This window comes from Bradyrhizobium sp. SZCCHNRI3043 (assembly GCF_032377735.1).
Classification (GTDB): Bacteria; Pseudomonadota; Alphaproteobacteria; order Rhizobiales; family Xanthobacteraceae; genus Bradyrhizobium.
The window spans coordinates 169,359-215,302 of sequence record NZ_JAUHID010000009.1 but is presented as its reverse complement, the minus strand read 5'-3'; the positions used below and the strand labels follow the sequence as shown (position 1 = coordinate 215,302).

General features: G+C 65.2%; 47 protein-coding genes and 1 tRNA gene (1 of these 48 only partly in view). 19 read left to right on the top strand and 29 right to left on the bottom strand.

Annotated elements, in window-relative coordinates:
- Positions 1-116: 116 nt before the first annotated feature.
- Positions 117-1,295: a saccharopine dehydrogenase family protein gene (locus tag QX124_RS20020; protein WP_315798050.1), complete on the bottom strand. Its 1,179-nt coding sequence runs from the start codon at positions 1,293-1,295 to the stop codon at positions 117-119.
- 127 nt (positions 1,296-1,422) lie between these two features.
- Positions 1,423-2,208: a DUF169 domain-containing protein gene (locus QX124_RS20015; protein WP_315798049.1), complete on the bottom strand. Its 786-nt coding sequence runs from the start codon at positions 2,206-2,208 to the stop codon at positions 1,423-1,425.
- Between the two features lie 186 nt (positions 2,209-2,394).
- Here QX124_RS20015 and QX124_RS20010 point away from each other — a divergent pair, with 186 nt between their 5' ends.
- The gene (locus tag QX124_RS20010; RefSeq protein WP_315798048.1) at positions 2,395-4,242 is read left to right on the top strand and encodes a tetratricopeptide repeat protein; all 1,848 of its coding nucleotides are present in this window, start codon (positions 2,395-2,397) and stop codon (positions 4,240-4,242) included.
- Here the strand turns inward: QX124_RS20010 and QX124_RS20005 are convergent.
- Positions 4,239-5,027, bottom strand: coding sequence for a YdcF family protein (locus QX124_RS20005; RefSeq protein ID WP_315798047.1), 789 nt, complete (start codon positions 5,025-5,027; stop codon positions 4,239-4,241). The two genes, QX124_RS20010 and QX124_RS20005, sit on opposite strands and share 4 nt — an antisense overlap.
- Positions 5,028-5,157: 130 nt before the next feature.
- Here QX124_RS20005 and QX124_RS20000 point away from each other — a divergent pair, with 130 nt between their 5' ends.
- From QX124_RS20000 to QX124_RS19990, 3 genes are all read left to right on the top strand, one after another.
- On the top strand, positions 5,158-6,099 hold the full coding sequence (locus QX124_RS20000) for an acetamidase/formamidase family protein (protein WP_315798046.1): 942 nt from the start codon (positions 5,158-5,160) through the stop codon (positions 6,097-6,099).
- A 955-nt stretch (positions 6,100-7,054) separates the two neighbouring features.
- Complete coding sequence (locus QX124_RS19995) at positions 7,055-7,252, top strand: hypothetical protein (protein WP_006614936.1); 198 nt, start codon at positions 7,055-7,057, stop codon at positions 7,250-7,252.
- An 87-nt stretch (positions 7,253-7,339) separates the two neighbouring features.
- Positions 7,340-7,816, top strand: a complete 477-nt coding sequence (locus tag QX124_RS19990; RefSeq protein WP_315798045.1) for a GcrA family cell cycle regulator — start codon at positions 7,340-7,342, stop codon at positions 7,814-7,816.
- A gap of 40 nt (positions 7,817-7,856) precedes the next feature.
- On the opposite strand, the gene QX124_RS19985 is transcribed toward QX124_RS19990, so the two are convergent.
- Both QX124_RS19985 and QX124_RS19980 read right to left on the bottom strand, forming a co-directional pair.
- Positions 7,857-8,246, bottom strand: coding sequence for an endonuclease domain-containing protein (locus QX124_RS19985; protein ID WP_315798057.1), 390 nt, complete (start codon positions 8,244-8,246; stop codon positions 7,857-7,859).
- Positions 8,247-8,415: 169 nt separating this feature from the next.
- Complete coding sequence (locus QX124_RS19980; protein WP_315774235.1) at positions 8,416-9,384, bottom strand: SDR family NAD(P)-dependent oxidoreductase; 969 nt, start codon at positions 9,382-9,384, stop codon at positions 8,416-8,418.
- A 223-nt stretch (positions 9,385-9,607) separates the two neighbouring features.
- Here QX124_RS19980 and QX124_RS19975 point away from each other — a divergent pair, with 223 nt between their 5' ends.
- The 8 genes from QX124_RS19975 (at position 9,608) to QX124_RS19940 (ending at position 19,155) form a co-directional block, all read left to right on the top strand.
- Positions 9,608-9,763 (top strand): hypothetical protein, encoded by a 156-nt coding sequence (locus QX124_RS19975; protein WP_315740199.1) that lies wholly within the window; start codon positions 9,608-9,610, stop codon positions 9,761-9,763.
- A gap of 419 nt (positions 9,764-10,182) precedes the next feature.
- The gene (locus QX124_RS19970) at positions 10,183-11,292 is read left to right on the top strand and encodes a BMP family ABC transporter substrate-binding protein (RefSeq protein ID WP_315798044.1); all 1,110 of its coding nucleotides are present in this window, start codon (positions 10,183-10,185) and stop codon (positions 11,290-11,292) included.
- Positions 11,289-12,398 carry an ABC transporter permease gene (locus QX124_RS19965; protein ID WP_315798043.1) on the top strand — a complete coding sequence of 370 codons (1,110 nt, stop codon included), beginning with the start codon at positions 11,289-11,291 and terminating at the stop codon, positions 12,396-12,398. The genes QX124_RS19970 and QX124_RS19965 overlap by 4 nt, the downstream gene beginning before the upstream one ends.
- Before the next feature lie 3 nt (positions 12,399-12,401).
- The gene (locus QX124_RS19960) at positions 12,402-13,328 is read left to right on the top strand and encodes an ABC transporter permease (RefSeq protein WP_315798042.1); all 927 of its coding nucleotides are present in this window, start codon (positions 12,402-12,404) and stop codon (positions 13,326-13,328) included.
- A 228-nt stretch (positions 13,329-13,556) separates the two neighbouring features.
- Positions 13,557-14,240: an isochorismatase family cysteine hydrolase gene (locus QX124_RS19955; protein WP_315798041.1), complete on the top strand. Its 684-nt coding sequence runs from the start codon at positions 13,557-13,559 to the stop codon at positions 14,238-14,240.
- Between the two features lie 50 nt (positions 14,241-14,290).
- Positions 14,291-15,766, top strand: coding sequence for an ABC transporter ATP-binding protein (locus QX124_RS19950; protein ID WP_315798056.1), 1,476 nt, complete (start codon positions 14,291-14,293; stop codon positions 15,764-15,766).
- A gap of 155 nt (positions 15,767-15,921) precedes the next feature.
- Positions 15,922-17,481: an oleate hydratase gene (locus QX124_RS19945; RefSeq protein ID WP_315798040.1), complete on the top strand. Its 1,560-nt coding sequence runs from the start codon at positions 15,922-15,924 to the stop codon at positions 17,479-17,481.
- A 114-nt stretch (positions 17,482-17,595) separates the two neighbouring features.
- A complete protein-coding gene (locus tag QX124_RS19940; protein ID WP_315798039.1) occupies positions 17,596-19,155 on the top strand; it encodes an oleate hydratase in 1,560 nt (519 codons plus the stop codon).
- 522 nt (positions 19,156-19,677) lie between these two features.
- Here the strand turns inward: QX124_RS19940 and QX124_RS19935 are convergent.
- The 4 genes from QX124_RS19935 to QX124_RS19920 form a co-directional block, all read right to left on the bottom strand.
- A complete protein-coding gene (locus tag QX124_RS19935; RefSeq protein ID WP_315798038.1) occupies positions 19,678-20,559 on the bottom strand; it encodes an AraC family transcriptional regulator in 882 nt (293 codons plus the stop codon).
- Positions 20,560-20,663: 104 nt separating this feature from the next.
- Positions 20,664-21,074 carry a hypothetical protein gene (locus QX124_RS19930; protein ID WP_315740207.1) on the bottom strand — a complete coding sequence of 137 codons (411 nt, stop codon included), beginning with the start codon at positions 21,072-21,074 and terminating at the stop codon, positions 20,664-20,666.
- A gap of 103 nt (positions 21,075-21,177) precedes the next feature.
- Complete coding sequence (locus QX124_RS19925; RefSeq protein ID WP_315798037.1) at positions 21,178-22,053, bottom strand: class I SAM-dependent methyltransferase; 876 nt, start codon at positions 22,051-22,053, stop codon at positions 21,178-21,180.
- Positions 22,054-22,236: 183 nt separating this feature from the next.
- Positions 22,237-22,314: transfer RNA gene (locus QX124_RS19920), tRNA-Pro, on the bottom strand.
- Between the two features lie 198 nt (positions 22,315-22,512).
- Between QX124_RS19920 and QX124_RS19915 the strand changes: the two genes are divergently transcribed.
- On the top strand, positions 22,513-23,859 hold the full coding sequence (locus QX124_RS19915; protein WP_315798036.1) for an IS4 family transposase: 1,347 nt from the start codon (positions 22,513-22,515) through the stop codon (positions 23,857-23,859).
- A 108-nt stretch (positions 23,860-23,967) separates the two neighbouring features.
- Here QX124_RS19915 and QX124_RS19910 read toward each other — a convergent pair whose 3' ends face one another.
- The 6 genes from QX124_RS19910 to QX124_RS19885 form a co-directional block, all read right to left on the bottom strand.
- Entirely contained in the window at positions 23,968-24,528 is a 561-nt protein-coding gene (locus tag QX124_RS19910; protein ID WP_315786302.1) for a MerR family transcriptional regulator, read from the bottom strand.
- Positions 24,529-24,681: 153 nt separating this feature from the next.
- On the bottom strand, positions 24,682-25,038 hold the full coding sequence (locus tag QX124_RS19905) for an integration host factor subunit alpha (RefSeq protein WP_315758632.1): 357 nt from the start codon (positions 25,036-25,038) through the stop codon (positions 24,682-24,684).
- Between the two features lie 133 nt (positions 25,039-25,171).
- On the bottom strand, positions 25,172-26,146 hold the full coding sequence (locus tag QX124_RS19900; protein WP_315740212.1) for a beta-ketoacyl-ACP synthase III: 975 nt from the start codon (positions 26,144-26,146) through the stop codon (positions 25,172-25,174).
- Positions 26,143-27,204 carry a phosphate acyltransferase PlsX gene (gene plsX / locus QX124_RS19895; RefSeq protein ID WP_315798035.1) on the bottom strand — a complete coding sequence of 354 codons (1,062 nt, stop codon included), beginning with the start codon at positions 27,202-27,204 and terminating at the stop codon, positions 26,143-26,145. The genes QX124_RS19900 and plsX overlap by 4 nt, the downstream gene beginning before the upstream one ends.
- Positions 27,205-27,522: 318 nt before the next feature.
- Positions 27,523-28,149: a DUF177 domain-containing protein gene (locus QX124_RS19890; protein WP_315798034.1), complete on the bottom strand. Its 627-nt coding sequence runs from the start codon at positions 28,147-28,149 to the stop codon at positions 27,523-27,525.
- Positions 28,150-28,153: 4 nt separating this feature from the next.
- Positions 28,154-28,690 carry a ubiquinol-cytochrome C chaperone family protein gene (locus QX124_RS19885; RefSeq protein ID WP_315740215.1) on the bottom strand — a complete coding sequence of 179 codons (537 nt, stop codon included), beginning with the start codon at positions 28,688-28,690 and terminating at the stop codon, positions 28,154-28,156.
- Between the two features lie 129 nt (positions 28,691-28,819).
- Here QX124_RS19885 and QX124_RS19880 point away from each other — a divergent pair, with 129 nt between their 5' ends.
- The 3 genes from QX124_RS19880 (at position 28,820) to QX124_RS19870 (ending at position 31,746) form a co-directional block, all read left to right on the top strand.
- Complete coding sequence (locus QX124_RS19880) at positions 28,820-29,281, top strand: outer membrane protein assembly factor BamE (protein WP_315740216.1); 462 nt, start codon at positions 28,820-28,822, stop codon at positions 29,279-29,281.
- Positions 29,282-29,437: 156 nt separating this feature from the next.
- A complete protein-coding gene (locus QX124_RS19875; RefSeq protein ID WP_315798033.1) occupies positions 29,438-30,445 on the top strand; it encodes a tripartite tricarboxylate transporter substrate binding protein in 1,008 nt (335 codons plus the stop codon).
- 218 nt (positions 30,446-30,663) lie between these two features.
- Positions 30,664-31,746 (top strand): DUF2336 domain-containing protein, encoded by a 1,083-nt coding sequence (locus QX124_RS19870; RefSeq protein WP_315798055.1) that lies wholly within the window; start codon positions 30,664-30,666, stop codon positions 31,744-31,746.
- Positions 31,747-31,829: 83 nt separating this feature from the next.
- Here the strand turns inward: QX124_RS19870 and QX124_RS19865 are convergent, their stop codons facing one another.
- The 13 genes from QX124_RS19865 to QX124_RS19805 form a co-directional block, all read right to left on the bottom strand.
- On the bottom strand, positions 31,830-33,950 hold the full coding sequence (locus QX124_RS19865) for a sodium-translocating pyrophosphatase (protein ID WP_315740218.1): 2,121 nt from the start codon (positions 33,948-33,950) through the stop codon (positions 31,830-31,832).
- A gap of 201 nt (positions 33,951-34,151) precedes the next feature.
- Positions 34,152-35,144, bottom strand: coding sequence for a thiamine-phosphate kinase (gene thiL, locus QX124_RS19860; RefSeq protein ID WP_315798032.1), 993 nt, complete (start codon positions 35,142-35,144; stop codon positions 34,152-34,154).
- A 196-nt stretch (positions 35,145-35,340) separates the two neighbouring features.
- Positions 35,341-35,850, bottom strand: coding sequence for a transcription antitermination factor NusB (gene nusB / locus QX124_RS19855; RefSeq protein WP_315798031.1), 510 nt, complete (start codon positions 35,848-35,850; stop codon positions 35,341-35,343).
- Position 35,851: 1 nt separating this feature from the next.
- Positions 35,852-36,343: a 6,7-dimethyl-8-ribityllumazine synthase gene (gene ribH / locus QX124_RS19850; RefSeq protein ID WP_315798030.1), complete on the bottom strand. Its 492-nt coding sequence runs from the start codon at positions 36,341-36,343 to the stop codon at positions 35,852-35,854.
- A 182-nt stretch (positions 36,344-36,525) separates the two neighbouring features.
- Complete coding sequence (locus QX124_RS19845) at positions 36,526-37,134, bottom strand: riboflavin synthase (protein WP_315775156.1); 609 nt, start codon at positions 37,132-37,134, stop codon at positions 36,526-36,528.
- Positions 37,134-38,285 carry a bifunctional diaminohydroxyphosphoribosylaminopyrimidine deaminase/5-amino-6-(5-phosphoribosylamino)uracil reductase RibD gene (gene ribD / locus QX124_RS19840; protein ID WP_315773142.1) on the bottom strand — a complete coding sequence of 384 codons (1,152 nt, stop codon included), beginning with the start codon at positions 38,283-38,285 and terminating at the stop codon, positions 37,134-37,136. Before ribD ends, QX124_RS19845 begins: the two co-directional genes overlap by 1 nt.
- Complete coding sequence (gene nrdR, locus QX124_RS19835; protein ID WP_315798029.1) at positions 38,282-38,767, bottom strand: transcriptional regulator NrdR; 486 nt, start codon at positions 38,765-38,767, stop codon at positions 38,282-38,284. The genes ribD and nrdR overlap by 4 nt, the downstream gene beginning before the upstream one ends.
- 13 nt (positions 38,768-38,780) lie before the next feature.
- Positions 38,781-40,085: a serine hydroxymethyltransferase gene (gene glyA, locus QX124_RS19830; RefSeq protein ID WP_315740224.1), complete on the bottom strand. Its 1,305-nt coding sequence runs from the start codon at positions 40,083-40,085 to the stop codon at positions 38,781-38,783.
- Positions 40,086-40,357: 272 nt separating this feature from the next.
- Positions 40,358-40,483, bottom strand: a complete 126-nt coding sequence (locus QX124_RS19825; RefSeq protein WP_315775162.1) for a hypothetical protein — start codon at positions 40,481-40,483, stop codon at positions 40,358-40,360.
- A gap of 363 nt (positions 40,484-40,846) precedes the next feature.
- Complete coding sequence (locus QX124_RS19820; protein ID WP_315711437.1) at positions 40,847-41,068, bottom strand: hypothetical protein; 222 nt, start codon at positions 41,066-41,068, stop codon at positions 40,847-40,849.
- A 26-nt stretch (positions 41,069-41,094) separates the two neighbouring features.
- Complete coding sequence (locus QX124_RS19815) at positions 41,095-41,310, bottom strand: hypothetical protein (protein WP_315740226.1); 216 nt, start codon at positions 41,308-41,310, stop codon at positions 41,095-41,097.
- A 206-nt stretch (positions 41,311-41,516) separates the two neighbouring features.
- A complete protein-coding gene (gene ldtR, locus QX124_RS19810) occupies positions 41,517-42,029 on the bottom strand; it encodes a transcriptional regulator LdtR (protein WP_008962376.1) in 513 nt (170 codons plus the stop codon).
- A 360-nt stretch (positions 42,030-42,389) separates the two neighbouring features.
- Positions 42,390-42,857, bottom strand: coding sequence for a DUF6163 family protein (locus QX124_RS19805; RefSeq protein ID WP_315740227.1), 468 nt, complete (start codon positions 42,855-42,857; stop codon positions 42,390-42,392).
- 215 nt (positions 42,858-43,072) lie between these two features.
- Here QX124_RS19805 and hemB point away from each other — a divergent pair, with 215 nt between their 5' ends.
- The 3 genes from hemB to QX124_RS19790 all read left to right on the top strand — a co-directional run bounded on the left by hemB (position 43,073) and on the right by QX124_RS19790 (position 45,734).
- Complete coding sequence (hemB, locus tag QX124_RS19800; protein WP_315758572.1) at positions 43,073-44,134, top strand: porphobilinogen synthase; 1,062 nt, start codon at positions 43,073-43,075, stop codon at positions 44,132-44,134.
- Positions 44,135-44,332: 198 nt separating this feature from the next.
- The gene (locus QX124_RS19795; RefSeq protein WP_315798028.1) at positions 44,333-44,866 is read left to right on the top strand and encodes an RDD family protein; all 534 of its coding nucleotides are present in this window, start codon (positions 44,333-44,335) and stop codon (positions 44,864-44,866) included.
- Positions 44,867-44,957: 91 nt separating this feature from the next.
- Positions 44,958-45,734 carry an arginyltransferase gene (locus QX124_RS19790; RefSeq protein WP_315773141.1) on the top strand — a complete coding sequence of 259 codons (777 nt, stop codon included), beginning with the start codon at positions 44,958-44,960 and terminating at the stop codon, positions 45,732-45,734.
- A gap of 95 nt (positions 45,735-45,829) precedes the next feature.
- On the opposite strand, the gene QX124_RS19785 is transcribed toward QX124_RS19790, so the two are convergent.
- Positions 45,830-45,944: the 3' end of an Nramp family divalent metal transporter gene (locus QX124_RS19785; protein ID WP_315786322.1), read on the bottom strand. 1,262 nt of this gene lie beyond the right edge of the window; 115 of the gene's 1,377 nt are visible here — the last part of the coding sequence; its start codon lies off the right edge, out of view — the gene reads right to left on this strand; it ends in the stop codon at positions 45,830-45,832.

The window sequence follows — 45,944 nt, the reverse complement described above, 5'->3', positions numbered from 1 at the left end:
GACCACTGGCGGCACTTCTTCCTGATGCTCGGCACGATGTGGGGCATGATCGCCGCCACGCGCGCCCATCAGGCCGAAGCGAACCGATCCGCAGCGATCGGTGCGCACATCACCTCTTAGTCCTCCACCGCAAACGTCAGCCCGGCATTATCCACCAGCCGCTTGATCAGGCTGTCGCGGAGCGCAGCGCCCGGGGTCCAGAACCCGCCTTTCACGCCGGCGCCGTCGCGTAGCAGGCCGACGGCGCATTCACTAATCATCTTCGAGGTCGAACCGTAGCCGGGATCGCGGTTGCCCTTCACGGATGCGCGGACCTGGCGGCCGTCGGGGGCGATCGCGACGAAGAGAAGATTGTAGTAGCCGTTCTCGCGCTCCTCCTTCGAGGGACCTTCGCCCGGCTTCGGCGCGTTGGGGCCGGTTTTCTCGGCATTTGCCGCCATCACCTTCTTGGCGTTGGCCTCGCCCTTCTCGCCCGGCCCGGTCAGCACCATTTCGTCGTAGACGAAATCCTGACCGTAGGGAAAACCCATCAGCATGTTGGAGCGGTGGACGTTGCGGGTGTTGATCAGCGCCATCATGAACGGTGCCGTCCAGGACTGCAGATCTTCCTCATAGACGGGCTTGTTGCCCGACGGCTGCTTCGGGCCCTTGAAGCCGGGCGTCAGGGCGAACGAGTCCTTGAGGATCGCTACCAGGCTCAGATCCTTGGCGACCGCATCGAAGGTCGCCTTGGCGCTCGCCGCGGTGCCGCCCGAGAGCGTGCCGCTCATGCCGCGGACGCGGCCCTTCACGCGCGACGCTGCGGCGCCGAGCACCTTCTTGGCCTGCTGCTGCACGAAATAGACGCCGAGCTCGAACGGCACGGAATCAAAGCCGCAGGAGAACACGATGCGCGCGCCGCTGTTCTCGGCGGTGGCCTGATGCTTGTCGATCATCTGCCGCATCCACACCGGCTCGCCGCACAGATCGACATAGTCGGTGCCGGTTTCGGCGCAGGCCGCGACGAGCTCGTTGCCATAAAGCTGATAGGGACCGACGGTGGTCAGCACCAGCCTGGTCTGCGCCACCATCGCCTGCAGTGACGCGGGATCGGAGGCATCGGCCGCAATCAGCGGCGTCTCCGCGGGCGCGCCGATCGCATCGCGCACGGCCGCGAGCTTGTCGAGGCTGCGGCCGGCCATCGCCCAGCGTAGCGAGCTGTCGCCGCGATATTGCGTGGTCAGGTATTCGGCGACGAGCTGACCGGTGAAGCCGGTGGCGCCATAGACGATGATGTCGAATTTGGATGACGTCATTCTTGTTCCCTAGATCTGCTGCAAATGAGTTGCTCCGTCATTGCGAGGAGCGCTTGCGACGAAGCAATCCAGACTGTCTCTGCTGAAGGACTCTGGATTGCTTCGCTGCGCTCGCAATGACGATCACCTATTTCTTCCCATACGACACGCTCATGCCGGCGCGGACGTCGTTCTGGATGCCGTAGGGCGCGATCGGATAGCGCAGGCCGTTTTTGGCGAGCTGTTTCATGCCGGTGATCGCCCTGGCAAGATCGGCCGGCTTCAGCGCCATCAACATCTCCTCATCCGGCACGCCGCCATAGCGGCGCTCGGCGAAGCACGGCAGCGACAGGCTCGGCTCGCCGGTCTTCAGCGCGCGGCCCCAGGAGTCGGCGCAGGCGGTCTCGCCGACGACGCCCCATTCGAACTTCTTGTAGCCTGTATATTGCAGGCCGTTGATCAGGATGATCATCTGTCCCGGCGTCGCATAGACGAGGCAGATGTCCGGCGGATCGAGCCGGCCGCTCGAAAGCGGGCTGACCGCCATGGCCTGGTAGCGGCCGAACGGCACGACGTCGAGCGCCTCCTGTCGCTTGCGCGCATCTTCGGCGGTGCCGTGCCAGACGCCGACATAGTTCGCACCCTCGAGCCAGGTCTCGTCCTGCGGGCCGAGCCCGATCACGGCGCGGCACTGCGCGCCGACGAGATCGTCACCGGTGATGCCGACGGTCCAGCCGAGCCGCGCCGCCATGCTGACGATCTGGTCGGTGGTGTGCACCGCGTTGGGACGGCGGATCTTCTCGATCGCTGCCATGTCCTCGACGCGGGCGAACATTTTGATGCCGATCACGGTCGTCTTCAGCCGCAGCAGGCTGTTGAGATCGGCCACCATGGCCGCCAGATCCAGCCTGTCCGGCGCGCTCGGCTGTTGCATGTGGCGTTCCCCTCTGCCGCACCCATCGGATGGCGCGATCCGTGCGTTCGATGTCGGGCGCTTGTTAATGCCTTGCACCGGCCGAGGCCAGTATTTCTGCGCGCCGCGCTCGCACGCCATACCATGATCCTTCTCGATGTCCCTAGAATCACTTATGAATTTTTGATCCTCGGACAGGGCCCCGCGATGAGCCAGCGCGACCGGAAAGATGGCGCGACAAGCGCGAAGGCCGGCCCCGGCGGAGCGCCGGTGCTGTCGCCGGCCGCGCTCTACGAGGCCGGGCTGCATCACCTCGGCGCCGGCCAGCTGCTCGATGCGCAGATGTGCTGCGAGCAGGCGCTGGCGGCCGACCCGAACCACGCCGACAGCCTCGCGCTGCTGGGCATCATCGCACTGCAGACCGGTCAGCACGACCACGCCGTGGCGTGGTTCTCGCGCGCAATCCGGCAAACGCCGAAGATCGACTATCTCACCAGCCTCGGCTTCACCCTGAAGCAGATGGGCCGGCTCGACGACGCACTCGCGGTGTTCGACAAGGCGATCCAGCTCAAGCCCGATGAGGCCGAATTGTGGAAGCATATGGGCGGCGTGTTGCTGGCGCTCGACCGCGGGGCAGAGGCGCTGCTGAGCTATCAGCACGCGCTGACGATCGATCCCGCCCACCGTGAGGCTGCGTTCCAGAGCGGCCTGCTGCTGCATCAGCAGCAGCGCTACGAGGAGGCGGTGCGGGCCTTCGGCGTCTGCCTGACGCAGCAGCCCGACGACCTGCAGTCGCTGCAGATGCGCGCCCGGTGCGTTCGCGAGCTCAAGCTCTACGACGACTATCTGGCCGATTGCGAACGCGCGCATGCGCTGGCGCCGACAGAGCCGATGGTCTGCAACAATCTCGGTGATGCCTTTGTCTGTCTCGGCCGCAGCGCGGAGGCGCTGTCGTGGTTCGATCAGGCTCTGGCGTTGCGGCCGGACTTCGTCGAGGTGCTGCTCAACAAGGGTTTTGCGCTGCTGCAGCTGCTGCGTTTCGAGGATGCTGCTGCCGTCTACCGGCAGATTCTCGCGCTCGTCCCCGATCATCCCAAGGCGGCGTGGCAGCTCGCGCATATCGAGCTGCAGTGCGGCGACTTCGTCTCCGGCTGGGCCCGGCGCGAGGCCCGCTGGGCCATGCCGGATTTCTCGATCGACTATCCGCGCTTTGCCGAGTCCAAATGGCTGGGCCACGAGGACATCGCCGGCAAGACCCTCCTCATCGAGGAGGACGAGGGTTTCGGCGACACCATCCAGTTCGCCCGCTACGTGCCGATGGTCGCCGCGCGCGGCGCCAAGGTGATCCTGGTGGTGCGGGAGGCGCTGCGGCCGCTGATGGCCGGCATCGACGGCGTGACGCAATGCCTCGCCTACGCACCGGACCTGAAGCGGCCGGTCTTCGACATGCACTGCCCGGTGATGAGCCTGCCGCTGGCCTTCGGCACCACGCTCGATACCATTCCACCGCCAAGCTATCTCCCGCCACTGCCGGCCGAGCGCATCGCGGCCTGGGAGCGGCGGCTCCGAGCGCATGACCGGCTGCGGGTCGGTCTCGTCTGGTCCGGCAATCCGCATCAGGGCAACGATCGCAACCGCTCGATGCCGCTTGCGACCCTGCTGCCGCTGCTCGATCTCGGGGCGGATTTCATCAGCCTGCAAAAAGAGCTGCGGCCAGCCGACAAGGCCGTGCTGGCGCAGCAGAGCGGCATCCGCGACCTCACCGTCGAATTGACCGACTTCGTCGAGACCGCGGCGCTGATCTCCTGCCTCGACGTCGTCGTCACTGTGTGCACCAGCGTCGCGCATCTCGCCGCCACGCTGGGACGTCCGACCTGGATCATGCTGCCCCATCTCGCCGACTGGCGCTGGCTGCGCGATCGCGACGACAGCCCGTGGTATCCGAGCGCGCGGCTGTTCCGGCAGGACGCGAGCTGCCGCTACGAGCCGGTGGTCGAGCGCGTGCGCGGCGAGCTGGCGGCAAAGGCGGCGGGCTTCAGCAAGACGATTGCCTAGGCCGGTCCCGGAAACAGATCGTCGATGCGGCCGCGCAGGCGGTAGGCCACGAGCCCGACCCATTCGCGCACGGCGATGTCGGCGCGGCGCAGTCCGAGCAGCGAGATGCCGTCGAAGTCGAGCACGCGGCCGACGCGCCAGTCCACGGGATAGGGCTCGACCGGGAAGCCGGCCTTGCGGAACAGCCCCACCGAGCGCGGCATATGATAGGCCGAGGTCACCAGCAGCCAGCGCTCGCCCGGCTTCGGAGAGATCATCGCCTTGGAGAAGATCGCATTCTCGTAGGTGTTGCGCGACTGCCGCTCCAGCAACAGCCGCTCCCTGGGCACGCCGAGGCTGAGCAGGATCTCGGCGCCGACATCGGCCTCCTTGGCCTCTGTCGCGATCAGGTTGGCGCTGCCGCCGGTGAACAGGATGCGCGCATTCGGGTAGCGCCGCGCCAGCGCGGCGGCCTGGATCACCCGGTCGGCGCCCGCCACCGTCACCGGCATGCCGTACATGACCGACAGGTCGGAATCGACGGGACCGCCAAGCACGATGATGCCGTCCGGCGCGCCGTTCGCCGGGTCCCATTTCGGAAACCGGCTCTCCAGCGGATAGAGCATCAGGCTGCCGAGCGGCGTCAGGCCCACGATCGCCAGCAGCAGCATGGCCGAGACGACCAGCCTGCGCCCCAGCACGGCAAACCGGGTCAGCATGAGGATGGCGCCGAGCAGGCCCAGCGCGATCATGAAATTGGTCGGCAGCGCCAGCAGGCCGAGCGTCTTCGACAGGACAAAGAACATTGCGAGCTCCGGCGCGGGGTGAGGTGCCACGGCCGCCCTCATACACGACAGCCGCCATGCGTCGCCATCTCTCTGCGGCGGCCAGCAGATGCGCTATGCTCGGTCCCGAACCGGTACGAATGAGAGGACCATGGCCCATCACCATCTGCACGCGAGCCCCGAGACCTGCCATTGGGGCTTCTTCGAATCCCGGCTGAAGCCGGTGCTCACGATCGACAGCGGTGACGAGGTCACGATCGATTCGATCAGCGGCGGGCCCGACGTGGTGCCCGACACCAGCAAATTCCACGTGCCGCCGGAATTGTTCGACGTCCACGCCCGCAGCGAGCGCATGGTGCCCGGCCACATCCTGACCGGCCCGATCGCGGTCAAGGGCGCGGAGGTCGGCGACGTGCTCGAGGTCGACATCCTCGACGTCCAGCTGCGGCAGGACTGGGGCTACAATTTCATCCGGCCGCTGGCCGGCACCCTGCCCGACGATTTCCACGAGAGCCGGCTGATGAACATCCCCCTCGACAAGACCAGGATGGTCGGCAAGATGCCGTGGGGGCTGGAGCTGCCGCTGGCGCCGTTCTTCGGCGTGATGGGCGTGGCGCCGCCGCCGGCCTGGGGCCGGATCACATCGCTGATCCCGCGGGCGATGGGCGGCAATCTCGACAACAAGGAGCTTAGGCCGGGCGCCAAGCTGTATCTGCCGGTGTTCGTGCCGGGCGCGCTGTTCTCCTGCGGAGACGGCCATGGCGTGCAGGGCGACGGCGAGGTCTGCGTCACCGCGATCGAGACCGCGCTGCAGGGCCGTTTCCGTCTCACCGTGCGCAAGGATCTCAAGTTCGACTATCCGCGCGCCGAGACGGCGACGCACTACATGACGATGGCGATGGACCCCGACCTCGACCAATGCGTGGTGCGTGCGCTGCGCGACATGATCGTGCTGCTGGGCGAGAAGCGCAATCTGTCGCGCGAGGACGCCTACACGCTGTGCAGCCTCGCCGCCGATCTGCGGGTGACCCAGACCGTCAATGGCTCCAAGGGCATTCATTGCATGATCGCGAAGGCCGTCGTGCACGGGTGAAGATGGTCAGATCTGCGCAAACCAACAGCTCCCTGGGGCTATGGGTCCCGGGTCGGCGCCAGGTCGCCGCTGACGCGTCGTGGCTTGCCCGGGACGACAACGGAGAATGAGGCGAGAGCGGAGCAACTCAGGGACAAGCGTCCGCAATCCCGCGGCAGGTCATGCCCGAGCTCTGTTGCAGCATCTCACCCTCTGAAAGGTCGGAGGGCGCAGGGAAGGCCAGGCGTCGGCTGACGCCTGCGGCCCGCCTGCGAGAAAAAATGCAGGCGGCAGGTACCACAGGTGCAGCCGAGAAACGCCCGGCCTTCCCTGCGCGATGGTCTTCACGCTTATACGCAGTCTGCCTGGTGCGCCGGGCTTGTTGGCCACCATACGCGATGATGCGCTTTCGCGTACCACCGCGGGGACACCAGCATCGGGGTGTCAGCACGCTGCGACTTCACGTCCGCGCCGAGTCGTTCGTCCGCGCGACCATAAGGACACGCTGCGCTCCATCGCGGCCATCGCTCCCCGCCTCGCGTGTCGTGACGATCGCGCGCAACGCCCCTCCGGCTGAGGCGGGATGGCGACACTAAAGCACAATTTCCGGAAAAGCGAAAGAGATATTTCTGGAATGACGAATTTTCTCGCGGTGGCCGCGATGACCGTCCGCCTGCTCTGCAAAAATTTCAGCCAGGGCTCCCCAACCAGGCACCGTGGCACAACGGTGGTTGAAGAGACTGTCGGACACCGCGGCTCACGCGAATCTTCTCGGCCCGTGCTTCGCCATCGGATTCCGGCCCCGGACTCGCCGAGCGGGCGGAGAGTCACCGTCGCGACCGGCCCGGTCCGTCATATTTCCATAAAATTCAATATCTTAACCAGTTATCCCCAAGCCGCTGTACAACCTATTGGATTCCTAATAGAGTCTAAAAAGTTACTTTTCTGTACACCGGTTACGGACTAGCTTTTAGGCATGGCGACGGAAAAAGCCGAAACTGACCGCATCCCCGTAACCCTAGCCCTGGCAACCATCGGCTATCTCGAAAAGCTCGTGAAACAGGGAACCCACGGCACCAGCGTTCCGGGTGTCTGCAGGACGTTGATTGAAGAAGGCATCCGGCTCGCCATCAAGGATGGGCTGCTGTCGATTCGCGACAACGGACGGGCGTAAGCTAGGGACACGCAACGCGGACAACAGTTTTCGGTGCAGCCGTCGGCCAGGACGATCCAGGACGGATCAAACTTGGAAGCGACAACAATGCCCGCCGAACGACAGACACTCCCCACCTGGACCGAGGAACGGCTCCAGGCCCTGAAGCAGCACTTTGAGGCCGGGCTGACCTGCCGAGAGATCGCCGCCGAGCTCGGCGTCAGCCGCAACGCCGTGATCGGCAAGATCTCCCGCCTGGCGCTGACGCGCGACAATGGCGGCGACACCAGGCGCGTGGTGCGCGCCGAGACGACACGCGATGGCGCACGCCGTCCCGTGCCGAAGCTGCGCCGCCGCATCCTGCGCGCGGTCCAGAACGATCCGCAGCCTGCGATCGTCGAGGAACCGGTCGGCACCGTCGTGAATGGCTGCTCGCTGTTCGAGCTCTCCAAGGAACGCTGCCGCTGGCCGATCTCGACGCCCGGCGCGGATGATTTCTGCTTCTGCGGATCGAAGCCGATCGAGGGGCTGCCGTATTGCCCGAGCCATACGCGAATGGCGTACCGGGTGGCGTCGTCGCGGTAATGAGGGCGGCGTAGCAAAGATCCTACGAGCTTAACGGCTTTCACGCTTTGCCTAGTCTCCGCATTTTGCGGGGACGGCGCGGCGGCCTCGTCTCCCCTCCCCTCGCGGGGAGGGGTCGGGGGTGGGGGTCCACGCGCGCTGAATTTCGTGAAGTACACCTTCGATGTTTCCCAGGACATCGCTGTTCCAGAAGCGCATCACCCCGATATCCCAACGCCTCGATCTTCCGCGTGCGGGCCGCGTCTTCCTCCTGCTGCCAATCATGTTGGTCTCCATCAACTTCGATAACTAATTTGGCCTTGCGGCTGACGAAGTCGACGATGAAGGGCCCAATCTGAGCCTGACGGCGGAAGTGAGAACCGGCCAGATCGAGATCGTGGCGAAGACGTTGCCAGAGGATCCGCTCGGCCTCGGTGGGCTCGGCGCGCATCCGGCGGGCGAATGTTTGCTGGCGATCATCCATGGCGGAAAATCTCATCACACGCAGCGCGACTCGTGGACCCCCACCCCCGACCCCTCCCCGCAAGGGGGAGGGGGCTCACCGTCTCCGGGGCGAGAGATTCCGTCCCAACTCCCCAACTGAACCAATAGGACCGCCCCTACCCCAGCTTCCACCCAGCCTCCTGCGCGAAGCGCTGGAAGAATTCCGGCTCGTAGGCCTGCTCCGGCGACTGGCGGACGCGCAAGTCCAGCAGCTTGGCGTCCTCGCCCACCAGAATCCGCCACTGCTCGGCCTTGACGCCGTCGAGGATGATCTTGGCGGCCTGCGCCGCCGTGGTCGGGGCGTCCTCGAGGAAGCTGCGGGCGCGCTCGCGGGCGGCAGCCTGGATGTCGGCGTCGCTCATGGCGGCGACGTCGATGCCCATGCCCTGCATGCGCTGGCGGGCCAGGATGATCTCGGTCTCGCTGAGCTCGTCGGACTCGGTGCCGCTCTGCACCTTGCGCGAGTTGGAGACGATCGAGGTGCCGATATGGCCGGGCATCACCACGGAGCATTTGATGTGCGGCGCGTTGAGGCGGAGGTCGTTGATCAGCGCTTCGGTAAAACCCTTCACCGCGAATTTCGCGGCGCTGTAGGCGGTGTGCGAGACGCCCATGCCGACCGAGGCCCAGAAGCCGTTGACGCTCGAGGTGTTGACGATATGCGCCTCGTCCGCCTTCAGCAGCATCGGCAGGAAGGTGCGGACGCCGAGATAGACGCCGCCCCAGCAGATGTTGAAGGTGCGCTCCCACTGCTCGCGGCTGTTGGTGAACAGGCTGCCGCCGCCGCCGATGCCGGCATTGTTGAACAGCAGATGGATCTTGTCGGTGGCCTGCTGCTCGGCGAGCTCGTCGCGAAAGCGTTGGAGCTGCGCTTCGATCGAGACGTCGGCGACATGGGTGGTGACGCGCAGGCCCTGCGGCAGCTTCTCGGCCTCGCACAGCCGCTTGGTCTCGGCCATCGCCTCGACCGAGACGTCGCACATCGCGACGTTGCAGCCCTCGGCCACGAGCTGGCGGGCAAGCTCGCGGCCCATGCCCGTGCCGCCTCCGGTGATCACGGCGATCCTGCCGGCGAAATCCTTCATCAATGCTCTTCCTTCCCTGCTGCGGGCGCAGCCCTGCCGCCCGGCCACTTCCTCGTTCTCTTCGCGGAACGCGTCCCGAGCTTAGGTCGTTTCGCGGGCCTGACCAGAGGGGATGTCGGGGATTTGCGTTGCAGCGCATGCAACGAAGATTTCAGCTTGGGGTTGAACCTTTCCAAGGGGTGTCCGACTTATCCCACGGGGAGGCAGGCTCGAGGAGGTTCGCATGGCGTACCAACAGGGGCACTGGCAGGAGGAAGGCTGGCGCGACACGATGGTCGATCCCGCGGGATCGGACGACGGCGCCTATGTGACGGGCTGGACGATCAGCGGGCTCGCTGTGATCGGCACCATCGTCGCGGTCTGGCTGCTCGGGATCTGAGACCCCAGACAGTCTGCAGCAGATATGAAAAGGGCTCGCTCACCGGCGAACAGCCTGCGGAGGACGATGCGCCACCGCTCCTCCTCACTGCGACATTCGTTCTGCCTCGCTTTGAGCTGGCGGCCGCCGCCGCGTCGCAGCCTCCGGCTCGCGGGCACGGTTGGCGCCGGTCCCACGCGGCCGAACTCATTGCATACAATTGAAGTCGATTGATTATTTTATAGGCTGAAACCGAGCAGGGAATTCGTCTGCCTAAGCTCCGATCATCTGCAAAATGGCGCCATTTCAACGACTTGGTGCGCCTGCCTGCCCGCACGCCGCTGGCACAAAGCTTGCGATCACTCCCTTTCGAGGCTCCGCCGTGCCGGTGAAGCCGTGATGACAGCGCGGGCGGATCGACCCGCCGAGGGAGCTCACCAATGGACTTTGGCAGGATTTCACGACGGCATCTGTTGCAGGGTGGCGCGGCGCTGACGCTCGGCGCAGCCGCGGGCCTGCGGCCGGCCTTCGCGGCGGAGACGACGATCGGCTTCATCTATGTCGGCTCGCGCGACGACTACGGCTACAACCAGGCGCATGCGCAAGGTGCAGCGGCGCTGAAGAAACTGCCTGGGCTGAAGGTCATCGAAGAGGAGAAGGTGCCGGAGACCGACGCGGTCGAGAAGACGATCGAGTCGATGATCAATCTCGACGGCGCCACGCTGCTGTTCCCGACGTCGTTCGGCTACTACAATCCGCACATGATCAAGATGGCCGCGAAGTACCCGAAGCTGCGCTTCGAGCACTGCGGCGGCCTGTGGAGCGAGAAGGACCCGAAGAACGCTGGCTCCTATTTCGGCTATATCGATGAGGCGCAATACATCGCCGGCATCGTCGCCGGCTATACGAGCAAGAGCGGCAAGCTCGGCTTCGTCGCGGCCAAGCCGATCCCGCAGGTCCTGCGCAACATCAACGCCTTCACGCTCGGCGCGCAGCTCGCGAACCCGAAGGCCACCACGCAGGTGATCTTCACCGGCGACTGGTCGATGCCGGTCAAGGAGGCCGAGGCCACCAACAGCCTGATCGACCAGGGCGTGGACGTCCTGACCTGCCATGTCGACGGTCCCAAGACGATGGTGGAGAATGCCGCGCGCCGCGGCGCCTTCGTCACCGGCTATCACGTCAACCAGTCGCCGCTGGCGCCGAAGGCCTATCTCACCGGCGCCGAATGGAATTGGGAGGCGCTATATCCGAAGTTCGTCAAGATGCTGGCCGCCGGCGAGAGCATCCCGAACTTCTATCGCGGCGGCCTCAAGGAAGAGGTGGTCAAGATCTCGCCCTATGGCGAGGCGGTCTCCGAGCAGGCGCGCAAGCACGCCGACGAGATCAAGGCCAAATTCCTCGGCGACGGCTACACCATCTTCAAGGGTCCGCTTCTCGACAACAAGGGCAAGACCGTGATCACCGCCGGCACCGAGCGCGGCCAGAAGGACCCGGAGCTGGAGAAGATGGACTATCTGGTCGAGGGCGTGATCGGAGCCACGTCGTGACATCAGAGGCGGCCGATCCGGTTGATGCGGCCGCCATCGCGCCGGCCGCCGACGCAGGTTTCCTGCAACGTTACGGCGGGAGCATCGAGTACATATTGATCCCGAGCGCGGCGCTTGTCGCCGCGCTCATCGTGTTCGGCATCTTCGTCGCCCTGTTCGGCAAGAACCCGCTCGATCTCTACTGGTACATGTATTACGGCGCCTTCGGCACCTGGTTCTCCTGGCAGAACACCCTGACGCGGGCAGCTCCCTTGATCCTGACGGCGCTGTGCACCGCCCTGCCCGCGCAATTGGGCATGGTGATCATCGGCGGCGAAGGCGCGCTGCTGATCGGCGCGCTGTCGGCGACCTCGGCGGCCCTGGCGCTGCAGGGCATGCCGCCGCTCGTGGTGCAGATCGCGATGGTGATCGCCGGCATGACTGGCGGCGGTTTGTGGATCCTGCTGTCCGGGGCCTTGCGGCAGTATCGCGGTGTCAACGAGACGATCTCGAGCCTGCTGCTGGTCTACATCGCGCTCGCGATCCTCAATCATCTCGTCGAAGGCGCGATGCGCGATCCGGCGAGCCTCAACAAGCCGTCGACGCGTGAGATCGGCGCGGCCAACATGATCGGCAGCATTCCCGGCACCGACGTGCACTGGGGCCTGGTGTTCGGCCTGATTGCCGCCATCGCGGCCTATGGGCTGATCTACCACACCACCTTCGGCTTTGCCGCGCGCGTCGCCGGCGGCAACATCCGCGCCGCCAAGATCGTCGGTCTGTCGGTCGGCAAATTGATCCTCACCGTCTGCTTCCTCGCCGGCGCCTGCGCCGGGCTGGCCGGCATGGTCGAGGTCGCCGCCGTGCAGGGCCGCACCAACGCCAATCTCGCCGTCGGCTACGGTTTCACCGGCATTCTGGTCGCGTTCCTGGCACGGCAGAATCCGCTCGCCATCATTCCGGTCGCGATCCTGCTCGGCGGCATCAATGCGTCGGGCGGCCTGCTGCAGCGCCGGCTCGGCCTGCCCGACGCCTCTGTGCTGGTGCTGCAGGGCATCATCTTCATCTCGGTGCTGGCGAGCGACGCGCTCTACGGCCGCATCGGTTTCCTCAAAGGAAAGTCCTGATCCATGGCTGACGGCAATATCGGGCTCTGGACCGTGCCGCTCGCGGTGCTCGGCGGCGCCATCCGCGTCTCCACGCCCTTCCTGTTCGTGAGCCTCGGCGAATGCATCACCGAGCGTTCGGGCCGCATCAATCTCGGCCTCGAGGGCACCCTGGTGATGGGCGCAATGAGCGCCTATGGCATCTCCTATCTCACGGGATCGCCGTGGGCAGGCGTGCTCGCCGCTGGCCTCACCGGCGCGCTGCTCGGCGCGCTCCACGCCGGCATCTGCTCGCTGCCGCGCGTCAACGACGTCGCGGTAGGAATCTCGCTGATGCTGTTCGGCACCGGCCTCGCCTTCTTCCTCGGCAAGCCGCTGATCGAGCCCACCGCCGCGCGGCTGCCGGCGATCGATTTCGGCTGGTGGAGCGACGTGGCGCAGGTTCGCGCCGCGCTGCGCATCAACGTGCTGTTCCTGCTTGGCGTGGCACTCGCGCCGTTGCTGCTGTGGGCATTCAAGACCACGCGCTGGGGCCTCCTGATCCGCACCGCCGGCGAGAGCGCCGACGCGGCGCGGGCGATGGGCCATTCGGTGCTGATGATCCGACTGCGCGCCACCATGGCCGGCGGCTTCCTCGCCGGCATCGGCGGCTCGTTCCTGTCGCTGTTCTATCCCGGCAGCTGGAACGAGGGCTTGTCGTCGGGACAAGGCATCACGGCGGTGGCGCTGGTGATCTTCGCACGCTGGGACCCGATGCTGTGCCTGTGGGCCTCGCTGGTTTTCGGCGGTGCTGCCGCGCTCGGACCGGCGCTGCAATCGGTCGGCGTCACCTCCGGCTATCATTTGTTCAACGCCGCGCCCTACATCCTGACGCTTCTCATCATGATCATCACCTGCTCGCCGAAACGCACCCTGAGCGGCGCGCCGGCCGAACTGTCGATCACGCGGTGATGCGAGCGGCGATGCGATGCACGTTGAAGCAGACAATCTTTGTGCGGCCATCCTTCGAGACGGCCGCCTGCGGCGGCCTCCTCAGGATGAGGAGTCTTTGTGAGGCAACGAGAAACCTAACCCTCATGGTGAGGAGCGTCGCCCTTGCGACGCGTCTCGAACCATGAGGCCCCAGACGGCGCCGCAACGCCAAGTACCGATGGCCTCGAACTTTATTGGAGCCCAACCATGACCGCGCGCACCATCCGCTCCGAGCCCTATGCCTGGCCGTATAACGGCGATCTGCGCCCCGAAAACACCGCGCTGATCGTGATCGACATGCAGACCGACTTCTGCGGCGTCGGCGGCTATGTCGACAAGATGGGCTATGACCTCTCCTTGACCCGCGCCCCCATCGAGCCGATCAAGACGGTGCTCACGGTGATGCGCGCGCAGGGCTTCTGCATCATCCACACCCGCGAGGGCCACCGCACTGATCTGTCAGATCTGCCGGCGAATAAGCGTTGGCGCTCGCAACAGATCGGCGCAGGGATCGGCGACCCTGGCCCCTGCGGCCGCATCCTGGTGCGCGGCGAGCCGGGCTGGGAGATCATTCCCGAGCTGGCCCCGGCTCCGGGGGAGATCGTGAACGACAAGCCCGGCAAGGGCTCGTTCTGTGCGACCGATCTGGAGCTGATCCTGCGCCTGAAGGGCATCCAAAACATCGTGCTGACCGGCATCACGACCGACGTCTGCGTCCACACCACGATGCGCGAGGCCAATGATCGCGGCTTCGAATGCGTGCTGCTGTCGGACTGCTGCGGCGCCACCGACAAGGGCAATCACGACCACGCACTGAAGATGATCAAGATGCAGGGCGGCGTGTTCGGCGCGGTCGCGACCTCGTCGGCGCTGATCGAGGCGCTGTCGTGATCGGCGACGATCCGACGCCTGCGGGGGCATTCGGGGTCGAAGCGATCGCGATGACGATGCGCTTCGGCGCGTTCACCGCGCTCGACAATGTCGAGCTGAAGGTCAAGCCCGGCTCGTTCCACGCGCTGCTCGGCGAGAACGGCGCCGGCAAGTCGACGCTGGTCAAATGCATCATGGGCTACTACCGCCCGACCGAGGGCGACGTGCTGATCGGCGAGCGCGAACGGGAGATCAACAATCCCAAGGACGCGCATGCGCTCGGCCTCGGCATGGTCTACCAGCACTTCACGCTGGTACCGGCGATGACGGTGGCCGAGAACCTGGTGCTGGCGCGTGACGACATACCGGCGGTGGTCAACTGGGCCAAGGAGAGGAAGGAGCTGGAGGCCTTCTTGGCGCGCATGCCGTTCCGCGTGCCGCTCGACGCCAAGGTGTCGGACATCTCCGCCGGCGAGCGGCAGAAATGCGAGATCCTCAAGCAGCTCTATCTCAAGCGGCGCTTCCTGATCCTGGACGAGCCGACCTCGGTGCTGACGCCGCGCGAGGCGGATGAAGTCCTGGGCATGCTGCGCAAGATGGTCGAGGCCGGCGAGCTGACCATCCTGATGATCACCCACAAATTCCGCGAGGTGATGGCGTTCGCCGACGAGGTCACAATCCTCCGGCGCGGCAAGCTCGCCGGCCGCGGCAAGGTCTCCGAGCTCACGCCCGACGATATGGCGCGGATGATGATCGGCGCCGAGCAGCTCACCGTTCAGCCGGCGCGCTCCGGCGAGGCCGGCGTGGTCAGGCTCGAGGTCGACAAGCTGGTGGCACGCGACGATGCCGGCGGAGTAGCCGTCCATGATCTGTCGCTGACCGTGCGCGCCGGCGAGATCGTCGGCATCGCCGGCGTCTCCGGCAACGGCCAGCGCCAGCTGGTCGAGGTGCTTGCCGGCCAGCGTGAGGCCGAGAGCGGCGCTGTCCGTGTCTCCGGCCAATCCTATTCCGCGAGCCGCGAGGAGATGCGGCGCCACAAGATGTCGCTGCTGCCCGAGGAGCCGCTGAAGAACGCCTGCGTCGGCGGCATGAGCGTCGCCGACAACATCGCGCTGCGCGAGTTCGACCGCGCTCCGTTCGCCCGCGGTGGCTGGTGGCTGAACAAGTCCGCCTTCCGAAAGGACGCGACCGCCAAGATCAACCGCTACAAGATCAAGACCCGCACGCCGGATACGCCGATCTCGGCACTGTCGGGCGGCAACGTGCAGCGCGCCGTCCTGGCGCGCGAGCTCGGCCACGACGTCGAAGTGCTGATCGCCGCCAATCCGTGCTTCGGCCTCGACTTCGCGGCGGTGGCGCAGATCCATGCCGAGATCATGGCCGCCCGCAACCGCGGCGCCGCGGTGCTGCTGGTCAGCGAGGATCTCGACGAGCTGCTCGAACTCTCGGACCGCCTGGTCGTGATTTTCCACGGCCAGCTCGTCTACGAGACCCGCGCCGGCGAAGCCGACCTGACCGAGATCGGCCGCCACATGGCGGGACATTGAGCCGCACGCGGATAAACGACCTCAACGTGTTGACGACTAATTCATCCCGCCACGGTAACATGACCCTCGGCGGGTTCTTATTCGGCTTTTGATACGCCGCGCCTGCCGGCATTTTCGTTATTGTGTTTCAAACCCTTGGATAGCAGGTCGATCTCATGAAGGCCTATTTCATCGGCGGCGGCATCGGCTCGCTCTCGGGCGCAGCATTCATGATCCGCGACGGCGGCGTCCCCGGTCAGGACATCACCATTTTCGAGAAGCGCCTGCCCTATGGCGGCAGCCTCGACGGCACCAGGCTTGCCGACGGCTCCTACTCCATGCGCGGCGGACGCATGCTGACGACCGAACAATACGAATGCACCTGGGACCTGCTGTCGACGATTCCCAGCTACTCACGGCCCGAGGAGAACATCCTCGGCGAAACCGTCGCCTTCAACGAGCTCCACGTCACGCACGCGCAGGCGCGGCTGGTCGATGCCAACCGGCACAAGATCGACGTCTCCACCATGGGATTCTCGATGCAGGATCGCATCGAGCTGACGAGGCTCACGGAGACTTCCGAGGAGAAGCTCGGCAATTCGCTGATCTCGGACTGGCTGTCGCCGCCGTTCTTCACCACCAATTTCTGGTACATGTGGCAGACGACCTTCGCCTTCCAGACCTGGCACAGCGCCGTCGAGTTCAGGCGCTATCTGCGGCGCTTCATGAACGAATTCCCGATGATGAATACGCTCGGCGGCGTCAAGCGGACCGTCTACAACCAGTATGACTCGATCGTGCTGCCGCTGGTGCGCTGGCTCGAGGATCGCGGCGTCAACTTCGTCGGCGGCGCCGACGTCGAGGACATCGAGATCGTCACCACGGACGGCCGCCACCGCGCGACCCGGCTCGTGCTCAATCAGGACGGCGCACGCCGCAGCATCGATCTCGCGAGCGACGATCTCGTGTTCTACACCGCGGGCTCGATGACCGACGCGACCAGCCTCGGCAGCCATGACAGCGCGCCGAAGCCGCTTACCAAAGCCGACAGCCATGGCTGGACCTTGTGGGAGAAGCTCGCGGCCGGCCGGCCCGAGTTCGGCAATCCCGCCGTGTTCAACGCGTGCATCCCGGAGTCGAGCTTCGAATCCTTCACGGTGACCTGCCGCAATCCACGTTTCTTCGACGCGATGCAGGCCTTCAGCGGCAACGTCGCCGGCACCGGCGGCCTCGTGACCTTCACCGACTCGAACTGGCGCATGTCGATCGTGCTCTATACCCAGCCGTACTTTCCGAACCAGCCTGACGACATCCAGATCTTCTGGGGCTACGGCCTGTTTCCCGATCGCGTCGGCAATTTCGTGCCCAGGCCGATGTCCGAGTGCAGCGGCGCCGATATCCTGAAGGAACTATGCGGGCACCTGCGCTTTCCGCTCTCGGTGTTCGCCGACGCGAGCTGCGTGCCGTGCTGGATGCCGTACATCATGAGCATGTTCATGCCGCGCAGCTATGGCGACCGGCCGCTGCCCGTGCCGCTCACCTCGCAGAATCTCGCCTTCATCGGCCAATATGTCGAGCTGCCCGAAGACGCCGTTTTCACGATCGAATATTCGGTGCGCGCGGCTATGCATGCGGTCTATCAGCTTTTGAAGATCGACCGTGCCATTCCGCCGGTCACGCCGTATGACAAATCGCTGAAGGTTTTGCTGCAATCGGTGGTGAAATCATTCGCCTGACCGCACGCGCGCGATCGTGATCTCCGCACGCGTCTGCAGTTGATCTGAATCAGTTCCGCCAGGGAACACAGCGGCTAAGCCCCGGATCGCAACAGACGATCCGGGTGAACCATCATGAAGGCGTATTTCATCGGCAGCGGCATCGGCGCATTGGCCGGCGCGGCATTCCTGATCCGTGACGGCGGCGTCGCGGGACGCGACATCACCATCTACGAGAAACATCTGCCCTATGGCGGCAGTCTCGATGGCGCGCGGCTGCCCGACGGTTCCTATTCGCTGCGCGGCGGCCGCATGCTGACGACCGATCACTACGAATGCACGTGGGACCTGCTCTCCACCATCCCCAATGCGGGCGATCCCGGCCGCACCGTGCGCGACGAGACGCTCGCCTTCAACGAGGCCCATGTCGCGCATTCGCAGGCGCGCCTCGTCGATCGCAACCGGCACAAGGTCGACGTCTCCACCATGGGCTTTACGATGCAGGATCGGCTCGAGCTCGTCAGGCTGACCGAGGCCTCCGAGGACAAGCTCGGCAACTCCCGCATCACCGACTGGCTGTCGCCGCCGTTCTTCACCACGAATTTCTGGTTCATGTGGCAGACGACGTTCGCATTCCAGCCCTGGCACAGCGCGGTCGAGTTCAAGCGCTATCTGCATCGCTTCATGAACGAGTTCCCGCGCATCGAGACGCTGGCCGGCGTCAAGCGCACCGTGTTCAATCAGTACGACGCGATCGTGGTGCCGCTCGTCAAATGGCTGGAGGGCCATGACGTGAATTTCGCCGGCGGCGTCGATGTCACCGACATCGAGATCGCGACGGAAGCCGGCAAGCACGTCGTCAAGCGCTTGACCCTCGATCGCAACGGCAAGCCGGAGACGGTCGTGGTAGCAACCGACGATCTGGTCTTCCTGCAAAACGGCTCGATGACGGATGCGACCAGCCTGGGCACGCAGGATGCGCCGCCGCCGCGGCTCACCAAGCAGGACAGCCAGGGCTGGACGCTGTGGGAGAAGATCGCAAGGGAACGCCCGGAGTTCGGCAATCCCGCCGCGTTCAACTCATCGATCCCCGAATCCTGCTGGGAGTCCTTCACCGTCACCTGCCGCAATCCGCGCTTCTTCGACGCGATGGAAGCGTTCACCGGCAATGTCGCCGGCACCGGCGGGCTCGTTACCTTCACCGAGTCCAACTGGCTGATGTCGGTCGTGCTGTATCACCAGCCGCATTTCGCCGGCCAGCCTGCGGACGTGCAGGTGTTCTGGGGCTACGCGCTGCATCCCGACCGCATCGGCAATTTCGTGCCGAAGGCGATGGCCGATTGCGGCGGCGCCGACATTCTCAAGGAACTGTGCGGCCATCTCAACTTCGACCTTTCGGTGTTCGACAACGCGACCTGCGTTCCCTGCCGCCTGCCCTACATCACCAGCATGTTCATGCCGCGCAACACCAGCGACCGCCCGCTGCCGGTGCCGGCGAATTCGAAGAATCTCGCCTTCGTCAGCCAGTTCGTCGAGATTCCCGACGACGTCGTGTTCACGGTGGAATATTCGGTGCGCGCGGCGCAGATGGCGGTCTATCAGCTGCTCGGCATCACCCGGGCGATTCCGCCGATCACCCGCCACGACAAGTCATTCCGCGTGCTGATCGAGACGGTGGAAAAGGCCTTCGCATAGCGCCGTGGCCCTTCGCATCTGCAAAAACGCGCGCCCGGATCAGGCTCGATCCGGGCGCTTTCCATCTCGCGAGGCAGAGTGCGCCTCTATGCTTGCGTGAGCTATCAGTAGCCGAGCAGTGCGAGACCGACCCAGCTGACGGCAAACAACGACACCACCGAGGTTGCAGCGGCGAAAACGGACAGCGACACTTTCAAAGTCCTGAGGACCATACGCGCCTCCTTCAACGACAATGAACAGCACATCGAGGTGAACCCCGATGTCAGTCTGAAATTTCCCTGAAACCCGACTCCGCGACGAGCCGAACACAGGTTTGGTGCGCGCGTGCGCGCAAAGGTTCAATGTCAGGGTGTGGGCCCTGACTGAGCTGCTAGATCGTTAACGACATGGCCGGATCGCGGTTCCCGGACGAGAACTGGAACCGCTCCAAGGTCGGCCCGCTCCCCCCGAGCCCTGCATGCGGGACTCGCGGGTTGAGATGGCTCTTGGCTACACGTTTTAGGAAGGGTCGGCCGTCAGGGGCTATTTCAGCGGCAGGAACAGGTCCGCAGCCGTCTCGTGCTCGGGAACCTCCGGGAAGAAGTTCAGCCGCTGGCAATAGATCGGGAAGTCACGCGCCTCCTCGCCGCTGGCCGGAAGCCAGTCGCGATAGAGAAACAGCGCGGCCGGCTCCAGATTGTGGGTGTTGCCGACGACGCGCAGCACGGCGCAGCGTCCGCCGGGGATCTCGCCGACCCTGATTGTCGCGTCATCGGTCTCGACCGGCTGATCGGTCCCGACACAGAGATCCACGCTGTAATCGGCAGGCGACGCAGGGCGCCGCTCGGAGCGCCAGACCGTGAAGGTCGGATTGGTCCTGGGGTGCAGGCCGGCAGCCTTGCGCCAGGCAATGAAGCGCTGGATCGTGGCGCCGAGCGTCGCCGGGTCGCCGCGATGCTCCATGATCGCCACCGGCGTGGTCGGCACCTCGCGAATCGTCACGTCGTCAGGGGTATAGGTCGTCCGCATCAGCTTGCTCCTTGCTTCGTCGAAAGGCCCGAAGGCTGCAAGCCACGGCTCCCAGTCGGGAGATTTCCGGAACGATGACGGCGATTGCCCGAACCGTTGCCGAAAGGCGCGGGCGAAGGCGTCCGGTCCCTCGTAGCCGGCATCCATCGCGACCTCCGTGACGGTTTGGGCATCGCTGTAGGCCAGCTGATAGGACGCCCGCTTCATGCGGGCGAGCTGGATGTAGCGATGCACGGACAGCCCGAACGTCGCCGTGAACTGCCGGTGGAAATGATATTTCGAGTAAGCCGCGATGCTGCTCAGCGCGTCCAGGTCCAGATCATCGTCCAGATGCCGGTCGATATGATCCAGCACCCGCTGCATCCGCGCATGGTAGTTCTGCAGCGCCGCCTTCATCGTTCAGTACTCCGTGGCCGCAGCAGCTAAGCGCGCTCAACGCTGACGCGCTCGACCGATCTTGCGGCTTTGTCACGGGGTCAAAACCAGCACAAAGGATCGGGTCACCTCTTGTTGGCCTGGTCCTTTCTGCTCGCGCATATCTTCACGAAGACTGGATAAGCGGCGCCTGTTCCATGCTCATACAAATTGAAAATGTAGCGGCCCGGCTTGTCCGTGTAGATGATCCGATCATCCGCCTCGCGGTAGCCATCCTTGAGGAAACCATCAGGACCGTTCACCCAGACCTGCGCGCCACTATAGACAACCGCCTCCATCCCACCTTTCTCGTTCAATTGCTGCTCGACAATCCCGACGGTCAGAGCTTGGCCGCCCGCAAAGTTGCCGTAAAATCGCGTATCCAATCCTTGGTAGGACCAGCATTGTGAGCCTGGCTGCATATTGATTTGAACGTCGGCCTTCGCCGCCGACAGGAAGCCGACCAACACGGCACCGGCTGAGAGCAGTCTCGTCATCTTGCACATCTCAAGACGCGTTCTTTCTGTCGCATATGCGCTGATCGCAAGTTCCGCGCTCGCATAGATGGCGCCGCGCTTGGGCTCCGGCGCGGCCGTCGCATTACGGATCGACCGCTGTCACGATCCAGAACGATGCCGGCACCACGACGCGCGGCCCCTTGGCGTAGCGCGCCAGCGCCTTCCTCACGGCAGCGATCGCGGCCTCCGTGGTCTCGGACGGCTGCCCGGCCACGGCGCGGCCGGCGGGCCCGATCGCGAGCGCCGTCTGCACCGCGCTGTCGAGGCCGGCGCCTGCGCCGAAGTCGAGCGCGATGTCGTGGCGCTCCAGCCGAATGCGCCGCAGCCCGGCATCGGTCATGACCTTCTCGATCCACTCAGCGGCTCCGAACGCGAAATCGTCCGGCGCGTGCGGCGGCAATCCCGGCAACTTCGGCACGTGGTCATAGGCCGCCTGCAGCGGCTCCAGCGCCCACGGGTTGTCGCGCAGCTCGCCCCAGCAGGCGAAGGCGACGCGCCCCTCCGAGTGCAGCGCATTGCGGATGTTGAGCAGGGCGCGCACCGGATTGGCGAAGTACATGACGCCGAGGCGCGAGATCATGAGATCGGCGCTCGCGGCCTTGAAGTGATGCACCATAGCGTCGCCCTGCACGAAGCTCACCGGCGCATCGGCGGGGGCGAACTCGTGGGCCGCGGTCAGCATGGCTGCGGACACATCGAGGCCAAGCACGCTGCCGCCGGGGCCGACCTTCTCGGCCGCCGCGATCAAGGTCGCCCCGCAACCGCAGCCGATGTCGAGCACCCGCTCGCCCGCCTGAATTGCCGCGCGCTCCAGCAGCGCTTCCTGCACCGGCGCCAGCACCGCATCGATCTCGGCGCGGCGCGCGACCCAGCGCCCGCCGCCCGCACCGTTCCAGAAGGCGATCTGCTCGGCGTTCTCGAAATGCCCAAAGGAGGAGTCGGCGACGGCGGCGTCCATGGCGGAAGTCTCGGCAACAAAGGTCACAAATGAAACGAGCCGGCTCGAACAGTGTCCAGCGGCCCAATTCGGGAGTTTAGGGGGCGGTCTGCGGCTTGAAAAGCCAGTCTCACGGACGAAGCGGCCGCGGCAGGGCCACGCTGAAACGCATCGGCCGATGTCAAATGTGGCGATTCGAGAAAATGGTCGGAGCGGCGGGATTCGAACCCACGACCCCTAGTCCCCCAGACTAGTGCGCTAACCGGGCTGCGCCACGCTCCGATGGCCGATCGTGTAGCCGTGATCGGGATGGGATGCAAGGCACGGCGGACGGGTTTCGTTGGCGCGCTGGATAGAGCGGAGGTCGGGGACCCCCACCCCCAACCCCTCCCCACAAGGGCTACGGGATGCCCGAAAGCGATTCCAAGCGATTTCTGGATGTGATTCAAAGTTTTCGACCGGTTCGGTGGAGAGCTTTGAATGTCATTTGGCGATATTCGAGTTGCGGAGCGGGCTGACTGGCTGATCGAACGGGTGGCGACAGCAGGCACGCTGGTCTTGCGGAAGTTGGGGGAGACGCGAGCCGGCGAGAAGGCCATTCACCGATTTCTGTCCTCGCACCACGTCTCGGTCGATCGGATCGTCGAGACGCTGGCGGCTCGGACTGCGGCTCAATGCGTGGGACGGCGTATTCTGGCGATCCAGGACACGAGCGAGATCAATTTCTCCGGCCGTGACAAGAAGCGGCGCGGCTTCGGTCCTGGCGGGGACGGAAAAACACCCGGCTTCTTCATCCATCCCGTGATTGCCCTCGACGTCGAGAGCGAGGCGGTGTTGGGACTTGTCGACGCGGAAATCTGGACGCGCTCAGCCGGACGAGTTCCGGCTCGCCGCAAGCGAGCGATCGAGGATAAGGAGTCGATACGCTGGCTGTATGGCTGTCAGGCGGCTGCCGGCGTCTTATCGGAGGCGGCCAGCGTCACGATGGTCGCCGATCGCGAAAGCGACATCTACCCGTTGTTTACGCGTAAGCCGGAAGGGCTCGATCTGATCGTGCGTGCTGCGCAAGATCGCTGCCTGTCCGATGGCAAAATGCTGTTTGCAGCGCTTGCCGAGACGAAGGTGCTGAAAACAAGCCTCGTCAAGGTGGCGCCGCGCGGCCCCGGCGATAAAGGGCGCGGGGCGACCGTCGAGCTTCGCGCCGGAAGCGTGTCTCTTGCCCGGCCACAGAGCCTGAAACGATCAGAGGCCTGCGATGCCACCGAAATGACTTTGATTCAGGCGCGTGAGATCGATGCGCCCGCCGGCAAAACACCGTTGTTGTGGCATCTGCTCACGACCCATTCCGTTGCCAGCGCGGCAGATGCCGAACAGATCGTGCAACTCTATCGATTGCGCTGGCGCATCGAACAGGTCTTCCGTGCTCTCAAGAGCGATGGCTTGGCTCTCGACGACAGTCAGGTCATCGATGCCGATCGCATGTTCAATCTCGCGGCGATCGGGCTTGCTGGCGCTATCCGGACCATCCAGCTTGTCGACGCCAGAGACGGCAGTCCCCGTCCCATGAGCGACGTGATCGACCCGGCCTTCAGACCAGCTCTGGGGCACCTATCAAAAACGCTCGAAGGCAAGACCGCGCGGCAGCAGAACCCACATCCTCCCGATTCCCTCGCGTTCGTCGCATGGATCGCGGCACGCCTCGGCGGCTGGAATTGCTACGGTAAACCACCAGGGCCAAAGACAATGCGAGACGGCTGGGATCGTCTCGCTGCAATGCTTGAAGGCTATCTACTTGCAACCCAAAGCATAAAACCGGGAATCCCGTAGCCCACAAGGGGGAGGGGAGCGCACCGACTCGTGGCGCCGCTGCGGCTCCGAACTGGCAAATGGCTTGGCGCCGTCGGCTCATCCTGTGTTTAGGGCAGCAGGCGCCCCTCACACCTCTTTCATGGCGCGATCGAGCAGCGCGCGGCAGTCGAGCAGCTCCTTGAGCACGCCCTGGAGCTTGTCGCGCTCCTCCGGCTTCATGCCGGCGCGGGCGGGCGGGCCGACCCGGAAGGTGTCGAGGATGTCGTCCTCGGTGTCGACGAAGCGGAAGTCGATGCCCTCCTCGTCGGAGGCCTCCTCCTCGTCCTCCGATTCGACCTCGGCCTCGCCGATCGGCTCCTCCTCCATGAGGGCCTGGCCGAGCGTCTCCTCCATCGCACCGAACGAGACCGCGGCAGAGCTGTCGGCCAGTCCCTGGACCGACTTGACGCCGTGCTCCTTCAGGATCCGCTGCACCCCCTTGATGGTGTAGCCTTCGCCATAGAGCAGACGCCGGATGCCCTTGAGCAGGTCGACGTCGTCGGGCCGGTAATAGCGCCGGCCCCCGCTCCGCTTCATCGGCTTGATCTGGGCGAACCGGGTCTCCCAAAACCGCAGCACGTGCTGCGGAATGTCGAGCTCCTGCGCGACCTCGCTGATCGTCCGAAACGCATCCGGCGCCTTGTCCAAATGCCCGTTCCCCTTCGATCGTGCTGACAAGAAAGTGGCAGACTACGCTGAATAGATTGGACGAACTGTACGCGGGACGAACTGTACACGGAACGAACGATACGCGTTCGACACGGCCATGCCGACAATGCGGCGGGGCGACGGCCCCCGGCCCTATTCCGGCTCGGCGCCGAACTCGGCGCTGGCCTCGCCGTTCATCTTGCCGCTGCCCTGTTGGCCGTTGATGCGCTGCTTCAGGATCGCGGACGGCTTGAACACCATGACTCGCCGCGGCGAGATCGGCACTTCCGTGCCGGTCTTGGGGTTTCGTCCGATGCGCTGCCCCTTCTTGCGCACCATGAACGACCCGAAGGACGATAGCTTGACCGTCTCGCCGCGTTCGAGGCAGTCGGTGATCTCTTTCAAGACCAGCTCGACGAATGCAGACGACTCCGTGCGCGACAGCCCCACCTTCTGGTAGACTGCCTCGCAGAGATCGACGCGTGTGACTGTTTTTCCGGTTCCCGCCATCGCCTGCCCCAAACTCACGGCGAATAATTCGCTCCGGAAATTAAGAGGTTAAGCGGCGGTGGTCAACAGCAGCGTGAATAGAAGTACAGGCCGTAGTGTCGATCTCTGGGCGTAATCCCGCCGCACGGCAGGCTCACCAGCGCACCAAAGCCGAGCCCCAGGTGAAGCCGCCGCCCATCGCCTCCAGCAAAACCACGTCGCCCTTCTTGATGCGGCCGTCCTTGACGGCCACGTCGAGCGCCAGCGGGATCGAGGCAGCGGAGGTATTTCCATGCAGATCGACCGTCAAGACCACCTTCTCCGGCGCGATGTGCAGCTTGTGCGCCGAAGCGTCGATGATTCTCTTGTTGGCCTGGTGCGGCACGAACCAGTCGATGGTCTCGGCCGACAGGCCGGTGGCATCGAAGGCGTCGACGATCACGTCGGTGATCATGCCGACCGCGTGCTTGAACACCTCGCGGCCCTCCATCCGCAGATGCCCGACGGTCTGGGTCGAGGACGGACCGCCGTCGACATAGAGCTTGGCCTTGTGGCGACCGTCGGAGCGCAGATGCGTGGTCAATACGCCGCGATCGGCCGAGGTGCCGCCCTGCTCCTGAGCGTCCAGGATCACCGCGCCCGCGCCGTCACCGAACAGCACGCAGGTGGTGCGGTCGTTCCAGTCGAGGATGCGCGAGAAGGTCTCGGCACCGATCACGAGCGCACGCTTGAACGAGCGGCTGCGGAGAAAATTGTCGGCGGTGGCGAGCGCAAAGACGAAGCCCGAGCAGACCGCCTGCAGGTCGAACGCCGCGCCATGGTGGATGCCGAGTTCGTTCTGGACCGCGACCGCGGTCGCCGGAAAGGTGTTGTCCGGCGTCGAGGTGCCGAGCACGATCAGGTCGATCGACTGCGGATCGACGTCGGCCGCCGCAAGGGCGGCCCGGGCCGCGTTAATCGCCAGATGTGAGGTGAACTCGCCGTCGGCTGCGACATGGCGCTCACGGATGCCGGTGCGCTGGACGATCCACTCGTCCGAGGTCTCGATGCGGCTTGCCAGCTCGGCATTGGTCACGACCCGCTGCGGGAGGTAGGAGCCACAGCCGAGCACGACCGAACGAATTGTCACGAGACAGCCTCCTGGGCGACGGGTTCGGACGCCGGCGCGCCTCCGTCGGGATTGAGTGTTTGATTGATCTTGGTCAGGAGATCGTAGCGGGCCATCTCATAGCCAACCCTGACCGCCGAGGCAAAGCCCTCGGCATCGGTTCCGCCGTGGCTCTTGACCACCATGCCCTTGAGGCCGAGCACCACGCTGCCGTTGGATTTGCGCGGGTCGAGCCGGGCTCGCAGAGCGGCAAAGGCGCCGCGGGCGAACAGATAGCCGATCCGGGCAAGCCAGCTCGCCTGGATCGCGCCGCGCAGGAAATCCGTGACTTGTCGGACCGTGCCCTCGGCCGTCTTCAAAGCGATGTTGCCGCTGAAGCCCTCGGTCACGACCACGTCGGCGGCGCCCTTGCCGATGCCGTCGCCCTCGACGAAGCCGATATAGTCGAGCTGCGGCAGGTTCATCGCGCGCAGCTGCTCGGCCGCCTCGCGGATCTCCTCATGGCCCTTGATCTCCTCGACACCGATGTTGAGAAGGCCGACGGTCGGCCGCGGCTTGTTGAACAGCACGCTCGCCAGCGCGCCGCCCATCACGGCCAGCGCGACGAGGTGGTGGGCATCGCCGCCGATCGTCGCACCGAGGTCGAGCACGACCGATTCGCCGCGCGCGGTCGGCCAGATCGCGGCCAGAGCCGGCCGGTCGATCCCGTCCAGCGTGCGCAGGCAGAAGCGCGCCATCGCCACCAGCGCGCCGGTGTTGCCGGCGGATACGGCGACGTCGGCCTCCCCCTTCTTGACCGCCTCGAGCGCGAGCCACATCGACGAGGTCTTTCGGCCGCGCCGGAGCGCCTGGCTCGGCTTGTCCTCCATGCTGACGGCGACGTCGGTGTGGATGACCCGCGAGACGGCCTTCAGCCGCGGATGCCGGTCGAGTTCGGGTACGATCTTGGCGCTATCGCCGAACAGCAGAAACTCCGCATCCGGATGGCGGCTCAGTGCGATCGCAGCACCGGGAATGACGATGGCCGCGCCGAAATCCCCGCCCATGGCGTCCAGCGCGATTCGAACCTTTTGAGGCATGACGTCCCGGAAACCTGATCTCGAGCTTTGTCTCGTCTTGGCCGTGACTTGCTTGGCCGTGTTTGGCGGTCGTTCAGAGGCATTGCGCGGCCGATGGACAGGCCAGAGGCCGTCCGGGCCTTTTCGTCGCACCCCGACCCGGGCGCGACAATAGCGTCTCTCCGTGTCGAAACAACCTCCCGGGGGCAATGCAATTTGCAACCGCCACGCGGTCCGGGGCCAGCAGGGACCCGTCTTTGCCATCGAAATCAGCAGCTTGAGAGGATTTCGAGAGGCTTTGTGACAGGATCGACCGCTTCCGGCCTGCACAACGGCGCGTCAATCCTCACCCGTTTTCTTCGCTTTGACGGCGCCCGGCCCGGCGGCATCTGCCGATTTCAGCGCCTTCAGCGCCGCGAAGGGATGGTCCTCCGGCTCGGCGGCTGCCGCCATCGGCTGCTCGAACACGGCGCCCGGCTTGCGCGGATAGGGATCGATCCCCAGGAACAGCGCGTCGGCGGCAAGCCGGCCGAGGTCGATCTGCCCGCCAATGACCGGCTCCGGCGGATCAGCCGTCTCCACCTCGCTGTTGGGATCGTCCTCGACCAGATCGGCAAGCTCGGGAATCTGCTCCGGCGGGGCGAACATCTGGTCGATCGGCTCGTCGATCTCGATCTCGATCGGATCGAGCGTGACGACGCAGGTCTGACCGATCCGGGCCCGCACCCGGCCCTCGACATGCACCTTGCCGTCGCGCTTCTGGATGACGTCGAACGAGGCATGGGCCGAGATCACCTCGCGCAGCTCGGCAAGCGCGGCGAGCGCGCGGCGCGTGGCCTCGTCGGCCTCGATCTCGCGATGCAGGCCGACCTCCGGAATCTGCGCCACGATCACCGGCGGCGCCCGCCAGGGATCCTTCGCCGGATCTCGCCCCGTCTGTCGCGATGTGTCTGTGTCTCTGCTCATCTCGCTAGTCCTGCTGCACCGGCTGCGGGAAGCTCCAGCCGGCGCCGAGCAGCCTGTTGTCGTCGAGAGCGGCGAGGTGCGCGGCCACCCGCGCCGCATAGGCGGCAAGTCCGGCCGCGCTGTCCGGATGCTCCCCGTTCAAGATATTCTTCTGCAGCGCCTCCGCCAGCCGGGCCTCGCTCTCGGACCAGGCGAGGTCATAGGCGGCGGTGCGGCCATAGAATGCCTCGCCGAACTTCTGCATCCGCTTCGGCACGGTGAGATCCCCCACCCCCATCTCGCGCAGATTGTCGTCCATGTCGTCGCAGAAGCGGTCGAATAGCGCCTGCGATAGCTCCGACCCCACCCCGCGCAGCCGCCGCAGCACCAGCCACAGGTGCAGAATCAGCAGATCGAGCCGTCCCTCGACCGTGTCGGGGACATTCAAGTGTCTATAAAACAACGGGTCTCGGGTTTGTGCCACGATCGTGCCATAGATCGGCTCGATGGTTCCGCGCGGGGACGGTCGGGATTTGCTGAGAAGGTTGAATGGCCAGAGCATGACGGTTCCGCGGTCGAGTTTCCCTGACCCTGTTCGGGGGCATGTTGCAATCCGCAAGTTTGCCCGGTACGTCAACGCCCTGCCCGACGCAAGGGGACGGGATCCGATCTGAAGAAGATGACCCAGACAATGCGAACGACTGCCCGCCTGCTCTCCCGCGGCCTGAGCACCCGACTGCGCACCGCCGGCGCGATCGCGCTGACCTGTCTGGCGCTGGCCGCCTGCACCGGCGAGCAGTTCCAGAAGGGCTACATCATGCCCCCCGGCGCGCTGGAGCAGATCCCGATCGGCGCCAGCCAGGACCAGGTGCTGATCGTGATGGGCACGCCGTCGACGGTGGCGACGCTCGACGGCGAGGTATTCTACTACATCTCCCAGCGCGCCGAGCGCCCTGTCGCCTTCATGAACCAGAAGGTGGTCGATCAGCGCGTCATCGCGATCTATTTCGACAAGAACCGCCAGGTCCGGCGGCTCGCCAATTACGGCATGAAGGACGGCAAGATCTTCGACTTCGTCAGCCGCACCACGCCGACCTCCGGCCAGGAGCTCAGCTACCTGACACCGCTGTTCAAGCTGCTCAGCTTCAACTGATCCCGACACGATCGCCGCAGCCCGGAATGTGATTCCGGGCCACGGCACAAAGCCGGACCGCTGCGCTGAATTGCGCAGCTCGCGCGCAATTGGCCTGCTTGCTCTGGCGCTGCAATCTTCCCTACCCTGCTGCAAAACAAGAGCAGGGAGGAATCATTGGCTCATAGCATCGCGCTGTCGCGCCGCAGGCTTCTGTCCGGAGCCGCAGCGCTGTCGACCGCCGCCATTCTGCCGCGCACGAGTCTCGCCGACTGGCGTCCGACCGAGACGATCAAGCTGATCGTGCCCGCCGCGCCCGGCGGCAGCACCGACGTGATGGGACGGCTGCTGGCCGCGCATCTGCAGACGGTTTGGGGACAATCGGCGGTGGTCGAGAATCGCTCCGGCGGTGGCGGCACGATCGGCACCGCCGAGGTCGCGCGCAACACCAAGGGGGACGGGTACACGATCCTGATCGGCAATCCCGGTCCCAACGCGATCGCCTATTCGATCTTCCGCAACCTCGCCTACAAGCCGGATCAGCTGCAGGCGGTGTCCAACATGATCCGCATCCCGAACATCGTCTCGGCACATCCGTCGACCGGGATCAAGTCGATCCCCGAGCTGATCGCCTACCTCAAGGCCAATCCCGACAAGCTCAACTATGGCTCGTCCGGCGTCGGCCAGAGCCCGCATCTCACCGGCGCCTGGTTCCTGCAGCTCACCGGGTTGAAGATGACGCACATCCCGTTCCGCGGCGCCGGCCCCGCGCTGCAGGCCGCGCTCGCCGGCGACATCCAGATCCTGTTCGACAATCTGTTTCCGTCGCTGCCGCAGGTGCAGGACGGCAAGCTCACTGGCCTGTGCGTCACCACGCCGGAGCGCAGCGCCAATGCGCCCGACCTGCCGACGATGCGCGAAAGCGCGCCGGAGCTGGCCAAGTTCGACGTGTCGTCCTGGTTCGGCGTGTTCCTGCCCAAGGCCTGCCCGCCGGAGATCGTCAGTGCGCTCAACCTGCAGGTCAAGGCGATGCTCGCGCGTGAGGACATCGCTAAGAACATCGCGGCCATGGGCGCCCGCGCCGACTACGGCACGCCGCAGCAGTTCGGCGACTTCGTCCAGGCCGAGACAGCCAAGTTCGCGTCGATCATCCAGAAGGAAGGCCTGCAGATGGACGTGAAGTAGCCCTGGGCCCGGCGGCGCCGCGTCTCGGTGGAGCATTGGAATAGGGTTCGTGGTGTAACGGCACCTTAAGCGGGATGGTGCGATAGATGGCGGCCGCGCGTCCTTGATCTGGTTGCGAGATACCATCAGCCGATGCCGGGCCGACGACCTCGCGTGGATGCGGTCCGATCACCGTCCGAGGGGCAGGCGCCGGCGATGTCCATCGCATGAGCCGTGCCTTGCCCAACAGCGTTCTCCACCAGCTCGAAGACATTCTCGCCAGCCGATACGTGTCGCGGCGCGCCGAGATCCTGGAGCGCGTCACCGACCTGTTCGTCGTGGGCTCGGGCAAGTTCACCGAAGAACATGTCGATCTGTTCGACCACGTGCTGTTCAAGCTGCTCGACAACGTCGCCATTGCGGCGCGGGCGCAGCTCGGCAGCCGGCTCGCGGTGCTGCCTGACGCACCGCCGCGGCTGCTCCGGCTGCTCGCCAGCGACGAGACGATCGCGGTGGCAGGTTCCGTGCTGCGCCAGAGCGAACGGCTCGACGACGAGACCCTGGTCGCGACCGCGCAGACCCGGGGCCAGGAGCATCTGCTCGCGATCTCCAACCGCAAGATCCTCACGGAATCCGTCACCGACGTTCTGGTCGATCGCGGCAATCAGGCCGTCGTTTCGAACACCGCCAACAATGGCGGCGCGCGCTTCTCCGATCACGGCTTCTCCGGCCTGGTGACGAAGGCATCCGAAGATCCCGGCCTCGCCTTGAAGCTCTGGAGCCGACCCGACAGCCCACGCGAGGTGCTGGTCCGGCTGTTCGTCGAAGCCTCCGACGCGGTGCGCAGCCAGCTCGCCAGCGCTGATGCGGCGCGGACCGAGATCGTCGAGCTCGCCGTGGCGCAGGCTTCGGACCGTCTGCAGGCCGCCGCGCGGACGCGCTCGGCCGATTTCGTCACCGCCAAGGACTATGTCGAACTGCTGCATGCGACCGGCCAGCTCCACGAGGCGCAGCTGCACGGCTTCGCCAAGGAAGCCAGCTTCGACAAGGTCACGCTGGCGCTGTCATTGATGTGCAAGCTGCCGCTCGACGTGGTCGAGCGCGCCTTCGTGCGCAAGCAGCCGGACCAGCTCCTGGTGCTCGCCAAGGCGCTCGATTTGTCCTGGGTCACGACCACGACGCTGCTGTTCATGCAGGCGAGCGCCAGCGGCAGCGCACGCCCACAGCTCGACCAGCATCTGGCGAGCTTCTCGCAAATGCAGCCGCGCATGGCGCAGAGCACGCTGCAGTCGTATCGGGCGCGGCAGCGCGCGGCGGAATAGTCGGCGTCACGACACAACGAGAGACAATGAAAAACCCCGCGGCTCGCGCCGCGGGGCCTTTATTGGTCAGGACATCGCCCCGCTCAATGCGCGAGGATCGCCAGCAGCAGCAGGGCCACGATGTTGGTAATCTTGATCATCGGGTTCACCGCGGGGCCGGCCGTGTCCTTGTAGGGGTCGCCGACAGTGTCACCCGTCACCGCCGCCTTGTGAGCATCCGAGCCCTTGCCGCCGTAGTGGCCGTCCTCGATGTACTTCTTGGCGTTGTCCCAGGCGCCGCCGCCCGAGGTCATCGAGATCGCGACGAACAGGCCGGTGACGATGACGCCGAGCAGCATGGCGCCGACGGCCGAGAACGCCGCCGACTTGCCGGCTGCGCCGCCGCCCGCGATGGCGTAGATCAGGAAGTACACGACGATTGGCGACAGCACCGGCAGCAGCGAGGGGATGATCATCTCCTTGATCGCCGCCTTGGTCAGCAGGTCAACCGCCTTACCGTAGTCAGGCTTGTCGGTGCCCTGCATGATGCCCGGCTTCTCGCGGAACTGACGCCGCACCTCCTCGACGATCGCGCCGGCCGCACGGCCGACCGCGGTCATGCCCATCGCGCCGAACAGATACGGCAGCAGGCCGCCGAACAGCAGACCAACCACGACATAAGGGTTGTTCAGCGAGAAGTCCGGCTTGATCCCCGCGAAATAGGGATGGTGCGCCGAATCCGCGATGAAGAACTGGAGGTCCTGGTTATAGGCGGCGAACAGCACCAGCGCGCCGAGACCGGCCGAGCCGATCGCGTAGCCCTTGGTGACCGCCTTGGTGGTGTTGCCGACCGCGTCGAGCGCATCGGTGGACTTGCGGACCTCCTTCGGCAGACCGGCCATCTCGGCGATGCCGCCGGCATTGTCGGTGACCGGGCCGAAGGCGTCGAGCGCGACGATCATGCCGGCCAGAGCGAGCATGGTCGTGGTGGCGATCGCGATGCCGAACAGGCCGGCCAGGCTATAAGTGACCAGGATGCCGGCGATGATGACGATCGCAGGCAGCGCGGTCGACTCCATCGAGATGGCGAGGCCCTGGATGACGTTGGTGCCGTGGCCGGTCACCGAGGCCGCCGCAATCGACTTCACCGGGCGGAAGTCGGTGCCGGTGTAGTATTCGGTGATCCAGATGATGAGGCCGGTGACGACCAGGCCGACCACGCCGCACATGAACAGCGCCGTGCCGGTGTAGTCGACGCCGTCGAGCTTGCCGAAGCCGATCAGCCAGGCGATGGCCAGCGCCACGCCACCGAGCGACAGGACGCCGGTCGCAATCAGGCCCTTGTAGAGAGCGCCCATGATCGACTGGCTGGCGCCGAGCTTGACGAAGAAGGTGCCTGCGATCGAGGTGATGATGCAGATGCCGCCGATGGCGAGCGGCAGGGTCATCATGTTGGTCAGCAGCGACGACTTGGCGAAGAAGATGGCCGCCAGGACCATGGTGGCGACCGCGGTCACCGCATAGGTCTCGAACAGGTCGGCGGCCATGCCGGCGCAGTCACCGACGTTGTCGCCGACGTTGTCGGCGATGGTCGCGGGGTTGCGCGGATCGTCCTCCGGGATGCCGGCTTCGACCTTGCCGACGAGATCACCGCCGACGTCGGCGCCCTTGGTGAAGATGCCGCCGCCGAGACGGGCGAAGATCGAGATCAGCGAGGCGCCGAAGCCGAGCGCGACCAGCGCATCGATCACGGTGCGGCTGTCGGGCGCGAGCTTCATGAAGCCGGTCAGGATGCCGAAATAGATGGTGACACCGAGCAGCGCGAGACCAGCCACGAGCAGACCGGTGATGGCGCCGGCCTTGAAGGCGAGTTCGAGGCCGCCGGCGAGCGAGGTGATGGCCGCCTGTGCCGTGCGGACGTTGGCGCGCACCGACACGTTCATGCCGATGAAGCCAGCCGCGCCGGAGAGGATCGCGCCGATCGCGAAGCCGATCGCGACGAGCATGCCGAGGAAATACGCAAGGAGCACGAAGATCACGACACCGACGATTCCGATCGTCATGTATTGGCGGCGAAGATAGGCCTGCGCGCCCTCACGCACGGCCGCCGCGATTTCCTGCATGCGCGCATTGCCGGCGTCTGCGCTGAGCACCGATTGTGTGGCCCAGATCGCATAGACGATCGACAGCGCTCCGCAGAGCACGATCACCCATAAAGCTGACATTTAGTTTCCTCGGCTCTTTGCTTTTCTAACTACGTCACGCCGCGCTGGTGCGACGCACGCCCCCTGTCAGGCAGCCCCGGGCGGAGCCGCCTCGAACATCATGAAGCTTGCCAAAATCGCCATGATGACGCAACGCCGCGACGCCTGAACCGCTCCAAATTCAGACGCTTCTTTGGTCGCATTGTGCGGTGCAAATAGGTGTCAGAAGTGGCTGAAGGACAAACGCGTCAGTGTGACTGGACGGCCCTGTCCGTCCAGGAAGCGCGGGGCTCGCGTTCCTTCGACGATGGCGCCGATGTCGGTGACGGCAACGCCCGCCGTCTCGGCTGCGCCACGGAACGCTGCGCATTGCGCTGCGGGAACAGTGCAGAGGATCTCGTAATCGTCGCCGCCGGAGATCATGCTTTCCAGCTGCGCGGCCCCGACAGCGAGCAGCTTCGCCGCCGCCGGCGATCGTGGAATGTGTGACAGCGTGATGTCGGCGCTCACGGAAGAGGCGGCGCAGAGCTTGGTCAGGTCGCCCGCGAGGCCATCGGAGACGTCCATCGAGGCGGTCGCGTAGTCTCTCACGGCCGCGGCCAGGGCATTGCGCGGCTGCGGCGTGCGATAGCGGCCAATCAGCATATCCCGCGCGGCGGGATCATCGGCCAGCGCCGCGGCCTCCGCTGTGCCCGTCAGGATGCGCAGGCCGAGCGCGGCATCACCGATCGTTCCCGTGACCATCACCCGGTCGCCGGGACGCGCCCCGAAGCGATGCACCATCCGGCCCCTGGGCACCCGTCCCCAGGCTGCAATCGAGATCATCACCGGCCCCGGCGTCGACACGGTGTCGCCGCCGAGCAGCGGACAGCCGAACGCAGCCGCGTCCTCGCCGAGGCCACGCGCGAACTCCGACAGCCACGCCTCGTCCTTCTCGCGCAGCGCCAGCGTCAGGACGAAGCCGGTGGGCACGGCGCCCTTGGCGGCGAGATCGGACAGGTTCACCCGCAGCGCCTTGCGCGCGACGGTGTCGGGGGGATCGCTGGCGAGATAATGGACGCCTTCGACGATGGCGTCGGTCTTGACGACGATGTCGTCACCATTGGCCGGAATGATCGCGGCATCGTCGACGAGGCCGAAGGCGCCGGGGTCGGTCGCCAGCGGCTTGAAATAGCGGGCGATCAGGGAGTCTTCGCCGGAGGGGTTGTGGGTCACGCGCTCGTCCCCCACACTTTGCACACTCTGCTGTCATAGCCCGGCTCGACCGGGCGATCCAGTACGCCGCGGCCCTTCCGTATCCCTTGAACGTCTCTGGAATACGGGATCACCCGCCGTCGCGGGTGATGACAGTCGAGGAAAGAGACTGGCATCGCGCCGGTTCGCAGCGATCGTGCTCCGGCGCCCCCCATCGCTACTTCGGCCCCATCTCGTCGGCTCGGTATTGCCGGGCGAGTTGCTCCAGCACGGCGTTGACCATGCCGGTCTCGTCGCGCTCGACGAAGGCATGGGCGATGTCGACATATTCGGACACGACGACCCGCGCCGGAATGTCCTTGCGCCGCTCCAGCTCATAGGCGCCGGCACGCAGCACCGCGCGCAAGATCGCCTCGATCCGCTGCAGCGGCCAGCCGCGCTCCAGCGCATTGTCCAGCACGGGATCGATCTTGGTCTGGTCGCGCACCACGCCGGAGACGATGTCGCGGAAGAAGGCGGCCTCGGCCGGCAGATACTGCTCGCCCTCGACCTCGTTGCCGAGCCAGTGGCTCTCGAACTCGGCCAGCACGTCGTTGATGCCGGCGCCGGCGATGTCCATCTGGTAGAGCGCCTGCACGGCGGCAAGCCGCGCCGCGCCGCGCCGGTTGGCCTTCCGATCGTTTGCTCTGACCGGGCCCTTGAACGGTTTGTTGCTGCTCTCGGCCATCTCAGCCTCGCGCCAGACGGCGTTTGATGCGCAGCACGGCGAGCGCGGCCCGCGCAGCATCGCCGCCCTTGTTCATTTCCGAGACGCGGGCACGCGCCCAGGCCTGGTCCTCGGTGTTGACCGTCAGGATGCCGTTGCCGAGCGGTAGGCCGCGCGCCACCGACAGGTCCATCAGCGCCCGCGAGGACTCCTGCGACACGATCTCGAAATGGATGGTGTCGCCGCGGATGACGCAACCGAGCGCGATCGCCGCATCATAGGGCTTGCTGTTCTTGGCGGCCGCATCGAGCGCAATGGCAATGGTCGCCGGAATCTCCAACGATCCAGTGACCGTGAGAACATCATAGCCCACGCCCGCCGCCTTCAGCTCGGCGGTGGCGCCCTCCAGCAGGGCATCCTGAAGATCGTCGTAGAAGCGGGCCTCGACGATCAGCGCCCGGGCGCCGGAGATGTCGGTCTGGTCTTTGAGCGGCGCGCGCCGTGCGTCTGCCATGGTTCTGTTTCCATTGTCTTCAGGTGCCTCGTCCCAAGGGAGCGGCCATCCGGCCGCCTCGCGAAGGGCGAGATGAAATCGGCCTCATGCTGCGAGACGACACATCAGCGCCTCCTCGCAATCAGGGCTGGCCTTGTAGGCGCCAGCGCCCGCAAAGCCAAGACGGAAAGCCCCCTTCGAGGCTACTTCATTTCCGTGAGGCGCGCGGCATAGCGCGCCATCAGGTCGACCTCGAGATTGACCTCGCCGCCGGCCTGCCAGGACGACAGCGTGGTGACCGACAGCGTATGCGGAATGATCAGCACCGAGAAGGCCAGTTCGTCGACGGTGTTGACCGTGAGCGAGACACCGTCGAGGGTGACTGAGCCCTTGGTGGCGATGAAGCGCGCCAGATCCCGCGTTGTCTTCAGCACGAACCGCGCCATATCAGGCAGGTCGTCGCGGCTGACGATGGTCGCAATACCGTCGACATGACCCGAGACGATGTGACCGCCGAGCTCGTCGCCGATCTTCAGCGCCCGTTCCAGGTTCAGCTTCGTTCCGACGCGCCAGTGCTTGGCCGTGGTCAGCGCCAGCGTCTCCGCGGCGGCATCGACCTCGAACCAGGTCTTGCCGTCGGTGAGGCCCGACTGCACGACGGTGAGGCAGACGCCGTTGTTGGCGATCGACGCGCCGTCGGCGATCGTGGCCTGGTCGTAGCTGCAGGCGATGCGCAGCCGGTGCAGCTTGCCCTCGGTCCGCGGCGTCAGGCTGACGATCTCGCCGATGTCGGTGACGATGCCGGTAAACATTACGCGCGCTCGTAAATCGTAAGGGTGTCGGGATCGAGCGTTTCGCTAGCACGAACGCGATAGGCCGGCGACTGCGTGATTGCGGTCAGCGGCAATGCATCCAGCGCAGCGATCCCGTCCGCTCCGATCTCCCCGGGACCACGCAGCAGCCAGATTTCATCGACCAGGCCACTTGCCATGAAAGATGATGCGACGCGGCTGCCGCCTTCGATCATCAAACGGGTGATGCCCTTCTCGGCGAGCGCCTTGAGCACGGCGGGTGGCTCCAGTGCCGACGGTGCGACCTGCGGCGGCAGGCGGATCACCTGCGCGCCGGCGGCCCCCAGCTTGGTCGCTGCGGCGGGCTCCGCCACCTCAGAGGCAACGAGCCAAAGCGGCGTCGTCCGCGCTGACTGCACCAGACGGCTGGCGGTCGGGAGGCGCAGGACGGGGTCGAGCACGACACGGACCGGCGAGCGGGATTCCATGCCGGGCAGCCGGCAGGTCAGCAGCGGATCGTCGGCGATCGCGGTGCGCACGCCGATCAGGATCGCGTCGCTCTGGGCACGCAACACATGCACGCGCGTCCGCGCCGCTTCGCCGGTGATCGCGACCGGCGTGTTGCCCGCGGCTGCAATCTTGTCGTCGGCCGAGACGGCAAGCTTCAGGATCACATGCGGCCGCCCGTCGCGGATGCGTCGGAAATGACCCGAATGGTCGCGCTTGGCGTCCGCCGAGCAGAGGCCGACCTCGACCTGGATGCCGGCGGCGCGGAGCTTCGCATGTCCCTGCCCTGCGACCTCCGGATTGGGATCCTCGATCGCCGAGACGACGCGGCTGATTCCGGCTGCGATAACCGCGTCCACGCAAGGCGGCGACTTGCCGACATGCGAGCACGGCTCCAGCGTCACGTAGAGCGTGGCGCCTTTGGCTGCCTCCCCGGCACGGCGCAGCGCCTCGGGCTCGCCATGAGGACGTCCACCGGGCTGGGTCCAGCCGCGGCCGACGATCACGCCGTCCTTGACCACCACGGCACCGACGGCGGGATTGGGCCAGGTCCGCCCCAACCCGCGGCGGCCGAGCGTCAGCGCGAGCTGCATGAAGCGGCGGTCGGCGTCCTTCTGAGCCTTCAGCTTCTCGCCGACCTGATCGACCAGAACCCGGAAGATCATTTGCGGACCGGCGCGAGGCGCGGTGCTTCGTCCTCCGCCGAGAGCTCGCCGAGCACGGCCTCGAAGTCCTTGGCCTCGCGGAAATTGCGGTAGACCGAGGCGAAGCGGACATAGGCCACGTCGTCGAGATCGCGCAGATGCTCCATCACGATCTCGCCGATCGCCTCCGAGGACACCTCCGACTCGCCACCGCTCTCGAGCTCCCGCACGATCGCCGACACCATCTTCTCGACCCGCTCCGGATCGACCGAGCGCTTGCGCAAGGAGATCTGCACCGAGCGCATCAGCTTGTCGCGGTCGAACGGCACGCGGCGGCCGTTGCGCTTGATCACGGTCAGTTCGCGCAGCTGCACCCGCTCGAAGGTCGTGAAGCGGAAATTGCAGGCGACGCAGACCCGCCGCCGCCGGATCACCGAGGAATCCTCGGTGGGGCGGGAGTCCTTCACCTGCGTATCGAGACTGTTGCAGCTCGGGCAGCGCATTTCGCGTTAAGCCTTACTGATAGATCGGGAACCGGTCGGTCAGCGCCTTCACCTTCTCCTTGACCGCAGCTTCCACCAGCGGCGCGCTGCCGTCCGGCGCCTGTGCGATCGCGTTCAGCACCTCGGCGATCAGGCTGCCGACCTGCTGGAATTCGGCGACGCCGAAGCCGCGGGTGGTCGCCGCGGGGGTGCCGAGACGCAGGCCCGAGGTGACGAACGGCTTCTCGGGGTCGAACGGGATGCCGTTCTTGTTGCAGGTGATGCCGGCGCGGACCAGCGCCTTCTCCGAGACGTTGCCCTTCAGGGCCTTGGGCCGGAGGTCGACCAGCATCAAATGGTTGTCGGTGCCGCCGGAGACGATGTCGAAGCCGTGCGCGCGCAGCGATTCCGCCAACGCCTTCGCATTCTCGACGATGTTCTTCGCGTAAGTCTTGAACTCCGGCCGCAGCGCCTCGGCGAAGGCCACCGCCTTGGCCGCGATCACATGCATCAGCGGACCGCCCTGCAGGCCCGGGAAGATCGCCGAGTTCAGCTTCTTGGTCAGCGCCTCGTCGTTCCAGAGGATCAGGCCGCCGCGCGGGCCACGCAGCGATTTGTGGGTCGTGGTCGTCGTGACGTGGGCATGCGGCACCGGCGAGGCATGTACGCCGCCGGCGACGAGACCGGCGAAGTGCGCCATGTCGACCAGGAGGTAGGCTCCGACGTGGTCTGCGATCTCGCGGAAGCGCTTGAAGTCCCACGGGCGCGAGTAGGCGCTGCCACCGGCGATGATCAGCTTCGGCTTGACCTCCTCGGCCTGCTTGGCGACCGCATCCATGTCGATCAGATGATCGTCACGGCGGACCGTGTAATGCGCGGCCTTGAACCACTTGCCGGACATGTTGACCGGCGAGCCGTGGGTGAGATGGCCGCCGGCGGCGAGGTCGAGGCCCATGAAGGTGTCGCCGGGCTGCAGGAGCGCCAGGAACACGGCCTGGTTCATCTGGCTGCCGGAGTTCGGCTGGACGTTGGCGAAATTGGCGCCGAACAGCTTCTTGGCGCGGTCGATCGCGAGGTTCTCCGCGACGTCGACCCATTCGCAGCCGCCATAATAGCGCGCGCCCGGATACCCTTCCGCGTACTTGTTGGTCATCACCGAGCCCTGGGCCTCCAGGACCGCCCGGCTGACGATGTTTTCCGAGGCGATCAGCTCGATCTCGTGTCGTTGCCGACCGAGCTCACCCTTGATGGCGGCGGCGATCTCGGGATCGGCCTCGGCCAGGGTGGCGGAGAAGAAGGAATCGACTGACGAGGCGGGCTTGGCGCTGGAAGCGGTCATCGGCGGAATATCTCCACGTCCGCAAGGCCTTAGGTGGCCTGCGGTCGGTTCAGTGAAGTCGGTCGGAAAAGACCCCTGCCCTTACCATATGGGCGGCGGCAGGCCAAGGGACAGGCCAAGCGGTTGCGGGTCAAACCGGATATTTGCGCCAGATATGGTGGACGAGGTCCAGAGCAAGCCCTGCTCAAGCCCCGCCGCAGGAGTGCCAGCTTTCCGACATCTGCCACGTTTCCTTGGTCCGGAGATTGGTCGCCTTGTAGATTCGCCCCCGATCATCGCCGGGCGGGCAATTCTTCGGCTTCCAGACGGTGCAGAGGCACGGGATCGCCCAGTTTGGAATGGGCCACGGCGGCGTTCCACTCTGCGTCGATCTGCTCGGCACCGCTCTGGTACAGCACGTGCGTCCCCGGATCCATAATGGGATCACCATACTTGCCGCGCTTCTCGCCGCGCTTGAACGGGGTAGGCGACAGCGGCTCATCAAACCGATCAGCAATTTTCGTGATCGTCGTCGCTGCGCAGGCGCCTATTCTGGCCAGTGCTTCTCGACTGTTCGGTCCCTTCTGGGGTCAAACCGTCTCAGCCATACTCTTCGTGGGCAGGCTCAGCTCACCGCACGCGAAGGCCAAGATTCCTGCCACGACAATGACTCGGGACACCAAATGCATCGCCCCCCAAATACAAACAACCTGCATGAAACCGGACGGTCTCATACAGGTTGTGAGGCAAGCGCGCGGCGAGCAATGCCGCACCGAAAGAAATCAAAGGCCGGTGTAGCCCGCCTTCACCGGATCGACGCGGCCATCGAGCTGACGCAGATAGGTCAGGCCGCATACCGTCAGGCGGTGCGGATCGCGCTCGCCGGCTTCGAACAAGGTCTGGATATAGGCGCTCACCTTGCGGCGCGCCTCGTCGCTCGCCGCGGCGGTGCGGTTCGCCAGCAGGTCGTAAGTGTGCATGATGCGATCGATGGCGGCTTCCATATCATCCCCTCTTGAACGTCAGGCCGTCAGGCAGACTTGAACATCGAGATCGCCTTGTTGGCGAGCTTGAGCTTGTTGAATTCTCCGCGGTGAATCAGCTGAACGATGATGTCGACAAGTCTCTCGTTCGGCGCGAACTCCTCTGGCAGCTCGCCGGAGAGACGCAGATAGTTGGAGGCGATGGCATAGGCATCCCCAACCATCGCCACGTTCATGACTTGCATTCCGGCATCGTGCAGCATGGTCCGACCTCCGGTCCAGGGACATAAGCCCAGGAGCCTCGATTGGTTCCAATTCGGACCGGGGTTTTTGCCAAGGTTTTTGCCAAGGCGAACAAGAAAACGCCGGCCCGAAGGGGCCGGCGCAAGAACGACTTCCAGACGATCAATGGCTGTCCGGTCTTGGCTCTCGATGTCTGAGCCGGCTCAGCCGAAACGGTGAGACTGGCTCAGAGGCGATACAGGATCTGGTCGGTCCAGAACCGCTCGAGACGATGCAGCGACTTGTTGAGCGTGGAGAACTCCTCGCTCGAAATGCCGCCGACCTGCTCTACGGTCTTGACGTGCTTCTGATACAGCGAGTCGACGATGCGGCGGATCTCCTGCCCCTGCGGGGTCAGGCGGATGCGGACCGAGCGGCGATCGACGCGCGAGCGCTGGTGATCGAGGAAGCCGAGCTCGACCAGCTTCTTCAGGTTGTAGGAGACGTTGGAGCCGAGATAGTAGCCGCGCGTGCGCAGCTCGCCCGCGGTCAGCTCCTTGTCGCCGATGTTGTAGAGCAGCAGCGCCTGGACCGAATTGATATCGGAACGACCACGGCGGTCGAACTCGTCCTTGATGACGTCGAGCAGACGGCGATGCAGCCGCTCCACCAGCGTCAGTGCTTCCAGATAGAGCGACTGCACGGTGCCGCCCTGGCCCGGCGCAGCAGTCTCCACGGCCGTCGCAACGGCTTTCATCATGACACTTCCCCTGTCGTCGTTTTTGTCGACTTATTCGACGAAACTTTTGTCCCGTCTGATAGAACGAACTTAAGGGGCGTGCTTTGAAGATCGCCTTAAATAAGAGCATAAAGAGAGAATGAATCGCGGAGAGTGAATCCTCTTTTAATTCAGTAATTACAGAGGCTTTTGCAAGAGTCCGTTGACGGTCGAGGGACGATGTTCGCGGTTCGTTTCACCCACCTGTCGCATTACAAAACACGCTTGGGTAGCGCTGCTAAGGTCTCTGTAACAGCTGTGGCGGACGCTCTTAAGGTGTTCGAAACATTACTTGCATCGCGCTGAAAAGATTTACAGCGTGCAACGAATTTTCCGCACGACCTATGGTGGCCGCTCCCGGGCCGCCATCCAGGCCAGTACGAGGTAGGCGGCGAGCATGACCGCCTCGCCCGCGACCACCAGCAGATTGCCGCCATAGATGCCCGGGAACATGAGCTCGATGACCGCCATCGAGACGACCGTGGTGAGCCACACCACCGCGCCCCACGGCGTGGCCAGCCACAGGCCCACGGCGGCGACGAGCTCGATCACCGCGAAATAGACCGTCGCGGCCTGCCAGGCCATCGCCTGGTTCTCGAACGCGTCGTCCTCGCCGCCGATGAAGCCGGTCACCTGGGCCCAATGGTAAAGGCCCTTGGCAATCGAGAGCATGGCCATGACCCGCAGGAACAGCACGAGCCGCCGCGTCCAGACATTGTCGTCGCTCTCGCGCCGATCCGAGGACATGGCGGCAATCGACATGGCGGCGTTGTCACGCGCCAGATCTCGCGCCGAGGGAATCTCAGCCATGGCAGCTCGAGCAGAACAGGCGGGTCGTCATTGGGGCCTCTCAAGACCAGGAGCATGGCGATTCTTGGCCGGCCGGACCGTGAAATCAACCGGGCCGGAAATCAACCGGGCCGCTTGCGTCAGGTCAAGTGACGGGCGACGGGCAAAGTGCTACAGATTGTTGGAATTACAACAAGTCAAAATCCGGCTCGCCGGTCAGCAAGGAGCCAGCCCTCATGGCGATCAAATTCGGGCGCCCGATCGACCTGCGCGACACCGCGCGCAATCCGGCCACTGGACTGACGCCGGCGCTCGACCTCACCATCCGTCCCCGCCGCAACCGCAAGGCCGAGTGGGCACGCCGGCTGGTGCGCGAGAACGTGCTGACGACGGACGACCTGATCTGGCCCCTGTTCGTGGTGCAGGGCGACCGGACCCGCAGCACCGTCGCCTCGATGCCGGGCGTGGAGCGGCTGAGCGTGGACGAGATCGTCCGCGATGCCGAGCGTGCCGCCAAGCTCGACATTCCCTGCATCGCGCTGTTCCCCTATACCGAGCCGTCGCTGCGCGACGAGCACGGCTCCGAAGCCTGCAACCCGGACAATTTGGTCTGCCAGGCGGTGCGTGCGATCAAGAAGGAGTTCCCGGAGATCGGCGTGCTCTGCGACGTCGCGCTCGATCCGTTCACCAGCCACGGTCATGACGGCCTCATCAAGGACGGCCGCATTCTCAACGACGAGACGGTCGCCGTGCTGGTGCGCCAGGCCCTGGTCCAGGCCGAGGCCGGCTGCGACATCATCGCGCCGTCGGACATGATGGACGGCCGGGTCGGCGCGATCCGCCAGGCCCTGGATCAAGCCGGCTTCCTCGACGTGCAGATCATGGCCTATGCGGCCAAATATGCCTCCGCCTTCTACGGCCCGTTCCGCGACGCGATCGGCTCGGCCAAGACGCTGACCGGCGACAAGCGCACCTATCAGATGGACAGCGCCAACTCCGACGAGGCGCTGCGCGAGGTCGAGCTCGACATCGCCGAGGGCGCCGACATGGTGATGGTGAAGCCGGGCATGCCCTATCTCGACGTCGTCAGGCGCGTGAAGGACACGTTCAGCATGCCGACCTTCGCCTATCAGGTGTCGGGCGAATACGCGATGATCACGGCCGCCGCCAACAATGGCTGGATCGACGGCGACCGGGCGATGATGGAAAGCCTGCTGGCGTTCAAGCGCGCCGGCGCCGACGGCGTGCTCACCTATTTCGCCCCGCAAGCTGCCGAGCGGCTGCGGCAGCAGCGTTGAGGAGGCGCTGGGATCTTTCCAAGACCCCCACGCTCCTTGAGCGCGCCGCTCCTTTCGCCTGCGCGGGCCGCCGGCTCGCGAAGTTCTGGCTTACAAGTCGCGAAATGGCCGGAAATTTGCCGCGCCCCGTGCAAGAACAGCCCTTGCAAGCGCAAGAGGGGTTCCCATGTCCTGGGTGCCAATCCGGAGGGCTTATTCATGGCGTATATGGGTTCAGGCGATAGCAATGGCGGTCCCGGTGCTCGGCCACACGCCTACGATCCCTATCAGCAGCCGGAATTGTTTCGCGGCGTGCTGACGCGGCGGATGATTGCGTTCCTGATCGATCTCCTGGTGCTCTCGGTCCCGGTGATCCTGGCGGTGATCTTCATTGCCGTGTTCGGCGTGATCACGCTGGGTCTCGGCTGGGCGTTGTTCTGGCTGGTGTCGCCGGCTGCGGTGATCTGGGCCATCGTCTACTACGGCGCAACGATCGGCGGGCCGAACTCGGCGACGATCGGCATGCGGGTGATGGATCTGGAGGTACGGACCTGGTATGGCGCGCCGGGCTATTTCGTGCTCGGTGCCGTGCACGCGGTCTGCTTCTGGGTCTCGGTCTCGGCGTTGTCGCCGTTCGTGCTGCTGATCGGACTGTTCAACAGCCGCCGCCGGCTGCTGCACGATTTCGTGCTCGGTACCGTCGTGATCAACACGTCCGTGCGCTCGCAACTGACTGAACCGGCTCGCACCTGATGAGACGTCCGGTGGCACTGCAAAAGCGATTGACCGGCCGCCTCCGGAGCGCAATTCTGTTGATGATCGCCTCGGAGGCTCACGACGTTCCTTGACCCAGCATTCGCGTGACACCCCGCAATTCTACCTGACCGCGCCCTCGCCCTGCCCCTATCTGCCGGGGCGGCAGGAACGCAAGGTGTTCACGCATCTGGTCGGCGACAAGGCGACCGATCTCAACGACCTCCTGACCCATGGCGGCTTCCGCCGCAGCCAGTCGATCGCTTACCGGCCGGCCTGCGACCAATGCCGGGCCTGCGTGTCCGTCCGCGTGATCGCCAACGAATTCCGCCCCTCGCGCAACTTCCGCAAGGTGCTCGCGCGCAATTCCGATCTGGTCGGCGAGCAGCGCAGCGCCGTGCCGACCTCCGAGCAATATTCGATCTTCCGCAGCTATCTCGATCAGCGCCATCGTCATGGCGGCATGGCCGACATGACGGTGCTCGATTACGCCATGATGGTCGAGGACAGCCATGTCGAGACACGAATCATCGAGTACCGCCGCCGCAATCTGAGCAACGGTCCGAATGCCCGCAGCGGCGAACTGGTCGCAGTGGCGCTGACGGACGTGCTCAGCGACGGCCTGTCGATGGTGTACTCGTTCTTCGACCCCTCGGAGACCACCCGCTCGCTCGGCACCTTCATGATCCTCGACCACATCGCCCGGGCGCGGCGCCAGGGCCTGCCCTACGTCTATCTGGGCTACTGGATCGAGGGTTCGAAGAAGATGGACTACAAGAGTCGCTATCTGCCGCAACAACGTCTCGCGGCTGCCGGCTGGCTGCGCGTGGATGCCGAAGGCGACACCGCGCCCGAGCCGCAGGACTAGAGGAGGCGAATAGCGAATGGGGAGTGGCGAATAGAGCGCTTCGAAGCTTCGAACGTCCCTATTCGCTTTTCCCCTTCGCTATTCGCCTCTCCTCATCATCCCGTGGCCAGATCCCACACCAGCTTGGTATTGAGCGCGATGATCACCACCGCGATCAAGGTCGCGAGCGCCGTCAGCCAGCGCGGCGCCACGAACTGCCCCATCTTGGCC

Bases quoted from the DNA above. Each gene is read 5' to 3' on its own strand.
- QX124_RS20020 (WP_315798050.1), bottom strand. From the start codon at position 1,295: ATGACGTCATCCAAATTCGACATCATCGTCTATGGCGCCACCGGCTTC.
- QX124_RS20015 (WP_315798049.1), bottom strand. From the start codon at position 2,208: ATGCAACAGCCGAGCGCGCCGGACAGGCTGGATCTGGCGGCCATGGTG.
- QX124_RS20010 (WP_315798048.1), top strand. From the start codon at position 2,395: ATGAGCCAGCGCGACCGGAAAGATGGCGCGACAAGCGCGAAGGCCGGC.
- QX124_RS20005 (WP_315798047.1), bottom strand. From the start codon at position 5,027: ATGTTCTTTGTCCTGTCGAAGACGCTCGGCCTGCTGGCGCTGCCGACC.
- QX124_RS20000 (WP_315798046.1), top strand. From the start codon at position 5,158: ATGGCCCATCACCATCTGCACGCGAGCCCCGAGACCTGCCATTGGGGC.
- QX124_RS19995 (WP_006614936.1), top strand. From the start codon at position 7,055: ATGGCGACGGAAAAAGCCGAAACTGACCGCATCCCCGTAACCCTAGCC.
- QX124_RS19990 (WP_315798045.1), top strand. From the start codon at position 7,340: ATGCCCGCCGAACGACAGACACTCCCCACCTGGACCGAGGAACGGCTC.
- QX124_RS19985 (WP_315798057.1), bottom strand. From the start codon at position 8,246: ATGCGCGCCGAGCCCACCGAGGCCGAGCGGATCCTCTGGCAACGTCTT.
- QX124_RS19980 (WP_315774235.1), bottom strand. From the start codon at position 9,384: ATGAAGGATTTCGCCGGCAGGATCGCCGTGATCACCGGAGGCGGCACG.
- QX124_RS19975 (WP_315740199.1), top strand. From the start codon at position 9,608: ATGGCGTACCAACAGGGGCACTGGCAGGAGGAAGGCTGGCGCGACACG.
- QX124_RS19970 (WP_315798044.1), top strand. From the start codon at position 10,183: ATGGACTTTGGCAGGATTTCACGACGGCATCTGTTGCAGGGTGGCGCG.
- QX124_RS19960 (WP_315798042.1), top strand. From the start codon at position 12,402: ATGGCTGACGGCAATATCGGGCTCTGGACCGTGCCGCTCGCGGTGCTC.
- QX124_RS19955 (WP_315798041.1), top strand. From the start codon at position 13,557: ATGACCGCGCGCACCATCCGCTCCGAGCCCTATGCCTGGCCGTATAAC.
- QX124_RS19950 (WP_315798056.1), top strand. From the start codon at position 14,291: ATGACGATGCGCTTCGGCGCGTTCACCGCGCTCGACAATGTCGAGCTG.
- QX124_RS19945 (WP_315798040.1), top strand. From the start codon at position 15,922: ATGAAGGCCTATTTCATCGGCGGCGGCATCGGCTCGCTCTCGGGCGCA.
- QX124_RS19940 (WP_315798039.1), top strand. From the start codon at position 17,596: ATGAAGGCGTATTTCATCGGCAGCGGCATCGGCGCATTGGCCGGCGCG.
- QX124_RS19935 (WP_315798038.1), bottom strand. From the start codon at position 20,559: ATGAAGGCGGCGCTGCAGAACTACCATGCGCGGATGCAGCGGGTGCTG.
- QX124_RS19930 (WP_315740207.1), bottom strand. From the start codon at position 21,074: ATGACGAGACTGCTCTCAGCCGGTGCCGTGTTGGTCGGCTTCCTGTCG.
- QX124_RS19925 (WP_315798037.1), bottom strand. From the start codon at position 22,053: ATGGACGCCGCCGTCGCCGACTCCTCCTTTGGGCATTTCGAGAACGCC.
- QX124_RS19915 (WP_315798036.1), top strand. From the start codon at position 22,513: ATGTCATTTGGCGATATTCGAGTTGCGGAGCGGGCTGACTGGCTGATC.
- QX124_RS19905 (WP_315758632.1), bottom strand. From the start codon at position 25,038: ATGGCGGGAACCGGAAAAACAGTCACACGCGTCGATCTCTGCGAGGCA.
- plsX (WP_315798035.1), bottom strand. From the start codon at position 27,204: ATGCCTCAAAAGGTTCGAATCGCGCTGGACGCCATGGGCGGGGATTTC.
- QX124_RS19890 (WP_315798034.1), bottom strand. From the start codon at position 28,149: ATGAGCAGAGACACAGACACATCGCGACAGACGGGGCGAGATCCGGCG.
- QX124_RS19885 (WP_315740215.1), bottom strand. From the start codon at position 28,690: ATGCTCTGGCCATTCAACCTTCTCAGCAAATCCCGACCGTCCCCGCGC.
- QX124_RS19880 (WP_315740216.1), top strand. From the start codon at position 28,820: ATGCGAACGACTGCCCGCCTGCTCTCCCGCGGCCTGAGCACCCGACTG.
- QX124_RS19865 (WP_315740218.1), bottom strand. From the start codon at position 33,950: ATGTCAGCTTTATGGGTGATCGTGCTCTGCGGAGCGCTGTCGATCGTC.
- nusB (WP_315798031.1), bottom strand. From the start codon at position 35,850: ATGGCCGAGAGCAGCAACAAACCGTTCAAGGGCCCGGTCAGAGCAAAC.
- ribH (WP_315798030.1), bottom strand. From the start codon at position 36,343: ATGGCAGACGCACGGCGCGCGCCGCTCAAAGACCAGACCGACATCTCC.
- QX124_RS19845 (WP_315775156.1), bottom strand. From the start codon at position 37,134: ATGTTTACCGGCATCGTCACCGACATCGGCGAGATCGTCAGCCTGACG.
- ribD (WP_315773142.1), bottom strand. From the start codon at position 38,285: ATGATCTTCCGGGTTCTGGTCGATCAGGTCGGCGAGAAGCTGAAGGCT.
- nrdR (WP_315798029.1), bottom strand. From the start codon at position 38,767: ATGCGCTGCCCGAGCTGCAACAGTCTCGATACGCAGGTGAAGGACTCC.
- glyA (WP_315740224.1), bottom strand. From the start codon at position 40,085: ATGACCGCTTCCAGCGCCAAGCCCGCCTCGTCAGTCGATTCCTTCTTC.
- QX124_RS19820 (WP_315711437.1), bottom strand. From the start codon at position 41,068: ATGGAAGCCGCCATCGATCGCATCATGCACACTTACGACCTGCTGGCG.
- QX124_RS19815 (WP_315740226.1), bottom strand. From the start codon at position 41,310: ATGCTGCACGATGCCGGAATGCAAGTCATGAACGTGGCGATGGTTGGG.
- ldtR (WP_008962376.1), bottom strand. From the start codon at position 42,029: ATGATGAAAGCCGTTGCGACGGCCGTGGAGACTGCTGCGCCGGGCCAG.
- QX124_RS19805 (WP_315740227.1), bottom strand. From the start codon at position 42,857: ATGGCTGAGATTCCCTCGGCGCGAGATCTGGCGCGTGACAACGCCGCC.
- hemB (WP_315758572.1), top strand. From the start codon at position 43,073: ATGGCGATCAAATTCGGGCGCCCGATCGACCTGCGCGACACCGCGCGC.
- QX124_RS19795 (WP_315798028.1), top strand. From the start codon at position 44,333: ATGGCGTATATGGGTTCAGGCGATAGCAATGGCGGTCCCGGTGCTCGG.